Raw genomic sequence first — 57,671 nt, forward strand, 5'->3', positions numbered from 1 at the left:
GACTGAGAAGATCAACGACATAAGAGTTTTGTCGACAAAAGAGTTTAGTGGGGAGTTTTCTAAGCTTATAAACTCTCCAGAAAATAAAGGTGTAGACGCATTTCGGTCGCAACTTCAATCCAATAAGCTTACTTCTAATTCTGAGGCGTGGTTTAAAGCGGCTACGGCAAGAATAAATAAAATAGACAGCGCCAAAAAAGTGCTTTTTAGTCAATTGATATTGCATGCCGATGAAGACTATGAAACTGCGTTTTACATGGTGATATTTGATGTGATATTGCTCATCGTAGTGAGTTTACTAGCAGTAGCGACCTTTTCGGTTTTAAGTCTTAGAAAACAACAATCGTCAGAGCTTAAGCAGAAATTAGAAGTGATGCAAACTCAACAAGACTTGAGCCTAAGAATAGAGAAAATATCAAGCGACGATTTAGGACAAGTTGCACAACTTCTAAACAGTTTAATCGAACAATTTTGTCAAGATTTAGGTACCTTCCAAGACAACGCGCTAGAGATTGCTTCAGCAAGCGAACAGAGTGCAGCCTCTAGCTCTGCAACCAGTGAAAATTCCGCGAAACAGCAACGCGAAGTTTCTTCCAGCTTGATGCTAGCAAAAAGTGTCGAATTAGGCATCAAGGAAGATGTGAAATCACTTGCTGAACTTAGCAAATACACAAAACTTTCAGCTGATAAAGTGAAAGAAGGGGAAGCTATTGTTCAGTCTGCAGTGGTAGGGATACGCAGCACTGCAGATGAAGTGAAAAAGGTCGGTAATACAATTGAAGAATTAAATGCAAAAGTAGGTGATATTTTGAAAATGGTTGATGTTATTCGCTCGGTTGCCGAGCAAACCAACTTACTAGCGCTTAATGCGGCAATTGAGGCTGCAAGAGCTGGCGAACAAGGGAGAGGTTTTGCGGTTGTTGCTGATGAAGTGCGTGCGTTGGCTAAACGCACTCAAGATTCGACGGAAGAAATTGCGAACGTCGTCGATAATTTGAACGCGAGTTCGACTAAAGCTTTTGATTCAATTGCCAGTGGCGTGCAAACGGCGGATAACGCAGTCACAAGTTCTGACGAAATCAGTAGAGCTCTAGGTGAAGTTGCCGAAAACATGAAACAACTCGAGCGTTTAGCGCTCAATGCCGACCAATCTGCGCAACAACAAGGTTCGTCAATTACTTATCTCACGCAAAACATTGAGTCTGTGGATAAAATGTCTGAAGAAAATGCTCATGGCTCCGGGCAAGTAGCTAGCGCTGCATACCAGCTCTCCAGAGTTGCTTCGCGAATGCTTGAGAATATCCGAAAATACAAAGTGAATTAGACCTAACAATCTGCCTCATTTTATTTTGTCGCGCTCGGAACGTTTGAGTCTATTTTCTTGTTACTCTTTTATTCGGGCAAAAAAACGGCACTAAGTGCCTTTTTTTGAAGATATCGAAAGTTTAAGGAACAACTTAATTAAAACGCAGAGGAACAACTTAATTATTACTCACAACTACTCCGCAAAATCCCGATAAGAATCCAAATCCGGACACGAACAAATCAAATTCCTGTCTCCAAACACATCATCAATACGGTTTACCGTAGGCCAAAACTTATCTTTAGCTACTGCAGCTACTGGGTATGCTGCTAGTTCTCGACTGTAGCTGCGGGTCCAGTTTGCATCAATAATATCCGCTAGGGTATGCGGCGCATTGTGCAGTGGATTGTCGGTAGCATCCCACTCGCCCGACTGTACTTTGTCTATTTCTTGGCGAATGCAAATCATCGCTTCAATAAAGCGATCTAGCTCTGCTTTTGCTTCCGATTCAGTTGGCTCAATCATCAGCGTGCCGGCTACCGGAAAGCTCATCGTAGGCGCATGAAAGCCGTAGTCATTTAAGCGCTTGGCAACGTCCATTTCAGTCACGCCGCTGGCTTCTTTAAGCGGGCGCAAGTCAATAATACATTCGTGTGCAATGCGTCCGTTCATGCCTTTATATAAAATTGGATAGTGACCTTCTAGCTTTTTCGCAACGTAGTTTGCGTTTAATATCGCAACCTCGGTAGCTTTGCGTAGGCCATCGCTTCCCATCATTTTGATGTACATATAGCTAATGGGCAAAATAGACGCACTGCCCCATGGCGCAGCCGATACCGCACTATTGCTACCTAAATCTTCACCCGTGCCGCCCGCTTTTAAGTTCACTAGCGTGTGGCTAGGTAAAAATGGTGCCAAATGCGCTTTTACACCAATTGGGCCCATACCGGGGCCGCCGCCGCCGTGAGGAATACAAAAGGTTTTGTGTAAGTTAAGGTGCGATACGTCCGACCCAATTAAACCCGGAGACGTTACGCCCACTTGTGCATTCATATTGGCGCCGTCCATATACACTTGGCCGCCGTTTTCATGCACTATGTCGCAAATCTCTCTAACCGTTTGCTCATATACGCCGTGGGTCGACGGATAGGTAATCATCGCGCAGCTCAAATTGTCTTTTACTTCTTCCGCTTTTGCGCGCAGGTCTTCTAAATCAACGTTACCTTTGGCATCGCAATCTACTACCACAACTTTTAAGCTCACCATTTGCGCCGACGCTGGGTTGGTACCATGAGCAGACTGCGGAATTAAGCACACATTTCTGTGGCCTTCGCCGCGGCTCTGATGATAGCGCTGAATCGCTAGCAAACCAGTATATTCACCTTGAGCACCTGAGTTAGGCTGCATTGAAAGCGAGTCGTAACCGGTAATATTGATTAGCCAATCGCTGAGCTCGTCAATCATATGCCTATAGCCTTGCGCTTGGTTAAGCGGCGCAAACGGGTGCAGCTGACCAAACTCTGGCCACGTCACGGGGATCATCTCGGCAACCGCGTTGAGCTTCATGGTGCATGAGCCCAAAGAAATCATCGAATGATTAAGCGCCAAGTCTTTGTTTTCAAGAGACTTGATATAGCGCAGCATTTCGGTTTCGCTATGATATTTGTTAAATACTTCGTGGGTTAAATACTCTGTGGTACGCGCTAAGTCGGCAGGAATCGACTCACTGCCACTTTCAATAATCTCAGCGTCTAAGGCAGCTACATCTAAACCGTGGCCTTCACCTAAGAGCACATCAAACAAGTCGGCAATATCGGTACGTGTGGTACTCTCGTCAAGCGAAATGCCCACTGCATCGTCAATATTGCTGCGCAGGTTCATGCCTTTGCCTAGCGCCGCTAGTAACACAGCCTCTTTATTGCTCACGTTCACCGTAATAGTGTCAAACCAAGTGTCATGCTTGAGGCTTAAGCCTTTGCTGATGAGGCCTTTTGCTAAAATATCGGTAAAGCGATGTACTCTGTGGGCAATCGCGGCAAGCCCTTGCGGACCATGATATACCGCATAAAAACTTGCCATGTTGGCGAGCAATACCTGCGCGGTACAAATGTTTGAATTGGCTTTTTCGCGGCGAATATGTTGCTCACGTGTTTGCAATGCCATGCGCAATGCAGGGCGTCCGCGGGTGTCTTTACTCACGCCAATAATGCGCCCTGGTAATGAACGCTTGTATGAATCGCGCGTGGCAAAGAATGCGGCATGCGGGCCGCCATATCCCATGGGTACGCCAAAGCGCTGTGCACTGCCAAGGGCAACATCTGCACCAAGCTCACCCGGCGGCGTCATCATAGTGAGCGCCAGCATGTCGGTCGCCACTGCTACAATGCCTTTGTTTTCTTGTATGGAGCTTATAAGCTCACGAATATCAATGAGTTCGCCCGTGGTACCCGGGTATTGCAGGAGCGCACCAAACACGTCATGGTTTGCAGCATCTGCTACATCACCAACAATGAGTTCAAAACCAAACATATCAGCGCGTGTTTTTAGAACATCTATGGTTTGTGGGTGCACGTTATTTGCGATGAAAAACGCATTTGATTTTTTGTTTTTAGACACGCGTTTGGCAAGTGCCATGGCCTCGGCTGCTGCGGTTGCTTCATCGAGTAACGACGCCGACGCTAACGGCAAGCCGGTTAAATCAATCGTTGCCTGCTGAAAATTTAAAATGGCTTGTAAGCGGCCTTGCGCGATTTCAGGCTGATACGGCGTATATGCCGTGTACCAACCCGGGTTTTCTAGCACATTACGCAATATCACGTTCGGCGTTAAGGTATTGCTATAGCCCATGCCAATAAAAGAGCGATTGATCACGTTTTTTGCAGCAACGACTTTAAGCTCTTTAAGCGCGTCTACTTCACGCTGGGCTTCACCTACGTTCAAGCCCTCAGGCAAACGGATGCCAGCAGGCACAGTTTGCTGCATCAGGTCGTCTAATGACGTTGCGCCTACCTCGGCCAACATGTCGGCAATTTCTTGTTTGCCAGGGCCAATATGCCTGCGAATAAATTCGTTCTGATTTTCAAGCTCGCTTAGGCTCGCCGACGACAAAGAAACATTAGGGTTAGTTGCAACATTCATTTCACGTGACCTTTACAGTAAAAGTGACATTTTAAAATTCAAACGCTCTTCATTTGAATTACTTCAAAATAAGAAACGGCAGGCCAAGCCCGCCGCAACTGTCTTTGTAATACGCTAAATAGTACCTAACAGCTTGCTTTTAGGTACTTACTCGTCTTCTATTGAATTGCTGTAGCTTTCAGCGTCGAGTAAAGACTCTACTTCAGCCTCATCTTCTGCTTTAATTTTAAATAACCAACCGTCGCCGTAAGGGTCTGAGTTTACAAGCTCAGGCGAGTCTTCTAACTGTTCATTTACTTCGGTAATTTCGCCTGTTAACGGGGCATAAATATCAGAAGCCGCTTTAACCGACTCTGCTACTGCGCAGTCGTCTGCTTGAGCAACGGCGTCGCCCACATCAGGTAAATCAACAAACACCATGTCGCCTAAGAGGTCTTGTGCATGCTCAGTAATGCCTACTGTATACACGCCATCGCCTTCGGCACGGATCCACTCGTGAGTAGTGGCATAACGTAATTCATTTGGGATATTGCTCATAAAGTATCCTAGTAATTTGTAAATTGATTTATTTTTATGGTTGGCTCAACGCGCCACTTAATTTTCTTAAAAGGCCGGTACAGCGCCTATAAAACACTCTTTCCATTGCGCACAAAGCTTGGTTTTACCACTTCTACATCTACCAACTTCTTACGCATTTCAACCTGAACATACTCCCCTACTTTGGTGGAGTCGCCGTTTGGAACGCGTGCCATGGCGATGCTGTGGCCCAGTGTAGGCGAAAATGTGCCAGATGTAATCTTGCCGTCGCCATCTGATGTTTTAACCACTAAGCCTGCTCTAAGTACACCTTTGTCTTTAAATACCAGACCAATGAGTTTATCGGTGCCTGCCGCCTTTTGTTGCTCGAGTGCGGTGCGACCTACAAAGTCTCTGTCGCTAGGCTCCCACGTTATTGTCCAGCCCATGTTAGCTGCCAGCGGAGATACGGTCTCATCCATATCTTGTCCGTATAAATTCATACCCGCCTCTAAGCGAAGGGTGTCGCGCGCGCCTAAACCGCAAGGCTTTACGCCTGCTTTTAAAAGATCGTTCCAAAAATCGTGTGCGCGGGCAATTGGCACCATAATTTCGTAGCCAGCCTCACCGGTATAACCAGTGGTGGCAATGAATAAGTCTTCAGCCTGCACCCCAAAAAACGGTTTCATGCCGGCTACTGCTTCTTGCTGGGCTGCGCTAAAAAGACTACCTGCTTTTTCTTTCGCGTTTGGTCCCTGCACTGCAATCATGGCAAATTCAGTACGTTCTGTTACCGCAACATCAAAAGGTGCGGCAATTTTGTTCAACCAATTAAGGTCTTTTTCTTTGGTTGCGGAATTAACAACTAAGCGATAATTGGTCGCATCAAAATGATACACAATGAGGTCGTCTACCACGCCACCCGCTTCGTTTATCATACCGCTATATAGCGCCTTACCCTTTTGCTCTAGCTTTGCAACATCATTAGCGAGCAAATAGCGAAGATAGGCTTTTGCGTCTGTGCCGGTTACGTCCACAATTGTCATGTGCGACACATCGAACATGCCTGCATCTTGTCTTACGCTGTGGTGTTCTTCAATTTGAGAGCCATAATTGATTGGCATGTCCCAACCAAAAAAATCGACCATTTTTGCACCAGATTCTAAATGCGCAGCGTGCAGCGGAGTTTTGTTCATATGGCTCTCTTTGTGTATGTGTAAATGCGTGTGTGCGTATGTGCGTATGTGCGGTTTTTTAAAACCAACTCATTCAAAACAGTCCAAAGAGTATAGAAAGCTCACAGCATGCAAACAAATTAAAACTTTTAATCTATACATAAGTTATTTAAATGTTTTACCTCATATAAATAAACATTTATTATGCAAGTAATTGAAAGCGCATGCGTTTACCGATGCTTTTAATCGCTTGTAAATCCCTTAATCTTGAAGAGTGCACAAAGAACAATGAAACAGCTATCCCTAGATAATTTGCGTACCTTTGTAAGCATTGTTGAGCTTGGGAGTTTTTTAAAAGCCGCTGAAGCCGTGGGCCGTTCGCAGCCGGCCATAAGCTTACAAATCAAAAAATTAGAAAGTCAGCTTGAGCGTAAGCTATTTACAAAAGTAGGCCAGAGCTATCAAGCCAACAAAGATGGCGAGTATTTGTATACTCAGGCAAAGCAAATGCTGGCCATTAATGACGATATTATAAGAAGTTTAAGCACCCAACAGACTCTGCGCGGTCGGCTGCGCTTTGGTATTCCCAGTGAATTTGCCTCAACTTTGCTGCCTAGCATCATTGGTGAATTTTCGCAGCGCTATCCAGATGTATCATTAGACGTCACCTCATCGCTGTCGCGTCATTTACTCAGCAAAGCCCAGCGTAAAGATTTTGACTTAATACTCGCACTATCAGACAGCGAGCCTGACGAGCGTGGTGAGGTATTAATTGAAGATGACTTAGTATGGGTAGGCGATGCTGCGCGCAAACTCAGCAAGAACGTGCTGCCCTTAGTGCTCGCGCCCGAGGGCTGTGTGTACCGAAGCCGCGTAATTGAGCAGCTAAAGCAGCAAACTCATGCATGGAAAATTACTTATACCAATGCCGATTTATACGGGCTTATGGCAGCCATTAAGCAGGGCTTGGGTATTACCGCATTAGCAAAAAGTAGTTTACCCAGCGAACTCGATATCATTAAAGACCCACGTTTGCCGAGCTTAGGTAAAATTAAAATTTGCCTATTTAATCAAGACACTCAGCACCCACAGGTAAGCAAGACGCTCTCAACGTTTATACGGGCACGCATCAATTAACCTCCATAATGCTTACCTTAACGAAGCTTAAAAAGAGCGCGTATTAACAAAGCTGGCTGATAAGAGTACTATGAACAAAAGCGTTAACACCGCACGCAGGCCATCATGCTAAGTGCAAAAGACATCAAGCACCGCTTAGCCATAATAAGAAGACGACTCTATGCACAAAAAAATGCCTAAAAAAACTATGCCCAAATATACGAACCGCACCACCTCTAACATTTGCTTTCGCCTAGCCATTGCCGCATTCAGTTTAATTTGCATCAGCTTTACAGCGCTTGCAGCGCCCGGCGCTTCGGCACCCAGTAAAGCGAGTGATGAGGGCAGCGGTCCTTATGAGCGTTTAATTTTGCGCGGCGTCAACCTCATTAATGGCGAGGGTGCGCCTATGCGTGGGCCGCTCGATATCATTATTGAAAACAACCGCATTACAAATATTGTGAGTGTGGGGCATCCGGGTGTGCCAATTAAACCAGAAGGCCGACCTGTCGCCGGGCCCAACGATAAAGAAATGGAGCTAAGCGGACATTATGTGTTGCCCGGCTTTATAGATATGCACGGCCATATTGGCGGCTCAGCCGACAACATTCCGGCTGAATATGTGTTTAAACTTTGGCTTGCCCACGGTATTACCACCGTGCGTGAGCCGGGCAGCTTCAACGGCTTAGACTGGGTGCTCGACCACGTTGAACGCAGCCAAACCAATGAGATTGTTGCGCCTCGTATAGTGCCCTACCTCGGCTTTGGTATGGGTGCAAAATCGCCGATATTTACCCCTGAACAGGCGCGTAAATGGGTAAAACAAGCCGCAAAAGACGGCGCTAAGGGCATTAAGTTTTTTGGCGCCACACCAAAGGTCATGGAAGCGGCGCTAGATGAAGCCAAAGAGCAAGGTCTGGGCACTATGATGCATCACGCTCAGCTCAACGTAATGAGCATGAATGTATTAGACTCCGCCCGCCTAGGCCTTACCACAATGGAACACTGGTATGGTTTGCCAGAGGCTATGTTTACCGCCAAAACTATACAAGATTATCCGGCTACCTATAATTACAACAACGAACAAGACCGATTTAGTGAAGCCGGTAAGCTATGGGCACAAGCTGCCCCTATAGGCAGTGATAAATGGAATGCCGTACGCGACGAGCTCATTTCTCTTAACTTCACGATTAACCCCACCATGACGATTTATCAAGCAAGCCGGGACCTAATGCGAGAGCGAAACGCCGACTGGCATGACGACTATACCCTGCCTACTTTATGGGAGTTTTTTAAACCCAGTCGCTACGCCCACGGTTCTTATTGGTTTGATTGGACCACTAGCGAAGAAATCGCGTGGAAAGAGAACTTTAATCTATGGATGACCTTCTTAAATGACTATAAAAATCATGGTGGGCGAGTCACCACTGGCTCAGATTCTGGGTATATTTATAAAATTTATGGCTTTGGATATATTAGCGAGTTAGAGCTACTGCAAGAAGCCGGCTTTAACCCTTATGAGGTTGTGCAGTCGGCAACTCTAAATGGTGCTGAGGCCCTAGGGATGGACGACCAGATTGGTTCAATCAGCATCGGCAAGCTGGCCGACATGGTGATTGTTGATCAAAACCCCTTACAAAACTTTAAAGTGCTCTACGGCACCGGCCATTATCGTCTCGACGACAACAACCAGCCAACGCGCGTGGGCGGCGTAAAATATACAATAAAAGACGGCATTGTTTACGACGCAAAAGCGCTACTGGCCGACGTAAAAGAGATGGTTGAACAGGCTAAGCAATAAACACCTAAGTTTCTGCCTGCTGAATAAAAAACTGCTTTACCGGGTTTAGCTTGTTAGCGGTATATAATCCTGTGCTTCTAAGCAGTTTTTTCAGTGGGTCGGAGCCGCTAAACAAGCGCTTAAAGCCTTCCATAGCTGCAATCGCTTTTTGCGCTTGCGCTTTACGTGCTCGTTCATATTTACGCAGTTGTTGTTTGCTGTAAAAAGGTTTATTCGCCTGTATACTTTGGGCAATGTTATGGGCTAATGCCTGTGCATCTCCAATCCCTAAGTTCGCACCCTGCCCCGCCAATGGATGAATGGTATGCGCTGCATCACCTATTAAAGCAACCGACTCGTCTACCCACTGGCGCGCATAGCGCATTCTAAGAGGGTAGCTAAAGCGCTCAGTGCTAAGCGAGCACAATCCGAGCTTCATATCAATCGCACGGCCCAAGGATTTGCAAAACTCGGTATCATCTAAGGCCATTAGGTCTTCAGCAGCTTGGGTGTCTTGCGACCACACAATTGAACACTGAAAGCTATCTGCTAAAGGCAAAAAAGCCAACGGGCCGGTGGGAGTAAAAGCCTGCCGAGCACATAACGTGTGCGGCTCACTTGTGTTTACATTGGCCACTATGGCAGTTTGGTCATAATCCCAAAACGTATGCACAAAGCCTGCATTCTGGCGCACAAAGGAGTTGGCACCGTCGGCACCCACTACAAGTTTAGCCACAATGAGCTGTCCATTGCCAAGCTGTAGTTGATATTCACCATTGCTGAGCTGCATCTGCTCAATCGGTGATCCCATTAGGTATTGAATACTGCTGACAGCGCTCGCTGTACGATACAAACCTAAGGTGATTTGCTCATTTTCAATAATGTTTCCAAGCGCGTCTAGGCCAATCTCGTCACTGTGAAAGTCGATTCCCGCAAAACTATCTTGCTCCCAAACATGCATGCTTGTGTATGGTTGTTTGCGAGCAATGTGCTGCCACGCGCCAAGTGATTCAAAAATCTGTTGGCTTGCATGGCTTATTGCGCTTACCCGAGGCGAAAACACCTCGGGCTGACCAGACGCACTGTCCTGCTCACTGGTTTTTACTGCGCTAAGGTCTTGTGTGTCGATAACAACAACGCTGAGCGCTTGCGTCTCGGGAATATTCGCGAGCAACAAAGCTAAAGTTTGACCCACAATGCCAGCCCCCGCAATAACAACGTCGGCTTGAATAATCAGCCCATGCTTTTTGCTTGCGCTCATAGCTTATCTTTCTCCCATTGCATAATGACTAAATGCCCGCTTAGCACTGGGCAAGGCATTCATTGCTATAAGTGCTTTGTTTCTGGCAAGCACAAAGGGCAGGTCATGATTAGAAAAGCCTCTTACTAAAAGGTCTGTTGCGCCTATTACCGCCTGCTTGTCTTTACTTCGTGCATGTTTATACGCTTGAGTGACAGCAAAGCTGCCAATATCTATAGCGCCCGAATTTGCAGTCTGAGCAGCGTTTGATAAGTCTTGGGCGTTTTTTAATGCTGGCTGCAACTCATTAGTCTCTGCCAAGGTCTTTTGTAAAATGAGCAGTAAGTCTTGAATATCGCGCACGCCTAAATTAAATCCCTGCCCCGCAATAGGGTGCAGACTTTGCGCGGCATTGCCAATACAAATCACTCTGTGTGATGAAAATTCGGGGCTTTGTTTTAACAATAAAGGATAGCTTGCACGCGGGCTTGCAGACTCAATGCGCCCTAACCTACTGCCAAACAAACCGCCAAGCTTGTACAAAAATGCCTTTTCAGGTAAATCCAAAATAGCCTGCGCGTGGTGACTACTCGTTGTCCACACCACCGACATTAAGGTTTTAGATGTATCTTGCTCATCAGATGCCATCGGCAAAAACGCGAGCGGGCCATACTTTGTAAATCGTTCAAAGGCGCAGTTGTTATGAGGCAGTTGCGTAGTGACGTTAGTAATGACGGCGTGTTGCTCATAGTCATCTTGTAATGAACGAATGCCGAGCATGTTCCGCGTTTTAGAATCGGCGCCCTCGGCAATGATCAGCAGCTTTGCTTTTAGCGTGCGGCCGCCTTTGTCTTGAGTGCGTTTTGTTTTGGTTAATTGCGCTTGGGCAGCTTTATCCACTTGAGCATCAGCTTGCGTATTAACTTGCGCATTCGCGAGAGTAGCATTGCTGTCTTCAGTGCTGTCCTCAGCCTCTTTCGCTTTTTGCGTCACTACCGTAAGTTCACTCGCACTGCGGGTAACAGACGCTATATACTCCGGCGTAAAGTAATCTACCTTGGCTTTTTGCTCTAAACCGTCAGACGCACTCGTTATCGTTTTATATAACGCAAGTCCGAGGTCCTCAAGGCGAACCACTTTGCCTAGTTGCGCCACGTTTGCGCTTTGCGCATCTAACACAACCTGCCCAATATGCTTGCGGTCTGATACATGAATGCGCTCAATGGGCGCACCATTTACCGCGTCAATGTCAAAGTCCCAACTGCGTAAATGTGACAACGAAGCATTGGCCAGCGCAATCACGCGCGAATCAAAACTAGGATGCACATTGGTTTTTGTTGGCGGACACAGCTCAACAACCGCAATATTGAGTGAAGCAATGTTCGACAGCGCGGCCGCGGCTGCACAACCCGCAACACCACCCCCGGCGATTATCACGTCGTACACTTTAGGCACTGCTTTGCCTCCCAGACATCAACGCCTCAATTGCAGACACTTCTTTGGGTAGGGCAGATGTGAGTATTTCATGACCGCTTTCGGTGATCACAATGTCATCTTCTATACGAATGCCAATGCCATGATACTGCTTTGGCGCGGGGCTATTAGGAGCAATGTACAAACCAGGCTCAACCGTTATAACCACACCTGGCGATAGCGGAATATCTTTACCTTGCTGCTTATACTTACCCACATCATGAACATCTAAGCCTAAGTAATGCCCCAAGCCATGCATGAAGTAAGGCCGCCACGCTTCTTGCTCAAGCAAGTCGCTAAATGTGCCTTTCAATATACCTAAGCGCAGCAAACCGTGTGTTATAACGTGCACACACTCCTGCATAGCATCAGCAATGGTGCTCCCAGGCACCAGTTTTGTTAAGGCGGCAAGTTGAGCGTCTAATACAAGCTCATAAAGGGCTTTTTGTGCTTCGGTGAACGTGCCGTTAGCAGGAAATGTGCGAGTAATATCTGCTGCATAACCTTGTAGTTCGCAACCGGCGTCTATCAGCACTAAATCTCCATCTTCAATTGCTTTACTATTTTCAGTGTAATGCAATATGCAGGCGTTTTCTCCACTGCCCACAATACTCGAATAAGCCGGCGCACAAGCACCGCGCATGGCAAATTCATGATGTATTTCAGCGGCGAGTTGGTATTCCCATACGCCGGGTTGGCAAAAACGCATGGCGCGTAAATGTGCATCGACCGATATCGACGCCGCTTTTCGCATTATCTGAAGCTCAGCATCAGATTTTATCCGGCGCATTGCATGAATCAGTGGGTCCACATCAACAATAGAGGATGGCGCAAGCATAGATTGCTTTGGCGCAGCTTTACACTGTGCGAGCGCTGCCTGCACCACCGCATCGGCTTGCGGATATTTATCTAGACTAAAATAGAGGTGTTCGTGGCCATTTATTAACTCAGCTAAAAGCTCGTCAATCTCATCAATACTGAACGCTTCATCAATGCCCAGTGCATCCGGCGCGGCCTGCACGCCAAGTCGCCTGCCATGCCATATTTCAGCATGCTGGTCTTTGGGCAATACAAACATCATGCTGGCAAATGGGGTGTTTTCAGTCGCGTTGGCTTTTGATTCTGATGGCTTTTGTGAACTCGCTGAGGGCTCTTGTGAACTAGCTGAGGGCTCTTGAGAACCCGCTAACTGGTTAGACAGCAGCAAAAATGCGTCGGGCTCGGCAAACCCGGTTAAGTAAAAAAAGTCGCTGTCTTGCCTAAAGGGATATTCGGTGTCGTTGCTTCGAGTCACCGCGCTAGCGGCGGGCACAATGACCAAACTAGAGGGCGCGCATTTCTCGATGAGTGAGGCCCTGCGTGCGCGAAATTCATCAATGCTTATCAATGGACCACCGGCGGTTGCTGACGGCTATCGAGCAAAGATTTACCAAGTTCATTAAAACAAAGCATTGCGCTTATTCGTACATACTCTACCACCTCAAACAAGGCTTGTTCTGATTCTTCATCTTCGCTCATTTGCTCATCCATGCGCGCAATTTGCGAGAAGTCTTCTAAAGCCTCTTTTACGTCTTCTGAGCATTTGCTTAAGTCTGCTTGATGCAGGCCAAAACCGAGCATAAAGCCTTGCACCCACTGCATTAAGGCTTGTCCGCGCTCATTAATGGGTGAGGCGTCGTCGGGCAGGCACATTGCAAGGGCAAAATCAGGTTCTATAAATTGCTGACACACTTGGTTGTAAACGCTTGTGATCATGGTCTTAAGCTCGGGCGCAAAATCGTCTCCCTGATTTACCACATCGGCTAATGCTTCAAGCCAGCTTTGGTCGTCAACAGTCATGCCACCTGCCAACATGCCGCAAATAATGCCGTGAACTTCAGCGCCGTCAACTACAACGTTGTGTTGGCTCAAGGTAGTCGAAAATTGCTCATACTTTATAAGATGTTCAGACACAGAAAATACTCTTTGCTTAGTTGCCCTAATCCTAGCAAATAGCCTGAATAATTGAAACTGAGTTAGGGCCGGCGAGGTCTTTTAATCACTATGAAACAAGCCATAGATTAAATATCTGTCAGACTCAGCAATGTCACTTTCAAGTCATGACGCTTTGCGTTAACATGCTCTGCTCGGTAATACAAAACCGAGATGCAACACAATGCTTCCTGAAATGTTAGCCAGTATACTGCATGTTCCTGGCCGATGCTTTAAACCCAGGGGGTTGCCTCCGTTTCTATTGTGCAAGCTCGGCTCGTATCGAGAAGCCTACGGCAACGATAATACCTCCACCGTGTCCTATCGGCACACGGACGATTAGTATACAGCGGCATTTTGGGAGGCGCCTTACTTGCGCGCAATCGGTGTTCAGGTAATACGCCTTGATGATGCACTATACACAACATCGCTCGCTCAGGTCGTCTTTAACTAATGTACTCGCGCTAAACAGCATCTTCGCTGAGGGCGACTGTGTTTGTCACAGCAGATATAAACGGAAACTATATGGCTGTTTTTAATTTTGGCTCGATAAATATCGACCACGTATATCAAGTTCCTCATTTTGTTAACCCGGGTGAAACGCTAGCATCAAGCGGGTATACCGCAATTTTGGGCGGCAAAGGTGCAAACCAATCTATTGCTTGTGCAAAAGCCGGTATCACAACCTATCATGTTGGTAGCATCCACAGTAACGACGCCAATATGCTAAGCCCCATGCTAGACGCTGGCGTTAATATGCAGTTTGTTGCGCAGCAAGGCGACACCGCATCTGGGCATGCGATTATTCAGGTAAATACAGACGGCGAGAACGCGATTATTTTGTATCCCGGCGCCAATCACCTGTTAGATGCCAACAAAATTGAAAAAGCACTGAGCGGCGCTACTGCCAACGATTGGATGCTGCTACAAAACGAAACAAATGAAATTAAGCGCATTATTGAGCACGCTCACAACAAAGGCATACCTGTGGCCTTTAATCCAGCGCCTATGACCGACGAGATTAAAAGTCTTCCGCTTAACAAACTCAGCCTACTCATCGTTAATGAAATTGAAGCCATGCAGCTAACCGAGTGCGATGATATTGAGCAAGCAACAAACGCGCTAATGACGCTGGCAAACGACTTACAAATAGTGCTGACCTTGGGGAAACAGGGTGTGCGTTATATGCACAAATCGCAAAACGTATATGTAAGTGCTTACTGCGTGGACGCAACAGACACAACAGCCGCTGGCGATACATTTATTGGATTTTTCCTAGCGCATTTTTCAGCACAAAAGAACATCAAAGAAGCGCTTAAACTTGCTTGTGCAGCATCGGCTATAAGCGTCACTCGGCCGGGCGCTTCAAGTTCGATTCCTTCTTTAGATGAAGCAAGAACCTTTTTAAAAGCGCAAGAAAATACATAAACCAAGCTTTAAACACACACTTATTTACGGAAAAACAGACAAGCACTATGACACATAAAATTATTTTGGACACCGATCCGGGTATCGACGATACCATGGCAATTTTCTTTGCCCTTCAGGCGCCTGAACTGGAGGTACTAGGCTTAACCACGGTCTTTGGTAACGTACCTGCACAAATGTCGGCTAAAAACGCACTCAGCCTAATTGAGCTTGCAGAGGTAGACATTCCAGTGTGTTTAGGTGCGGCGATGCCGCACGTGGGTCCAGAATCGAGCTACGCTTATTTTGTGCACGGTGACGATGGCTTAGGCAATATCAATCATCCCGAACCTAAAGGTCAGCTTGACCCTCGCAGTTCTGCGCAATTTATAGTTGAGATGGCGCGTAAATATCCAGGTGAAGTCACGCTTGTTGCGGTAGGTCCGCTGAGCAATCTTGCACTGGCGCTTAAACTTGAGCCACAGCTTCCTAAATTGATTAAAGCCGTGAATATCATGGGCGGCGCTGCCTTTGTGCCAGGCAATGTTACGCCGGTGGCCGAGGCAAACATATGGAATGACGCGCACGCTGCTGAAATTGTATTTGGCGCTTCGTGGCCAATTAATATGTTTGGTCTTGACGTAACCTACGACCTACCCTTCTCCCCTGATTTCACCTCACAGCTAGCTGAACAGAATCCTAAGCTTGGCGGATTTGTGCAGCAAACATCAAAGTTTTACACTGAATTTTATTCGCAAGGTAAAGACGAAACCGTGTGCTACTTTCACGACGCCTTTCCGCTCGCCTACATGTTAGATGAGACCTTATTCACAATGACCGAAGGGCATTTGCGCGTGGGCACCGACCCTCTGCACAAAGGGCAAACGAGCTTTGCGCCAAACGGTAGCACCACCAGTGAGCTATGGCTTAACATGCCAAAATTAAAGGTGGCAACAGCGGTGGATCACCCTCGCCTCACGCAGCTCTTTATCGACGTATATGGACGTTAAGCAACAGCATCAAACCACTGCCTTGCGCAGTACATTAAGGCAAACCTTCAGAGAGCGCCGCAAAGCGCTCTCTAATAGCGAGCAAGCAAGCGCAGCACAAGGCTTAATTGAACAAGTAAACAAGCATGCCTTGCTCAAAGGGGCTAGTCGCGTTGCGCTTTATATGACTAACGACGGCGAACTTGATACAAAACCGCTTATTGAGCATTTGTGGAAAAGCAATATAGAAGTGTATTTGCCGGTACTACACCCCTTTAGCGATGGGCACTTACTGTTTTTGCGCTACAAAAAAAACACGCATATGCGCGCCAATCATTTTGGTATTTTAGAACCGCGGCTAGACTGCCGTGACGTATGTCCGCTTAGACAACTCGACCTACTGTTCACACCGCTTGTTGCCTTTGATGAGCAGGGCAACCGTTTGGGCATGGGCGGAGGTTTTTTTGATCGTACACTGGCTAATTTAGTGTTCGACCCTAGCAGCACAGTGCGCGTGGTTGGCCTGGCCCACGATATTCAAAAAGCCTTAAGTTTGCCTACCCAAGCGTGGGACATTCCACTACCTTACATATTAACGCCTTCACAACTCTATCGCGGTAAATCCGCCCTTAAAAGTGAGTAAGCTCCAATGACGACCCAAGATGATAAAAAACGCGCTGCGGCACAAGCAGCCATGCAGTTTGTAAAAGCCGACACCATAGTGGGCGTAGGCACAGGCTCAACCGTGAACTACTTTATTGACGCACTTGCTGAAAAACAAGACCTAATAAAAGGCGCGGTATCGAGCTCTGAGGCATCCACGCAGCGACTGAAAAATCACGGTATCGAAGTGTTTGACTTAAATGAAGTCGGCAGCTTTGATATTTATGTAGATGGTGCAGACGAAATCACAGAACACAAACACATGATCAAAGGCGGAGGCGCTGCGCTGACTCGGGAAAAGATAGTCGCTGCGGTAGCTAAAACTTTTATTTGCATCATAGACGACACCAAACAAGTTCCCATACTGGGCAAATTCCCCTTACCGATTGAAGTCATTCCCTTAGCGCGCTCGTACGTGGCAAGAGAAATCGTTAAACTCGGCGGCGACCCTATGTACCGACAGGGCGTGGTAACTGATAACGGCAATGTAATTATTGATGTATTTAATTTAGATATTTTGAATCCGCCTGAGCTTGAGACCACCATCAATCAGATTGTGGGCGTGGTGTGTAACGGCATTTTTGCACACCGTGGTGCAGACATTGTGATTACCGGCACCGACAACGGCGCACAGATATCGCAGTGAGCATTTACTGCGAGCATTTAATATGAGCATTTATTATAGGTAGGTTAACAATTTGTGCTTTGCCCGCAGAGCAAAATTTGCTATCGTCCTACTACCCAGTTAGACGTCTAGATGTCTTTTAGAAGAGCAGCCATATGAGTAAAAAGTCGTTAGCCAAGGATAAAATTAAAATATTGTTATTAGAAGGTTTGCACAACAGTGCCTTAGAAACCTTTGAGAGTGCTGGCTACACTAACATTGAGTCGTTAAAAACGTCCCTCCCAGAGGCGGAACTCATTGAAAAAATAAAAGACGCACACTTTGTGGGCATTCGCTCGCGAACACAGTTAAGCGACACCGTGGTAGAGCACGCAAAAAAACTCGTTGCAGTGGGTTGTTTTTGCATAGGCACCAATCAGGTCGATTTAGATGCGCATTTAAAACGCGGCATTCCGGTATTTAACGCGCCCTTTTCGAATACCCGTTCGGTCGCTGAACTCGTTCTGGGCCAGATTATTCTTTTGCTTCGCGGCATTCCTAGTAAAAATGCCAAAGCTCATCGCGGAGAATGGGAAAAAAGCGCAGTAGATTCCTACGAGGCACGCGGCAAAACCCTTGGCATTATCGGCTATGGCCATATTGGCACCCAACTTAGTATTTTGGCTGAGCATTTAGGCATGCGCGTTCAGTTTTACGATATTGAAGATAAGTTAGTACTGGGTAACTCTATGCAGGTTAAGTCGCTTAAAAAGCTGCTGAACACCTCTGACGTTGTTAGCCTACATGTGCCAGAAACTACCCACACGCAAAACATGATTGGCAAAAAAGAGCTCGATGAAATGAAGCCCGGCGCAATTTTAATTAACGCGGCTCGGGGCACCATTATTGATATTGACGCTCTTTGCAGTGCGCTAGATAACGGCAGACTCAATGGCGCGGCGATTGATGTATTTCCGATAGAGCCAAAGTCTAACAGCGAGGAATTTGAATCTCCCTTGCGCAAGTACGACAACGTTATTTTAACGCCACATGTAGGCGGTAGCACACAAGAGGCTCAACAAAATATTGGGATTGAGGTAGCCGGTAAGCTTATTAAGTATTCAGACAACGGCTCCACGCTTTCAGCGGTTAATTTCCCTGAGGTGTCTTTACCTGCGCATGTGGACCGCTCGCGGTTGTTGCACATTCACAAAAACCGACCCGGCGTGCTGACGCAAATTAACCAAGCTTTTGCCAACAAAGGCATCAACATCGCTGCGCAATATTTACAAACCAATGAAGAGATTGGCTACGTAGTGGTAGATGTAGATGCAGAAAATGCCGAAGAAGCCTTTGAGCACCTTACGCAAATTGAAGGTACTATCAAAACGCGGATGCTGCACTGGTAACAAGCAACTAATAGCAACACGCAATATCAATATAAAAAACGGCGCTACCAAAAGGATGCGCCGTTTTTGTATCTATGTGTCTAAGCCGTTTTATCTTGCTTACTTTGCTTAATTTGCATGCGCGACGAATGCATTTACCTGATTAGCAAATTGCGGTCTCAGTAACATTTAGAAAAAGTTATAAACCAAAGTCGCTGCGGTTTCAGTGTCTAACTTTTCACGTCCCTCAGCCACATCTGTATTATGGTCAAACTTAACAGACACTTTTAAAGAAAGGTCGCCAGCAATTTGAGCTGTTAGTGCAGTTTCAGCACGAGACTTGACGTTATCAGAGCCATATTCTGTAGAAAAGGTCTGTGTAAATTTTGCGGTATCAGAAATATTCCAAACGTAATTAGCAGCGCCCCTAATTATCGCACCATTGACGCTCTCACCTTCTTGTGTTTCTGCAAAAGAATAACCTGGACCAACACTGTAATCAAAGGACGAACTTTTGTCTTCCCATACCAACTGGTTCCAACCAGCCGCTATTGTGCCTTGGTATGCAAAGGCACCTAGTCTATTGTCTTCATAAGATGCAAAACCAAAGAGACGGTGATCCGGATTGGTAAGCTTATAATTTGCCTGTGCTGATGCAAAAAACTTTTGCTCAGTCACCCTACTAAATTCCTCACCATCAGCGTTTACATCGCTGTCTTCTTTGTAAAGACCTTCCAACAAATAAACATTGCTCCATTGCTCTAACTCTTGACTGGCATTTATTCCCAAAGCAATCGACGTCGTTTCAGTATTACCGGTCGTCAGTATAAAACCGAACTCACCGTCCATAGTAAAAGATTTTTTTTCCTCTTCTTGGGCAACGACTGCACAAGAGGCAAAGCCAAGCAAAGCGGCAACAGAAAGAGATTTAATATTCATAGCGCATCCAATTATTTTTAGTGTGATTTAAGAAACTATAACCGAGCAGGCAGAACGCCTATATAGCTTGATGAGCATGGTAAACAAAATGCGCACACAAACCAATTAAAAAAACTGATAGACCATAGAAATACTGGTCTGCGTGGTAAAGTTGTCTACATTTCGCGACACATTTTCGTCCAAAGACATTTCAAAACTGAACTTCATCGCTAAACGCTCAAATATTTTAGCGCTAATTGACGTAAGCGATTTCGCCTTTGAGTTTACTTCGCCCATTTCAGCGGTAATCGATTGACGAAATCGGGCGTTATTTTCAAACCGATAGGCATAGTTTGCTGTTGCCCTAACAATCATCTCTTGCAGTACAAATCCGGTATCCTCTTGTTCAGAACGGGTCCATCCGGGTCCAAAACTATATCGAAACTCTGTGTGCTCTCTTTTCCACGCTAAATGGCTCCATCCGGCTACGGCGGTGAGTTGATGACGTAATTGTAAAAACTGATTATCGTCGTACTCGGCAAATCCAAACAGACGATATTTAGGGTTTAGTAGTTTATAGTCAAACTGCGTTGATATTTGCGAGCGACTCGTGTCTAGGTCTGCAATGTTGTCGTCATCAACTTCGGTATTACGCTGTAAAAACTGGACGAAATACTGATTGCTCCAGCTTTCCAGTTCTTGATCTGCGTCGAGCGCCAGTTTAAACATGCTGGTATTAGTGTTGCCGGTTGTGACCAGCACACCAAACTCACCCTCTAAATCAAAAGACGGATAATCGGGGGTCTCATCATCCGACTCACTGTAAGTTGGATGCGTATTTAGGAGTTTAATAAGATTGCGCTTGGCACTGGGGTTTTTGAAAAAGTCAGAGGCTTTTTGCTGCAGGCGCGCGTTCATATCAGCATTAACTGATGTGGCAAGAAGGCACAGCATTAAAGTAAGTAGTATTTTCATTTTAGCGCGAACGTTGATTGACACCACGAACAGGTCGCAGCTGTGTTTTCAATTAAGTGTTTCAATTAAGTATTTTCAATCAAGTGCTTATATTTGCACTCTATGTTCGCGCGTTACGAAGCCGTTTAACTGACTACGAATTGATCATTATTTTAGCGTTGCCGCAATCTTTAGAGACTCAGCCAGCGCGAACTCCAAGATAATATCATAATCGTCTTCTTTTAATCCAATCTCATCAAGCGGGCGAATGTCTACCGCTGGATGCTTTCGAATGTCTCGCCCTTGCTCTAAGTGCGACATTGCCTGAGCAATATACAATAAGCTTGCGTCAAAGCCCTGAGAGGGCACATGCTCAAGCGTGAGCTCTTTTAATGGACCGCTTAAGGTATCAGGCAAATGCCATGATTCCAAAATAAGACCACTGCATTCTGGGAACGTAAAGCCAAACACATCTTTTTGCGCCTGCAGCGGCAGTTTTTCGTGCTGTATCTCTTTGTAAATCGCATACTTTTCAGGCAGACGAGTAGCGCATACAAGCTCACTCAGGTTTTGCAATATGCCCAGTACAAAGTAGCGTTCAGACCCCCGAATTTGCTTTTGCTGCGCTAAGGCTTTTGCTATTAAGCCATTTAGCACGGCCTTATGCCAAAAACGGTCAAAGTTGATTTGCGCTGACTCAAACGATTTAAACGCTAGATTGGCCGTTTCAGCCATGGATATGTTGTACGCCGCTTCACCGCCTATGATGCTGAGCGCTTTTGGCACGCTTGATACCTGTGCCGGGAACCGAAATAGCGCACTGTTTGCAAGTTTAAGTACCTTAGCACTTAATGAGGGGTCTAAGGACATGACCTTCGCCATATCTTCAATGTCAGACGACGGGTCGTCCAAAATTCCTCTGAGCCTCACGCAAGTATTTGGAAGGGTAAACGATTTGGAGGCAAACTTTACAATCGGGGCTGTCGACATATGATCTCTCGGCATTTTTCAATGGTGCAGAGTTTAATCTATAAGTGCTGGCTTTGGGGTGGCTAAATTAATACCTACCGTAACGAGAAAATACCTAAAAAAGACTTCCCTGATTAAAATGCGTGTCGGTATCGCTTGATTTGTTTTTACGAGCCAGATAAGCGCGCTTTCGACGGGTGCAAGCTTGCACTATGATTCGCTTGGTCGAGTCGTCCACTGAGTGCCAGTGTACTCTTTCCTCTCGGCTTCTGAAGCATCCCACACAATACCCGCGAGGTCCTGACTCGCATACGCCAATGCAGGGGCTTGGGATATCAAAAAACTCTAACTGCCGCATACATGCTCACAAAGCAAAAAGGAACATGATTATAGTCATAGACTGCTCAAATACTATCCTGCGTTTTTGTACAGCGGTTAACCATAAGGGCGATGTAGCAAATTTCTTAAAGTGAATTTTCACAAAATATGCTTTAGATCAGGCCAAAGCTTTTACAGTCGTGTTATTATCTTGTTAATCGATAAAACACACTTTCAATCGGTCAGGACGACAGATGGAACTCACGAGCTATTTTGAAAACAAACTAAAAGAGCCAGACTACCAGCATCTTAAGAGAGAATGGATTGAACAGACCTTTAGCGCGCCTGAATTTGAGATAAAAGAAATTGATGGTCGCTACGCTCGCTATCGCAAGATACCAGAGGCAGACAATCAGTATTTAAAGGTTATTGTGCTAAAAAACCGCCGCACGATTAAAGACGCATTCATAGACTTATATTTTAATCCACGTAAAGCTAGACGACGCGCTCAAAAAAGCACCCATAATGCACGCAGGCCTTTTTACTAAAGCTTGTGCTTAGTCATCAGTATGCTGCCCATTCTCAAAAGCACCTGATCAAGAGTACCGACCAAAAGTACCTGAACAGGAGTATTTGACCAAGAGTACCTGTTCAAAAGCACCGACAAAAACGACCTAATAAAAAGCACCCAATAAAAAACCCAGCAGCGAGGTCTCGATGCTGGGTTTATTCTTATCCTAAATTCAGCTTAATTATCGCTAAATTAAACTATTTCTTTTTAGCTTTTGGATTTGGCATGTCGGTAATGCTGCCCTCGAATATCTCTGCAGCCAAACCGATGGACTCATTCAAGGTGGGGTGAGCATGAATAGTCAGAGCAACATCCTCTGCGTCAGCGCCCATCTCGATTGCCAAGCCAATTTCACCTAACATTTCACCGGCATTTGTACCGATGATGGCGCCACCAATAACGCGACCTGAGTCTTTTTCAAAAATCAGCTTGGTCAAGCCGTCGGTAGCAGCAGACGCTATAGCTCTGCCTGACGCCGCCCAAGGGAAAGACGCTGTTTCAAAACTAACGCCCTGCTCTTTGGCTTCTTTTTCTGTTAAACCTACCCAAGCGACCTCTGGCTCGGTATAAGCAACTGAAGGAATACACTTAGGATCAAAGTAATGCTTTTTACCGGCAATCACCTCAGCAGCAACGTGTCCTTCATGAACCGCTTTGTGAGCAAGCATCGGCTGGCCTACTAAATCGCCTATTGCAAAGATGTTTTGCACGTTAGTGCGCATTTGCTTGTCTACTTTGATAAATCCACGCTCATCTACCTTAACACCGGCTTTCTCTGCGGCAACCAGTGAACCGTTTGGCTTACGGCCTACAGCAACGAGCACGCGGTCATAGCGTACAGGTTTGTCTGGCGCGTTTTTACCCTCAAAGGTAACGTACAAACCATCTTTTTTCGCCTCTACTGCGGTGACTTTAGTCTCAAGCATGGTGTTGAACTTATCTTTGATGGTTTTCATGTAGACTTTAACGATGTCTTTATCGGCCGCTGGCATAAGCTGGTCTAAAAATTCAACTACGTCTATTTTAGAGCCTAACGCGTGATATACAGTACCCATCTCAAGACCAATTATGCCGCCACCGAGTACCAGCATTTTCTCTGGAATATCTTTCATTTCCAATGCGCCGGTCGAATCAATCACGCGCTCATCGTCATGTGGGATAAACGGCAGGTTTACCGGTTCTGAACCCGCTGCAATAATCGCGTTGTCAAAGGTGATAGTAGACTTTTTACCATCTGAGCCCTCAACTTCTAGGGTGTTAGCGCCGGTAAATTTACCGTAGCCCTGCACATGCTTTACTTTACGCATTTTAGACATACCGGCTAGGCCTTTGGTCAACTGACCAACCACTGAGTCTTTCCACGCGCGAATTTTGTCAAGGTCAAATGTAGGTTCACCAAAAGTAACGCCATGGCTAGACAGGTGTTTAGCTTCTTGAATCACTTTAGCGACGTGCAAAAGTGCTTTAGAAGGAATACAACCCACGTTCAAGCACACACCACCTAGGGTTTCTCGTGCATCCACAATTACGGTGTCGATGCCCATGTCGGCAGCTCTAAATGCGGCTGAATACCCGCCAGGACCTGCACCAAGTACCACTAATTGCGTTTTAATATCGCTCATTATGACCTCAATTTTTTGTTAAAAATGCCACAAGCACTCAGTGCCATGGCTTTACTCCGCATATTGTACGGCATTTCTATACTAAGTTTGAACCCGTGTGGGGCTTTTTTTAACTTCTTGCTTGCAAACTCAAGTGTTTTCTTCAACGTCGAGTCATCTCACAATGCTGTTCATTTAATAAGTGAATCTGGTGGGGGGGAGGTGTTCATTTAAAAGTCGCTGTTCGCCATCCTGGCCGCTCAGACGTGCACATCCATGTGCACGTATGCTTTTAAATGAACACCTCCCCCCCACTTTGACGATTCACTCATCAAACGAACAGCATCACGCCCTCTCAGGAACGACGTTGAGCAGCAATCTTTACAGCAATATTCGGCGGATATCCGCTAAGCATTCACCCAAGTGAACCGCGAACCTTGCTGCTAGTGCGCCATCAATCACTCGATGATCGTATGACAACGACAGCGGCAACATTAAGCGAGGCTGGAATTCTTTTCCATCCCACTTTGGTTTTATCTCTGATTTACTCACGCCTAAAATAGCAACATCAGGTGCATTCACAATTGGCGTAAATGCCGTGCCGCCGATACCGCCGAGGCTCGATATGGTAAAGCAACTGCCCTGCATGTCGGCCGATTTCAACTTGCCATCACGGGCTTTAACAGAAATGTCCATTAGCTCTTTAGAAATCTCTAAAATGCCTTTTTTGTCTACATCGCGCACTACCGGTACGACTAAACCTCCCGGCGTGTCTACCGCAATACCAATGTGATAGTATTTTTTCTGTATCAACGACTCACCGTCTGCCGACAATGAGGTATTGAACGTTGGGTATTGCTTAAGCGCATCTGCGACTGCTTTCATCATAAACACAAGCGGCGTGATTTTTACTCCTAACTTGCGTTTTTCGGCAATGGCGTTTTGTTCTTTTCTAAACGCTTCAAGGTCGGTAATGTCGGCCTCTTCAAACTGCGTCACATGCGGAATGGTTACCCAGTTGCGATGCAGGTTTGGCCCTGACAGCTTTTGGATGCGCGTGAGCGGCTTTTCTTCAATCTCGCCAAACTTACTGAAATCAACTTTAGGCTGTGCAATTACCTGCAAACCGCCACCACCTTGGCTGGCCGTTGCGCCCGCTGTCACTTTAGGACGCGACAGCTCGTACTTCACATAAGACTGAACATCTTCTTTTAAGATGCGGTTTTTACGACCGCTGCCTTGTACCTGCGTTAAATCTACACCAAATTCACGCGCTAAGCGGCGGACCGATGGAGACGCATGTACCTTACCAGTTTTTTGCTTTTCGCCTGCTGAAGGATGATGAGGCACGGGAGGGGCTTTTTGCGCTGCCTGTGGTTCAGCCTGACTGCTTTGAGCAGGAGCTTCGCTTTGTTTTGTTTCAGGTGCAGGAGCAGACTGAGACTCAGAGGCCTGTGCACTTCCCTCAACTTCAAGCGTTAGCACTAAAGAGCCTTTTGATACTTTGTCACCGACTTTAATTTTAAGCTCTTTGATTGTGCCGGCCTCTGGGGCAGGAACATCCATAGTCGCTTTGTCGGTTTCAAGCGTGATTAAACCGTCTTCTGCCGCTACTTTATCGCCAGCGGAAACCAGCACTTCAATAACGTCTACATCTTCGGCATCGCCAATATCTGGCACCGTCACTTCAATTGTTTTGCTTGCGCCTGAGGCAGCAGGCTTCGCTACTTGCTCGCTCGGTGCATTTTGCGCGCTGTCGTTACTCGGCGCATTAGCGTCATCAGAGTTTGTGGCTGTATCCGGCGCCGCACCACCTTCAGTCTCTAAGGTTAAAATAAGGCTGCCCTCAGACACCTTGTCACCCGTTTTGACTTTTAACGAGAGGATTTTACCGGCTTGAGGTGCAGGCACATCCATCGTGGCCTTATCGGTCTCAAGGGTAATTAGCCCGTCTTCTTCGGCAACGGTATCGCCTTCACTAACCAATACCTCGATGATCTCAACGTCGGCAGCATCGCCTATATCAGGCACCGTCACTTCAATAGTTTGCGACGACGAACCACCTGCAGGTTCGGGCTTTGACACCTCACTCGCAGAACTTTGCTGCGCACTGCTGGCTTGTTCTGCTTTTTGCTCTGGCTCTGACGCGGCGGTATCTTCGCTCTCAGCGCCAGCTTCTTCGGCCTTGCCGAGCACATCGCCCTGCTTAATTTTGTCACCCACCTTCACCGAAATCTCTTTTACTGTGCCGGCAAAAGGAATAGGAATGTCCATACTCGCCTTGTCGCTTTCCACCGTTACAAACGAGTCTTCTGCTTCTAGAGACTGACCTACTTCAACGCATACCTCAATCACTTCAACCTCATCTTCGCCCACATCGGGTACTACAACATCAACTAAATTCGCCATTGTCAGTCTCCTTATGCGTAAAGTGGGTTAATTTTGCTAGCGTCAATGGCAAGGTCTTTATGTGCAGCCATTAGGTCTTTTTCAGAAAAATCACCTTGTTTGTATAGCTCATAAAGTGCAGCGTAAGCCACATGATTTGCATCAACCTCAAAGTGGTGTCGCAAGTTCTCACGGCTATCAGAGCGTCCAAATCCATCAGTACCAAGCACTCTGTACGCGCCAGGCACAAACGGACGCACCTGCTCTGCATATGCTTTGATGTAGTCGGTAGCGGCGATGGTTGGGCCGTCAAAGCCATCAGACAATACTTGCGTAATGTAAGGTACTTTGGCTTTTTCTTTCGGATTGCGCATGTTAAAGCGGTCGCAATCAATGCCGTCTCTGCCGAGCTCGTTCATAGAGGTAGCGCTATACACCTCACACGCCACACCATAGTTGTCGTGAAGCAGGGTAGCAGCTTTGCGCACTTGCTCTAAAATTGTGCCGCTTCCTAGCAGTTTGACCTGCTTTTTAGACTTGGCAGTGCCTGCTTTGTCGAGCAAATAAATACCTTTTAAAATACCTTCTTCACAGCCTTTTGGCATTTCAGGCTGAATATAATTTTCATTCATCACCGTTAAATAGAAGAACACATTCTCTTGGTCTTCTAACATCCGGCGAATACCGTCTTGCACAATCACCGCTACTTCGTAGCCATAGGTAGGGTCGTAGCTAACGCAGTTGGGAATTAACCCAGCTTGAATATGACTGTGACCGTCTTGATGCTGTAATCCCTCGCCGTTTAGTGTGGTGCGTCCTGCGGTGCCGCCGACTAAAAATCCGCGGCACTGTGAGTCACCGGCGGCCCACGCCATATCGCCCACACGCTGGAAACCAAACATTGAGTAATAAATATACACCGGCAACATAGGTAAATCGTTCAGTGAATACGAGGTACCCGCGGCCACAAACGACGACATAGCGCCCAGTTCATTAATACCCTCTTGCAATACCTGACCTTTTTTATCTTCACGATAATAGGCTACTTGGTCTTTGTCTTGAGGAATATATTTTTGACCGGAGTTTGAATAAATACCCACCTGACGGAATAAGCCTTCCATACCAAAAGTACGGGCTTCATCTGGAATAATGGGAACTACGCGGCTGCCCATTTGCTTATCTTTAAGCATCACGGTAAGCACGCGAACAAAGGCCATGGTGGTTGAAATTTCACGATCGCCCGAGCCCTTAGTAATCGCTTCAAAGGCTTTTAAAGGTGGAGCGGGTAATTCTTCAGATGACTTAGCGCGTCGTACCGGCATATAACCGTTAAGCGCTTCGCGCTTTTGACGCAGATACTGCATTTCGGGGCTGTCGTCGGCAAACTTAAAGTAACTTAACTCTTTGCACTCTTCGTCTGACAGCGGAATATTAAATCTGTCGCGGTATTGCAAAATCGACTCAGGGTCCATTTTCTTAACGTTGTGCGCAATATTTTTACCTTCACCAGCGTTACCTAAGCCATAACCTTTAACGGTTTTTGCCAGAATAACCTGTGGACGGCCTTTCGTTTCTGTGGCTTTTTTGTATGCCGCGTATACTTTAACCGGATCGTGTCCGCCTCTATTAAGGCGCCAGATATCCTCGTCAGACATATTCGCTACCATGTCTTTGAGTTCTGGATACTTACCAAAGAAATTTTCGCGGGTATAATTTCCGCCCTTCGACTTATAGTTTTGGTATTCGCCGTCTACCGTTTCGTTCATCACGTCGAGCAATTTGCCTGAAGTATCACGAGCAAGCAGAGGGTCCCAATAACGACCCCAAATCACTTTAAATACTTCCCAGCCTGCGCCGCGGAAAGCGCCTTCTAACTCTTGAATAATTTTACCGTTTCCGCGCACAGGGCCGTCAAGACGCTGCAGGTTGCAGTTAATAACAAAGGTCAGGTTGTCGAGGTTCTCACGTGAGGCTAAACCAATTGCGCCCAAGCTTTCTGGCTCATCTACCTCACCATCACCCATAAAGCACCAAACACGCTGGTTTGAGCAGTCTTTAAGGCCGCGGTTGGTTAAATATTTTAAAAAGCGAGCAAGATAAATCGCCTGCATTGGTCCTAAGCCCATCGACACCGTTGGGAACTGCCAGTAGTCAGGCATCAGTTTGGGATGCGGATAAGAAGATAGCCCCTGCCCACCTACTTCTTGGCGGAACATATCTAGCTGACCTTCACTTAAACGTCCTTCAATAAACGAACGAGCATAGATACCGGGAGAGGCGTGTCCTTGAACAAAGAGATAGTCGCCACCATCGCTTTCGCTCGGTGCGCGGAAAAAGTGGTTGAAGCCCACATCGTAAAGCATCGCAGAAGAAGCAAAGCTCGATATATGACCACCAAGTTCTAGGTCTTTTTTCGAGCCACGCAATACCATCATTATCGCATTCCAGCGAATCGCATTACGAATTTTGGTTTCAATGGTTTGGTCACCAGGCATGGTAGGCTCTTGACCAGCAGGTATGGTGTTAATGTAGGCAGTGGTCGCATCGTAGGGCAAGTGGGCACCGTTGCGTCGGGCCTTTTCAATCAACGACTCTAATAGATAGTGAGCGCGGTCTACACCCTCTTCTTCTAATACTGCTTCTAGTGCGTCTAACCACTCTTGTGTTTCTTGCGGATCCACGTCAGATGCTTTATTTGCAACGTCAGTCGCAGCCATATTATCAGCCATAACATTTCCTATTCTCTTGTTCAAAAAAGCAAGATAAGAAACCTCATCTTGCTCGTATGTATTTTTCATAGCGAGCGTTAACAATACCGCGCTATGCTAAAAGCCTTACCTGCTGGTAAAAAATGCAGGCTTTTGTGATGTCGTAACTATCTTTTTACTCATCACTTATTATTCTTCTTAAACTTCTTTGTACCTGTGTATCTCGTTGGTTGATATCGAGCAAAGTTTGCTCAATAAAGCCTAGATGTTTGTGACTTGCAGAGCGTGCCATTACAGGGTCGCCTTTTACAATGGCATCTACAATATCTCTGCGCTGTTGCTGTATGTTCTGCTCCACATCAGCGCCGCTTCGGAGCATGGCAAAATTGCGTTGAATATTGTCTATCAACATTGGCTGCATTGAGCGCATAACATGCAATAGCACCATGTTGTGTGAGGCTTTTGCCATGGTCAAATAAAAGTTAGATAAGGCAGTGGCCTCTTCAACCGCACTCGCATTTTTACTCAGTGCTTGTAAGGCCATTAGCGAATCGCTTAAGGCCTCATAATCGCTCGCTTGCCCACGAAGCGCCGCGTAATAAGCCGCCATGCCTTCTAATGCATGTCTGAACTCAAGCAGGTCAAATTGGGTTTCTGGTCGTGTGGCAACCAAATCCATGAGCGGATCGGTCATCGCCTTGTTCAGGCTTTTTGTAACAAATGTACCACCGCCTTGCTTACGTTCAATGAGGCCTTTGGCACTTAAATTTTGAATGGCTTCTCGTAAAGAGGGGCGTGACACTTGAAATTTTTCTGCGAGCAAACGTTCAGGCAATAGTTTTTCACCCGCGGTTAAAGTGCCATCAATGATCATGGACTCTAAACGCTCGGTTATCACATCAGAAATTTTTGCCTGTCTTATCATTCGCATCCTAAAAGATTGCTGGTAAGTGTTTTATTGGGAATACACCATGCAAACAGCATTGTCTGGGCTTGTTTGCATCAAAGCGTAAGCGGCGTCGTGTCAGTTTATTTACCTGATTTCAACGCCTCAACACTCAATGGTCATACCAATTAACCAAAGTATTGTAAGCAAGAAACTTGCGAAGGTAAAGCCCTAGGCAACTACTCCGACCATTGTTGCTAAAGACAGCAACATCAAGATGAATACAATATTGCGTTTTACCAACTTAACTAACTGCAGAGGCTCATTTAAATGAGAGTCACGATCCCCAACATCTTCTGCCGCCTTTGATACGCTAGCCAAGGCATCGTAGGTGGAGGTTTGCGGATTGACGATAATATCGAACCATGCCGACAGTGCATTTGAAAAATGGCCGACGATTAAAAATCCAAACGTGGTTATTCGCACAGGTAACCAGTCGAGTACAAACAATAAACTCTCGCCCTTGCCCGAAGTATTTTCAGTGGGCAATACCTCAGGGGATACTTCAGGAGATACCTCCGAGAATACCTCGGGGCTTTGTTCGTTTATAATAGCGTTTTGGTCAATATCACCTTGCTCAGTGTTTAACCGGCTATTTACCGTGCTATTTATACTGCTGTTTGTTGATGTAGCTTGCTCTTTTAATGCAGCTTGCTGGCGCTTTTGATGCAGCACCCATTCTTTTATTAAGCTATAAAAAATGACGCCAGGAGCACCTAGCACGATAAAAAAGATAATCACCGAGGCATATTGTCGATAGTTGACTAACACTAATTGCTTACCAACATTGCTAAGCGCACCACCTTCATTGCCAAAAGACATGCTGTGTAGCGCACACGCTTGAAAATCTTCCCGATGTGCCGCCTGCAAATATCGCTTGTAGGTGCTCCGGGTCACAGGGCAACCCAAACACACCCAAAGTACGAGTAAGTTAATCATAAACACAAACAAAGACGGCAACGCGTTAAGCAATAAAAATGCTATGAGGGTTGGAACTAATGCCATAACAAGGATGGAAACCAAACCTAAGCTCGACGAATCGTCAGCGTTGTAATAATGATTAGCAGCCTGCTCCTTTTTTGAGTGTGTATCAGACGAATGCCCACCAAGCAACCAGCCTTTGCGACTCAAAAACCCAAAGTAAGCCTCTGCTAAGGTAGCAATATGGAATTGTTTTGATTTAGTGGTAACTCGCTCTAGGGCCATTACCAACAGTAGTGAGAAAAGGGTCAATGAAGCCTCTCATGCAAAAACGCTGTGTACGTTCAGTATATGTGCTTGCGCGCTAGGTTCAATGCTTATTTAGTGGCAATACAGTATAAGCAAGCGCTAGAGCAGGCGTTAAGTGAGCGCTTGGAATCTGTGCTTTTAAGCAAATTAGCTAGCAACAAGCGAGGCGACTGATTAGAATACGCGCAGCCTTTAATAACAGTCATCAACAGCGGTTAATCATACAAATTATGCAAACTGTGCAAAAAAGCCATTCCCACACTATATCAAACGATGCCATTCAAGCAGATGCGCACGCCGCTCTTTGCGAAGACTTAGGCGGGACGATGGACCCAAGCAAAGACATCACTGCCAATCTCATTGATGAAAATACGCACGTGAATGCAAAAATTATCACCAGAGAAGCCGGTGTACTATGCGGCCAAGAGTGGGCAACGCAAGCCTTCATGTTAGTTGATAAACATCTACAGCTTAAATGGCACAAACATGATGCTGAGCACATTGCCCCGAACGATGTTTTGCTTGAGATATCGGGTAATGCGCGAGCAATATTAACCGCTGAACGAACCGCGCTTAATTTTTTGCAATTTTTAAGTGCAACCGCAACAGTAAGCTATTGTTATGCAAAGCTATTAAACAAAAGTACTACAAAGCTATTAGATACGAGAAAAACCATACCAAGATATAGACAAGCTCAAAAATATGCTGTAGTTTGCGGTTGCGGATTAAATCACCGCATAGGGCTTTATGATGCGTTCCTGATAAAAGAGAACCACATAAAGGCCTGTGGCTCAATAAAAAAGGCCGTTGTAAAAGCACGTAGGATGGAACCGGGCAAAACTATAGAGCTAGAAGTAGAAAACCTCGACGAACTCCATCAAGCTATTGAAGCAGGCGCCGATATAGTAATGCTAGATAACTTCACCAACGAACAAGTCCAAGAGGCAGTTTATATTGCCGCTGGTCGTTGTAAACTTGAAGTATCAGGCAATATTACTGACGAAAGGCTGCTTGAATTAGCAAAAACCGGTGTAGATTATGTATCATCTGGTGCCCTAACAAAACATGTAAAGGCACTGGATTTATCCTTGTTAATTGATTAAATTCATAGGTTTACGTCAATTGGCAAAGAACCACACATAACCATGCTGTGTGCAAACTAACACTTAGGTATGCTACTGCATACTTCCTAATCTCGATGATGGTTTTATAATCAGTCTCGAGGTTGAGAGACAGTGTTAATTACATCGAGTCTTTTGCAGCCAATATTACTTGTTTAATTTGTTTTACTTTTACTGAACGCGTTATTGCGCACTAGAGGACTTAACACCATGTCAAACTTTACTAAATCTGCTCAAAAGGGTTTTACCTTAATCGAACTTATGATTGTTGTTGCAATCATCGGTATTCTTGCCGCAATTGCATTGCCTGCGTATCAGTCATATACAGACCGTGCTAAGTTCTCAGAGTTAATCAACGGCGCGTCTGGCGCACAATCGGCCATCGAAGTTTGTGCACAAATTAATGGCGGCTTAGTAGGTTGTAATCAGGGAACTAACGGTATTCCAGCCAATACTACTGCAAATGCAGACCGTCCAGGCGTTGCTGTAACAAATGACACCGGCGTGATTACAGTATCTGGCCGTACGGGTCAAAACATCGGCACAGCACTAAATGGCGCGTCACGTTACGTGGTTACTCCAGCCTTCGATACCGCAACTGGTGTATCTTGGTCTGTAACTAGCTGTGTTCCAGCAGACGTATGTGACAACGTAGCACCAACTACTACGCCTTAATCTAGCAGAAACTTACCTGCAAAACCTTTTAAAAAGCCCGGATACTCGGGCTTTTTGTATACATCCACGTTGAAGAGGTCAGATTATGGCGAAGGTAGCAGAAACGTTCGTTTGGCAAGGCGCTGATCGTAACGGAAAAAAGACCAAAGGTGAGATTAATGCCACCTCGGTTGTCGAAGCAAAGAACATGCTGCGCAGGCAAGGCGTGTCGGCAAAATCTGTTAAAAAACAGCCAAAACCTCTGTTCTCGTTTGGTGAAAAAAAGGTCACCGCACAGGATGTATCTTTATTGTCTCGCCAAATCGCAACCATGTTAAACGCCGGTGTAACGCTCATACAGTCACTTGAAATGATTGGCCAAGGTAGCGGCAGTCCTGCCGTACGCAAGATGATGGCAGAGATCACAAACGAAGTACGATCAGGGAATACCTTCAATTCAGCATTAAGAAAATACCCCAGACAATTTGATGAGCTTTATTGCGACCTCGTTGAAACGGGCGAGCAATCTGGTTCTTTAGAGGGGATTTTTGACCGAATCGCTCTGTACAAAGAAAAAGCCGAAGCGCTCAAATCAAAGATAAAGAAGGCGATGTTTTACCCTATTGCCGTTTTAGTGGTTGCATTCGTTGTAACCGTTATTCTATTAGTTTACGTAGTGCCGCAGTTTGAAGAAATTTTTTCAAGTTTTGGGGCTGAATTACCTGCATTCACGCAGTTCGTGCTGGGTATTTCTAATTTTGTGCAAGACTATGGCCCATACATCGCGCTTGGTATGATTGGCGCAGCAGTACTCTTTGTGCGGGCTCATCGCGCGTCTCCAAAATTGCGTGATTCAATAGACGCTAAAGTGCTCAAAATTCCCGTTATTGGTGAAATTCTCAAAAAAGCCTCAATCGCGCGGTTTAGCCGAACGCTATCCACCACCTTTGCCGCCGGTGTGCCGCTAATAGGTGCCTTAGATTCAGCGTCTGGAGCCGCTGGCAACGCAATTTATCGAGATGCTATTTTGTACATGCGCAAAGAAGTCTCTGGCGGTATTCCGATGAACTCGGCAATGCGATCAACCAACGTTTTTCCTTCAATGGTTGTGCAAATGGTTGCCATTGGGGAGGAGTCGGGCTCTGTTGACGAGATGCTTGGTAAAATAGCTACCATTTATGAAGCCGAAGTAGACGACATGGTAGACGGCTTAACCAGCTTGCTCGAGCCTATGATCATGGCTGTGCTCGGTGTCGTCATTGGCGGTTTGATTATCGCGATGTATCTACCTATATTCGAAATGGGCTCGGTAGTATAAACATCTTCCGAGTGAATGATGCCAACATTTATAGTCTTCAAAAACAACTGGACTTTTTATGGAAAAATTTTGGTTGAACAAAATGATCCCGTTTCAAAATCCTAAATAAGGTGCATTTAACGTTTCAAATGGGCCGAACATAAGCCAAAAGATAATTATAAAAATATAGACCAGCGTTTTTATCAGCTTTCGCAATGAGCTGCTCATAATATAAAATTCCCATGGGCGATGCTTGACAAAAATAGCACGTAACTAAGAGAGATGATTCGAACTAAGACTGTGGACGAACAATTTTTGTTTAACCATGGAACGGCATAAGACAAGGCAATACCATGCCCTAGCCCCCACAAAATAAAGCCTAACGTAAAGTCGTGCCATATCCCCATGAACAGAAAAGCGGCTATGATAGCAAGTCGTGCATTTTTATAACTTACTAGCAAAGGAAAATAGATGTATTGCACGACAAACTTTGCCATTGAGCGATGCCAACGTTGCCAAAAATCCGCTAAATCTCGCGATAGGTGAGGTTTATTGAAGTTTTCTGGTACGCTAAACCCCATTAACAGAGCACTTCCCTCAGCCATGCGTGAGTAACCATAAAATGTCGAAAATAGAAATCCAAAAGATAAAATAGCGTTTAATAAAATTGATGAAAGGGTATACGTCATCAATGCAAAATTGTTATCTGAATAGAGAGACAGCCCATTCAGATAATCCATAGCAACATGGACGAAGCCTGAGATAGCAAACAAATACGCAAAGCCTTCGGTTATCCGATAAAGCCCTTCTTTGAACGAAGCTGCTTTACGTTCTTTAAACTGTTCCCATGCATCAAAACCATTGTAAACTGGTCCTGATGGCAAACTCGCAAAAAAGAATGTCGCAAGTAAAAGTGACGCCAAAAAATCAAACACTGTCTTTCGTTTTTTTATACCCTCGGTAACAGTCATCATTTGACGGATAACATAAAAAGCAGCACCTAAAAACAAGATGGGCTGATCTTTAAAATGTGGCAAAAAATCAGGAATAAACAACAAACATAGTATTGAATAAGAGAGCCTAGTTTTGAGTTTTTCGTTACGAAGAGCCCCCCCAAGTAAAAATATGAATACCGAAAAAGTGAAACAAAACAGAGCAAAATATAAAGCGAGTGGCTGAATAATGAACAACAATAGAAAACCTGGAAGCACGCACCATAATAGCCGTTGTATTGGGTGCGTATGCCAACAAAGCATCGACAATCCAACTGGTACTAGAATGAAGATTAAAAACGTAAAACTATCGAGCATCAGACAATACGTCTGCGTTTACAATATGACGCGATAGTAAAATGGTAGCATACTCTCCCGCAGGTCTTGGTTTGACATGCGCTTCGTTGTACCAAAACGGCGCTAACAAGGAATCTGTTTCTGCAAAAATATCATATGGATTACTCTGAAGTATTTCTAAATACAAACGATCCTTGTCGCTAAGCGTTTGATTATAAAGCATCATCGGCAACACTATTACATGGCTATTTTCATCCTGCACAAGCGATATAGCTTTGTGTAAATATTTGACCTCCCCCAAACGATAGTCAGCTTCAAATTCTAAATCACTTGGTTTCATAGCTATTTCACTTGGCGTATTTTGCCAATCGGCTAATGGCATATCTTTGAATACTGTTTCAAAACGTGCTTTGTATTGATAATGCGTCTCTTCTAGATTCCTTGTATGCCTCGAGTGTGCGTAAATAAACGTAAAGTCACTCGACCAATCCATACCTCCAACACGCCACGATTGAGTATTGCAGCTCTCAAGTGACCATTCTCTAAACGGATCGTGTAAAAACTCATAAATTAATAGACCAGTTCTTAGCACAAAACCGCGTAGCTTTAAGTGCAAACGCATTATAAGGTCTTCGCCGCGTGAAAAAGGCATTGCGACACCAGGCATGTTCCATATTTGTGAATACGTCATAAAATTGATGTCGCGCGTAAAAATATATTGCTCAGGGTCACTCTCACCAAGATTATACTTCAGATTGTCAAAAGAGCGTTTTGATAAAAATGATGGCTCAAATACAACAATTTGAGCAGCCCCCCGAACGTTAATATATTGCTCAAGCAACGAGACGTTCGTTCTTAATGGAGCAATCGGCACCGCAATGCATTCCACCCTTATATCATCATATTGAGCAGTCGAATTAATAAGCTCAGCCATTGCGACTGGGTCAATGGCTACACCTACTCTGCTGCTTCCTAAAATAAGTATGTCAGCCGGGGGCTGGTCTACCCTCGACAACAATAAGCTACATTTTTCTAGTTCACTGATGGGTCCTGCTCGGTTTCGGTCTAAATAGGCGGTAAAAGCGACAGCGCTGATCATAACAAGCACAAGGATAAAACGAAAAAACATAGCAATCATTAAATTCGTTCACTCATCGTGCTCGCCAAGGCAGGACGATCGACCTTGCCATTTTGATTTAGAGGAAACTGGTCAATCCGCATGACTTTTTTCGGCATCATGTAATATGGCAAGTTTGGACTGGCGCGTTTTATTTCTGACAAATTTGTGTGCTTTTGAACACATAAAATAAGGTATTCAGGTGATGAGATCGGCATTGCAAGTACGACTAATGCTTCTGTTTCAAGGGCGCTTTTGAGGTGGTGCTCGACTTCCATAAGTTCGATTCGGTGGCCACCAACCTTAACCTGATAATCAATTCGCCCAATATGAAAAATAAGCTTATTTTTATACTTAACGCGATCCCCCGTTTTGTAGTATCGGGTCTCATCCGCATCGAAAATAAATGGGTCCTCTCCGGTGTTCTTCAAGTATCCATCAAATTGCTGTTGCCCACCGAGCAATAGTTCGCCTGTCATATTGTTATCTAGGTCAGCAGCACAAACAATATTTCCATCAACTAATAGTGCTAAAGAGCATTTATCAAATACCCTTCCTATAGCAATGTTATTTTTATCGAACATAAGGTCATCATGCTGCTGGACTTTTTGACTAAGTATCGCGACCGTGCACTCCGTTGGACCATAATAATTCCACACCTCATGTTGAGATTCAGACGCCGCAACCCACGTCAATGCCATACTTCGGGTCAACGGTTCCCCATTAAAAATACTTAGTTTCAATGTCGAAAAACAACTCGGTTTGAACGCTGGATTTTTCATACCAACACGAATGAGCGATGGTACGGCGTGCAACACTGCAATGCTATTTTGTTGAATAAAATTGATAGGGTTGAATAAGTCAATTGAACGAGCAGGAAACAAGGTTCCTCCGTTCAACAAAGCAGCAAATATTTCTTGCATGCTAACATCAAAAGAAATTTCACAGACCTGTGCATAGCGGCCATTATCTAAATAAGGCAGTTGCGAAAATGCATTTTCTAAGAAGGTCTTAAAATTTTTATATGATATTGGGACCCCTTTGGGTACACCTGTGCTTCCGGATGTAAAAAGAATATAAATATTGTTTTGTATAAGCCCAGAAAGAGTAGCTAATTCGAATTGTGGTAACTCATCTACGGTTAGCGTTGAAGGTTCTATATCAAAGCACTGCGCAGCACATGATAGTCCTTTCGCTTGACTAATCTTGTTTGTATGACAAAGGATGTGTTTGATATCCAGTAAATCAATGATTGTTTCTATTCGTTGTTTAGGTAAGGCTGGGTTGAGGGGAACAAATGGCACGCCGTGGAATATGCACGCCCACATACCTGCATAAGAAGTGATCTCGCGACCAGAATACAAGCCAACCGGCTTTTTAGCGTTAGATTCTTTTAGATGTTGATAGAGATGCATTACAAGAGCGAAGAACTCAACATAACTGTATTTGCGCTGGGCATCTTGCACAGCTACCCGATGGGGAACACTATTGACCTTGTTTAAAAAGCTAGTGATTATCCACCGCCGAGAAGCCTCATTCATCGTCACGACCGTGCGTTCAAGTAATCAATTAATGCTTGGACCGAAATGTAATGAATGGCGTCGTCAAAATCTGGTTCAATATTAAACTTCTGATTTATCGCAATAAACACATTCATAAAGTTTAAAGAATCCCAAACGCCAACCGTTTCCATTGAGTCGCTCTGACAAATTACAATCTTTTCACTCTCTTCCTCTATTGTCTCATTTAACGCTTCTTGAATAGTTGTTATCACGCAACTAGTTAAATCGTCTTTCATAAATCTCGTCTTCTAATGGTTTTGCATAAGTGCGATAAAAGTTTTGCTCACCAGCACCCCACATCGCAAACGGGTCAATTCCGTAATATTTTCTTTTGTTTACTTTCTCGTTTGACGCCAAAAGGCACTGCTGTAAACGCCCATCGCTAAAATAGTTAAGTCCTTCAAGGCAAGTTTTCCAGAAATGTTCAGGTCTCTCAATAAGGTCTTCGTAAAACAAAACAATGCTGTTTTTGTTAGTATTAACAAAATTAATCAGTGCTTGGTTAACATTCGCCCAAAGCCAAATATTTCTGCAAATGCCAGACCAGTTTTGCCACAACTCGGCATCCTTCGTTCCCTTCTCTGGTTTTAATCGTCCCATTGCTATAAATTGCTCTCGCGGAGACAGAGGTTTGTTTACTCCTGGCCAACCAGCTGGCGTCAAATCCTCGCCACGAGTTACCGTCGCGGATTGCACAAAACTCTCACATCGCCTGAACATGACGATAAAATATCCATCAGGATGCCGAGATATTAAAGAAGACATCAATGGGGCGTTATAGTACGCGATATCAAGACAAATTCGGGAAGAAATGCCAAGACCGACAAAATGTTCTCTGTCTCGCATTGTAGTGACCAATTCAGTTGCGTAACTAGCATCTCGCCATGCCCGTGCATTATGGATATTGATAAGAGGCAAAAGCGGCTTCTGATGCGTTTTTCCATCGTATCCTTCATGCAAAGCAGTTATACCGGTTAAGCTATCAAGTGTTTTCGCTAAAAAAGTCGTTGCCGTTCGCCCAGTGCTCGCGCAAAAACCTAATTTCATATTGCACATATATCCTGTAATACAGTAAGGCGTCGGAAAAGAAAGCTGCGATATCTTAGTAATGTTTAAACGCTATGCTCTCTAACAAGAGATTTACTAAACCTTAATCGGCCTGCCGTAACTGCATAACCTCTTGATGCTTCTTCTTTCTGACCTTCCAAATAAAACTATCAACGACATAATGATGAAAATTTAGGCTTTGAAATACCAATATATTTACAGCACTTATCATTGCCGCGTTTTCAGAAAACATCGTTTTAATTGTCGTCATTAAAGATTGATAGAACACACTTGTGGCAAGCAAACAGACGAGGAAGTACAGCAAAATCCTTATCGGTGTATTTTGACTTAACCAACCAACGAGGGTTTTAGCGTCTGCATTATTCGAACTCGCAAATCGCTTAGTATTGTATAACCAAACAAACAAAATATACTGAGCGTTGTGCCAAATATTAGCGACTAACCAGCCTATATTTATATCGTCTATATGAATATAACCAACATAAAACGCAGTGAAGTGTGACAAGGTAAAGAGGAACTCTCCCATCGCAAGAGTACCCTGCTGAAATGCTATTAGGCGTGTATATACCCAATAAATGAGCAACACTATTGTAATAGCGCTACTTATTGCAACAATAAAGAATGGGATGTCAGGGGTCCATAGAGTTTGAAAAAGAAATTCGTCCCAACCTTGGTAGCATCGGTACAATAGGCCAGTAATTGGAATTGACCAAAGTGCTGCTTGAGATATCAATGCGTTTTCACTGGACTGGTGTTGAGCTCGCCTGCGATAAAAAGTGGCGACCCCGTAAGCTTGTCGCACATAATGATACCATTGCCAAAAAAAGTAGATGGTTGTGATTAACCACAACCCTATTCCGAGGCCTAAAGCAGCAACACTGGCAACAACAATGCATGGTAAATAGAGAATAAAAAAGCGGTTTTCTGATCTATCTTGAGCTGTTCCTGCAAGTTTTGTGAAGGTAGAAATGACGTGGTGGTAACCTAACAGCCAAAGATCCAACATAAGCACAGGCAAGAAAAGGTCATTATCGTAAGCGACTATTGCGCCAGACAATAAAGCAATAAATAATACCCCGGCTATGAATATCGCATCAAATTTAGGGCCTGACAGCCACGCATGTTCGTAAGACCAAGCTTTAGAGGAGAGCCGCTGCACCTTTTGCTCCTTCACTTATTGATAATAAATACCGTACATAACTAACTAATAAATCTTGCGCAATAGAATTGTCATCGGCTTTATCATCAAAACTATAAGGGTTTTACCAAGCTGTTGAATAGTGAAAAGAGTATATACGTATTTTCATTAATACGAAAATCACTGTTCTTTTATTTTAATGTTATATTCATTAAATGCCGTTAACCTTAATTCTAGATAATAATTAAGATAGCGCCCTTAATTAAAGAATTTGTGGACTACCAATGCTAAGCCTAATCGAAAACTCCCCCACCTTTTTTATTGCTTTTACCTTTGTATTAAGCCTGCTAGTGGGCAGCTTTCTAAATGTGGTTATTTATCGTATTCCGGTCATGATGAAGCGCGGCTGGGAACAAGAGATTTATGCCTATCAAAACCCTGAGGCAGAGCCTACAAGCTACCCTCACGCTAACGATACGTTTAACCTAGTCAAGCCCGATTCGCGCTGCCCTAAATGCCAACACAAAATACGCGCTTGGGAAAACATTCCTGTATTGAGCTGGCTGGCCCTCGGTGGTAAGTGCAGTCAGTGTAAAACCCCCATTTCTAAACGATATCCGGCAATTGAGCTACTTACCGCTGTGTTAAGCGCATTAGTCGCATGGCAGCTTGGTTATGCACCCATTACCTTGGCGTTTATTGTAGGCACTTGGCTCCTTGTTGCCATGACCTTTATTGACATCGACGAAATGCTGCTACCCGATACGCTCACCTTGTCGCTACTGTGGTTAGGATTGCTCACTATTGCAGTGTTTGAACCTTCGCAGTTATTTGACGCCGTGATCGGAGCCGCTGCTGGATACATGTCGCTATTTACCGTCTACTGGGCGTTTAAATTACTCACTGGTAAAGAAGGAATGGGCTTTGGCGATTTCAAATTGCTCGCCGCACTTGGCGTATGGGTGGGTTGGCAGCACTTGCCCATTATTATTTTGCTATCGTCGGTGGTAGGCGCCATTGTGGGTATCGGCCTTATGATTGCGCAAAAAAAGGGCCGAACCTTAGCTATACCCTTTGGCCCGTATTTAGCGGCTGCCGGATATCTTACCGTACTTTATGGCGATGCCATTGCAACATGGTACTTAAATACATTGATCTAGCGCTTTGTGCTCTAATCCCTGATTCTGTATATCTTTTTGTATATCTTGTTTTGCCTCATAGTGAGCGCAAAGCGTAGTCCTTTTGCGTCAGTATATCTTACTGATAAATAAAGGTATGATAATCATATGTTTCGTTAATTAACCTCAGTTCTGGATAAGAAATAGTGCAACACCATGATATTAAACACTATTCTTTAATTTTCACACGCAGTGCTGCTAAAAACGTGAAGCACAAGGCGCAAAAGGGATGTAATAGTCATTCTATTGCTCGCTTTTGCAACGCAGTGATTCGCGTTTTTAGATGTGCTGGGCGCTGTTTCTTATCCAGATCTGAGGTTAACTATTGTTTTCATGAGTGACTTTGTTGTAGGTCTTACAGGCGGCATCGGTTCGGGTAAAACCACCGTCACTAATTTGTTTGCCGAACACGGTATCACCATTGTCGATGCCGACATCATCGCCAGAGAGGTGGTTGCTGTAGGGTCTTCTGGCCTACAGCAAATTGCGCATCACTTTGGCAAAGACGTGCTGCTCAAAAGCGGTGAGCTAAACCGTCCAAAGCTACGTGAAATAGTGTTTGCCAAGCCTGAACACAAAGCATGGCTTGACGCCCTGCTGCATCCGCTTATCCGAGAGCAAATGCAACTACAAACCAAACAGGCTTCATCTGCATATTGCATTTTGTCGGTGCCCTTGCTTGTTGAGAATTCTCTTGTGCATATGGTTAATAGAGTATTGGTCGTCGATGTAGACGAAAACACTCAGCTTAAGCGGGCTGTCTCACGCGACAGTGCACAAGGCTCTGATGAAGCGACCATTAAGGCCATCATGCAAAATCAATGCACTCGTCAAGAGCGACTTGCAGTTGCCGACGATGTGGTCAACAATAACCATAGCGAAGCTGACTTAAGCGCACAAGTCGATACTCTTCACACAAAGTACTTAACACTAGCCAGCCAAACGCCAAGGAGCCCCACATGACCGTCGCACTTTACGAATTTCCACTTTGCGAAAAAGTGAGAAACTATTTGCGACTAGAGCAGTTGTTTCATCAACTCGATGAAGTCAAATTTGCGACAACCGAATTTCAATATCTGTATTTTTTTGAAGTGCTTTTTGATCTTATTGAGCTGATTGAAAGGCTCGATTTACGCACCGACTTTGTTAGAGATATTGATGCACAAGAAAAAAATTTAGTTTACTGGTCTCAACACCCTGATATTGATAACTCTGCGCTCGAAGTTGCCTTGCAGACGCTTCATCGACTCACGCATGAAATTAAGCTGAACAAAAAGCTCGGCTCTGGCATACGCGAAGAAAAATTTCTTAATACTATTCGTCAACGTTTCGCTATTCCTGGTGGCGCAACGAGCTTCGACCTCCCTAGCCTGTTTTGCTGGCTTAAACAGCCAGAAGATGTCAAAAAGCAACAGCTTGCTGCATGGCGAGAACATTTGCAGGTGGTTGATAAAAGCATACAAATGCTAATGTCATTTTTACGCGAACGAGGGCGCTTCACCCCAGCGATGGCAAACAATGGTTTTTATCAGGGCAATGTAGAAGATAAAATAGAACTCATTCGCGTAAAATGCGATAACACAAAAGGCTATTACCCTGTGCTTAGTGGCAACAAGTATCGCTATGGCATTAAGTTTATGACTCTTTTTCCAGAAGCTGGCTCAACCGGTGCGGTTGCTGATAATCTTGATTTTGAAATTGCTTGTTGTTAGCTTGCACAAGCTAAGCCCTTAGGGTATTTCCCCATAACAAGTTAAAAGACCATATTATGACAACTAAAGTAAATTGCCCCACATGTGATACCACCGTAGTGTGGGATAAAAGCTCTGAATTTCGTCCCTTTTGTTCCAAGCGGTGTCAGCTAATCGACTTGGGCCAGTGGGCTAACGAGGAGCACAAAGTATCGGGCAGCTCAGTGCTTAGCAGCGATGAAAATGGCGATGCAGAAATAAAGATTGATGTTGAAGATATTGAAGCTATGCTAAGCGAACAATCTGACGACTTTTTCAAATCATGACCATTCACTCAATCTTAATTTGTGGCGGAACTCATGGCAATGAGCTCTCCGGCGTTTATGCCGTTAGGCAATGGAAGCAAAACAGTCAAAAACTTCAGCAACTCGCGCCATCAGCCAATATTTCGTTCGAACTGGTTAACAAAGCCTCTGTAGACGCGCGTACGCGCTTTATTGACGAGGACTTGAACCGACAGTTTGATTTGCGCAAACTTCAAGCAAAACGAGCTGAAGACGGCTCTAGTCATGAGGCTACTCTTGCACAATCGCTTAATGAGCAGTACGGACCAAAACCACATGGCAATATTGACCTAATCGTAGATATTCACAACACCACAAGCGCCATGGGGCCAACCCTTATTGTGCTTGAGAATGACCATTTTAATCAGCAGTTAGCTCGCTACGTGAAAACACACATGCCAGACGCGGTTATACTGGTAGAAGACCATATTCCCTATGAGCAGCATCCCTATTTTTGCACCCTTGGTAAACGCAGTGTAATGGTTGAAGTTGGGCCTCAGGCGCAAGGAGCTCTCAGAGCCGACATTTATTTGCAAACCTTAAGAATGACTGAGCTCATCGTGGCATTTATTGAGACAGTAAATACAAACACTGACGAACAACTCCCTCCGGTGGAAGCTTATCGCCTGATCGCAGAAATCCCCTATCCTACCGATAGCCTAGGGCAGCGAAGCGCAATGAATCACCCAAACATCGACGGCAATGACTTTACTGAAGTTCGCGCTGGCATGCCGTGTTTCATGGATTTTGAAGGAAAGGATATTTTGTGGGAAGGCGATACGGTTTATCCGCATTTTGTGGGTGAGGCTGCCTACGACAAACAAAATCTAGCGTTCGCTACCGCACAAAAGTGTGAGTTTTAGCGCTCTGTGTTTACTAATGATTAGCTGATTAGCTGATTAGTGAATAGTCAATTAGTGAATAGTCAATTAGTGAGTTATATAAACGTTTAACTGCCGGCTAGGGCGTACTCTACTGCAGCATCAACATGAAGCTCTGTAGTATTGAACACAGTCATGTTCTGTAGGTCTTGCTGGCCAATGAGCAAGAAGATTTCGGTACAGCCTAATATGACCCCTTGGGCACCGTGCTCTTTTGCAAGGGATTCACTCACCTGCACGTAATATTGACGTGATTTTTCGCTAATGGTGCCTTTCACCAGCTCATCAAAAATAATGCGGTCTATTTCGAGTTGCTCAGCCTCACTAGGTACGATAATTTCAATGCCATACTTTGCATATTCGTCTTTAATGTAGTCTGCCTGCATAACAGGTTTTGTGCCCAATAAAGCAATTTTCTTTAGCCCTTTAGACACGATAGCTTGAGCCGTTGGCGTGGTAATGTGAATAAACGGTATGTCTAATAGTTCGGGCATCTTATCGAGCACTTTGTGCATGGTATTAGATACACATACCAATACATCTGCGCCACCTGCCTGTGCAAGTTTGGCCTTTTCTTCAACATAGGCGCGTGCTTCGTCCCATGCGTTATTTCGCACGTAGTACTCTATATTGCCAAAGTTACAGCCCTGAATTAAGGTCTCACCAATTTCCCATCCGCCAAGTCGTGCATTAATTTTTTGATTAATGAAGCGGTAATATTCCATGGTGGCTTTGTCGCTCATGCCGCCGAGAATGCCGATTGTTTTGATGTTTGTTGGACGCGACACTTGTTGCGACGCGGGCTTCTGCGGTGGCTGGATATTATTACTTTTTTTATGAGTCATGTGCATAATCCTTTTTGCGCCAAGGTGTGCAAAATCGCCTGATTAGCATCTGGAAATTCATAATTCGCCAGCTCAGCGCCACTGACCCACTTCGACTCTTGCCCCTCGGCTCCCCGCGCCTGTCCGGTAAATTCAGTTACCAAAAAAACGTGGAGGCATACCTGTTTATCAACATAATCATGGCGAATTTGCATTAAGGCTTCACAGCTTTTCACGTCAATGTTGATTTCTTCGGTGAGCTCTCTGGCAAGTGCCTGCTCCGGTGTTTCTCCGGCATCTACCTTACCGCCAGGGAACTCCCACTTATCGCCTTGATGTTGCTTTGCACTGCGTTTACAAATAAAAAAATGGCGGTCTTGGTTATGCCGTTCATTTTCAGAACTAAGCACAACGCCAACCGCCACATCAATATGTTTCATTCCAGCGCTATCAGCTAAGTTTGCCGTGGCACTGCTTATATTTTTTGCCAGAGCCGCATGGACAAGGCTCGTTTCGGCCAACTTTAGGTCCTTGACGCTGCACGGTCGAAGGTTTATCAGCCTCCTGCGCACCCTCACCTGTTGCTGAAGCTGACTTGTGCTCGAAGGTCTTCTCCGCTTCGGCACGACGTCTTTGTGCTTCAACCGCTTCAACATCTTTTTGTTCTTGCACTTGTACCCTTGCCAATATGCTGATCACCTCTATTTTTAGGTTATCGAGCATATCTGAGAACAGCTCAAACGACTCTCGCTTATACTCTTGCTTAGGATTTTTTTGCGCAAACGACCGAAGGTGAATACCCTGACGTAAGTAGTCCATCGACGCTAAATGCTCTTTCCAGTGAGTATCGAGGGTCTGTAACATAACCGCCTTTTCAAACTGTCGCAGCACCTGCTCACCCACAGCCTGTTCTTTTGCTGCATAAGCCGCATCAGACTTCTCAACAATAAATTCACGCAGTTTTTCTTCATAAAGTTTATCGTCTTCGTCGAGCATTTTGCGCAGCGGTAAATCTAGCGCAAAATCACCGCGGAGCCGCTCTTCTAATCCTTCTACGTCCCACATCTCTTCAAGTGACTGGGGCGGAATATACTGGTCAATCACAGTATCCATTACATCTTTACGCACATTCGCAATGGTTTTGCCAATATCGCCTTCATCAAGCAACTCATTGCGTTGCTCGTAAATCACGCGGCGCTGATCGTTTGCTACATCGTCGTATTCAAGCAACTGCTTACGAATATCAAAGTTACGACCTTCAACCTTGCGCTGTGCGTTCTCAATGGCTCGAGATACCCATGGATGCTCAATTGACTCGCCTTTTTCCATGCCCAAGCGCTTCATCATTGCGCCCATTTTTTCAGAGGCGAATATGCGCATAAGTGCATCGTCTAACGATAAATAGAAGCGTGATGACCCTGGGTCACCTTGTCGGCCCGAACGACCGCGAAGCTGATTATCAATCCGGCGAGACTCGTGACGCTCCGTGCCAATAATATGCAAACCGCCCGCAGCGAGAACAGCATCATGGCGCTCTTGCCACTTTTCTTTGACCTGTTTAATTTGCTCCGGGGTAGGATTATCTAAACCTTCAATCTCAACCTGTAAATTGCCACCGAGCACAATATCGGTTCCGCGCCCAGCCATGTTAGTAGCAATCGTCACCGCACCCGGCATACCTGCATTGGCAACAATTTCAGCTTCCTGTGCATGGAACTTCGCGTTGAGGACTTTGTGTTTTATTTTCTCTTTTTTAAGAATACTCGAGATAAGCTCAGAGTTTTCAATCGACACAGTACCCACTAGTGAGGGCTGTCCTCGCTCCACACAACTTTTTATATCTTCAATAATTGCCTGATATTTTTCAGCAGCCGTAAGGTATATCTTGTCAGCGCGGTCGTCTCTTATCATCGGTTTATTGGTGGGTATTACCACCGTTTCTAAACCGTAGATATGATTGAATTCAAAGGCTTCAGTGTCGGCAGTACCAGTCATGCCAGAGAGTTTGTCGTAGAGACGGAAATAGTTTTGGAAGGTAATTGATGCTAGCGTCTGATTCTCATTTTGAATCTTCACGCCCTCTTTTGCCTCAACTGCCTGATGTAAGCCCTCAGACCATCTGCGCCCTTCCATTGTACGGCCGGTATGCTCGTCAACAATCACGATTTCTTGACCGTCTTTAATAATATAGTCAACGTCTTTGGTGAATAACTTATGTGCACGAAGCGCTGCGTTAACGTGGTGAAGTAGCGGAATATTTGCTGCTGCAAATAAAGACTCACCCTCTGGCAGTAAGCCTGCCTGCTGGAGTAACTCTTCTACAAACAACTGACCGTTTTCGGTCAAATGAACCTGTTTGCCCTTCTCATCTACCGTGAAGTGCCCTTCACCGTGATTATCTTCCTCATCCTCTTTTTCCTGCTGATTAAGCTTCGGAATAATGAGGTTGATTTTCTTGTAGAGCTCAGAACTGTCTTCGGCTGCGCCGGAGATAATAAGTGGGGTTCTTGCTTCGTCTATTAAAATTGAATCCACTTCGTCGATAACGGCGAAGCTTAAGGGTCTTTGCACGCGGTCATTTGGACTAAACGCCATATTGTCGCGCAAGTAATCAAAGCCAAATTCGTTATTGGTACCATAGGTAATATCAGCATTGTAAGCATCGCGTTTTTCTTGCTGACCAATGCCCGGGATGTTACACCCTACCGTTAGGCCTAAAAATGAGAATAATGCACGGCTCCAATCTGCGTCACGTTTTGCCAAATAGTCGTTAACAGTAATCACGTGTACGCCATTGCCAGAAAGCGCATTTAAATAGGTAGGAAGCGTTGAAGTAAGCGTTTTACCCTCACCGGTGCGCATTTCGGCAATTTTTCCTTGATGCAGTACCATCCCGCCCTTCATTTGCACGTCAAATGGGCGCATTCCGTATACACGTTTACTCGCCTCGCGCACAACCGCAAAGGCTTCAATCATCAAGCTATCGAGCGAGGCACCATCTGCAATTCGCTGCTTAAAAGCATCGGTTTTAGCTTGGAGCTCTTCGTCTGACAGTGCCTCTAATTCGGCTTCTAAGGCATTAATTGCGACAACTGATTTGCGCATTTTTTTTAGCAGGCGATCGTTGTGCGTGCCAAAGACTTTCTTGAATATACTTGCAAACATGCTTATGGGATATCCGATTTGGTATAGTTTTAAAAACGCGTCATAGTACCAAAAAACACCAGTATATGACTAGTAATAAGGCGGGCTTTCAATGCACAAAGGCTTGGATTTAGGAGATTTATCGATAGATATATGGCATGGGATCAACCTGCTTGCCATTTTTTAATACTTCGTAATGGACGTGAGCGCCGGTGGAACGCCCCGTACTGCCTAATAGCGCTACGGTTTGCCCTTTTGTTACAACATCACCGACTTCTACTTTCAATACATCGTTGTGTCCGTAACGGGTTCGCAATCCATTTCCGTGATCAATTTCTATGAGATTTCCATAACCTGAGCGTTCACCCGACCATGTGACAATACCTGCGCCGGTAGCGATTACGCCCGAACCAGATTTGCCCGCAAAATCTACGCCTTTATGCATTGTTGGTCTGCCGTTGAAAGGGTCTTTTCTTATCCCGTAGTGCGAAGACAACCAACCTTTGCTCACTGGTCTCCCAGTAAGCTTTGCCTCTTGTTCTATATTGAGTCCGATAAGAATAGATTCAAGGGCTTCGAGCTGCTTTATTTTAAACGAAAGCGCATCTGACACCTGTTCAATACTGTCTGAGAGCTGCCGCTCGCTGGGTTTGTCCTCAGGTGCATCGCCCAATATCTCAGGCGATAGGGTAAAATCTTCTACCGCTAATCCATGCTTGTTAGCGAGATTCGCGCTTATACTGTCAAGATATTCGATTTGGGCGCGCATAGAGCCAAGGTTAGCCACGAGAACATCTAACTTTTGCTGCGTGTCATTTTCAAGCGCGTTTACACGCTGTAACTGCTCTTCTAAGCCGGTTTTAACAACGCTCAGTCTAATCTGATTTTCATACACCGACTCAGTATTTCGGCTCGATACCAACATGATCAATGAGAGCAGCACAAAACCGCTCACCAACCGTCTTAACGACAGACGTTTGCTGTAGCGTGTGCTTTTTCCTTTCACCAGTATAGTGATATTCATGTAAATATATTGCCCATTGCTAACTTGTGTCTTTCCGCTTTTGCTGGATGCATCTACCATCAGGGTATTGTAGTAATATTGTTAATATTATCCTAGTGTTTAAGCTGCGCTTACTTATGAGATTAAATACATAACTAAGGTCACAAAGCCTTTAACGTTTGTTAATTCAGTCACTTAAAATAAACTGCACGCATTTATATACTGACAATAAAAAAGCGTCAATAATTAGACGCTTTTTGTTTGTTCACTTATTGCACAATTAAAACGCGAGTATGTATAACGCGAGTATGCATGCTCGTAAACGCATCTTAGTACTCAACAACTAAGCAAAGCGCGTTCCAAGATGAGTTACCGACTCAATATATTTGATGGGCAGGCTTTCTTCGTTTTCAAACTCAATGTATTCCCAAGCATCTTCTGCGTCTAAAATAGCATTCAGTAACTTATTGTTGAGTCCGTGACCCGTTTTGTAAGCTACCAACTCACCAATGAGGTTGTGGCCGCCTAAAAACAAATCGCCTACTGCGTCTAGAATTTTATGTTTGAGAAACTCATCACTATAACGCAGCCCTTCAGGGTTAAGCACTCTGAACTCATCTAGCGCAACAGCATTGTCCATACTGCCACCAAGCGCCAAATTCATCGAATTCATTAACTCTAAGTCACGCATAAAGCCGAAAGTACGTGCGCGGCTTACCTCATCCACGTAAGAATCTTTAGAAAAGTCTAGCACGCAATGTTGACGTGATTGGGCAATGGCAGGGTGTTCAAAATCGATTGCAAAGTCGACTTTAAATCCATTGTGCGGCCGAAACTCAGCCCATTTATCACCGTCTTCTACGCGAATGGTGCGATTAACCTTAATAAATTTCTTAGGCTTATCGAGCTCTTCTATACCCGCGCTTTGCAGCAAAAAGATAAACGGACTTGCACTGCCGTCTAAGATAGGCAGCTCGTGGCTGTCAACTTCAACAATGATGTTGTCAATGCCAAGGCCTGACAAAGCCGACGCTAAATGTTCAACCGTATGGATTGAGACGCCGCTTTCATTAGTTATGCAGGTGCAAAGTGTCGTATCGGCAACGTCTTTTGCGTTGGCATGAATATCGACCGGCGGCGTTAAGTCGATACGACGGAAAATAATCCCGGTATCAGCAGGCGCTGGCCGCAATGTCATGCGCACTTTTCGTCCCTTGTGCAAACCAATGCCGGTTTCCGTAACCGCGGTTTTTAGAGTTCGCTGTCTGAGCATAGTGTCATCAATCGTTAAAAATTCGCGAGATAGTAGCAGAAAACCCTTGAATGAACAAGGATTTTCATTTTACAAGCATTTTTTTAGCCTAAAAAGACTGTTCAGACCAGTTAGTCTGCCTGACGACGCAAAAAGGCCGGAATATCTAGATACTCTAACTCACCGGCAGGATGCTCTTCTTCTTGCTTCGCAGCATGACCGTGGTCGCCACCCGCACTCAGATTGTCAGTACCCGTGGCTTTTTGTTGTACGCGACCACCGTCATTCACAAGGGTGATATCTGGCTTACGTTCTGCACCAATACCCGTTGCAACTACCGTTACGCGAATCTCATCTGTCATCTCAGGGTCAATAACCGTACCCACGACCACAGTGGCATTTTCTGATGCAAAAGCTTTCACCGCGTTACCAATGGTTTCATATTCATCGATGGCAAAGTCCATGCCCGCGGTGATGTTAACCAAAATACCGCGCGCACCCGACAAATCGATATCTTCTAACAGAGGACACGCAATCGCCGCTTCTGCAGCTTCCTCAGCACGGTCTTCGCCGCGACCAACGCCGCTGCCCATCATCGCAGTGCCCATTTCAGACATAACGGTTTTTACGTCGGCAAAGTCAACGTTAACCAAACCGGTGCGAGTAATTAGTTCAGCGATGCCTTGTACAGACCCTCGCAAAACGTCATTGGCTGCGCTAAAGGCCTGTAGCAAAGGCGTACCGCGACCCATTACCTTCAAAAGTTTTTCGTTAGGAATGGTAATTAATGAGTCAACGTATTTCGATAATTCGGCAATACCTTGATTGGCAAATTCTGCACGTTTCTTGCCTTCAAATGGGAAGGGCTTGGTGACGACTGCAACGGTCAATATGCCCATATCTTTAGCCAGTTTTGCCACTTCTGGAGCGGCACCTGTGCCGGTTCCGCCGCCCATGCCAGCGGTAATAAATACCATGTCGGCACCCTCAAGGGCTTGCCTGATTTTCTCTCGGTCTTCGTGAGCCGCCTCGCGCCCCACATTTGGATCAGCACCAGCACCTAAGCCTTTGGTAAGCTCATTGCCGATTTGCAGCTTCACCGCGGCTGTTGAGTTTTTCAACGCTTGTGCGTCGGTATTCATCGCGATAAAGTCAACGCCTTCAATTACTTGAGACACCATATACTCAACTGCGTTGCCGCCACCGCCACCAACACCTACTACTTTGATGACTGCTTCGTCGCTTGGATTATCCATTAGTTCGAACATTATAATTCTCCGATACCCTTGCCGTCTGTGCGCACAGACTTATTGTTAATTTAGCGCTTAAAGGTCCCCTAAAACTCGCCTTTAAACCAACTTTGTATGCGTTTTAACACGCTCTCTTCGCCACTCTTTGGTAGCGCTTTTTTATTATTAGAATTTTGTTTTCCATATTGTAAAAGACCAACGGCCGTTGCGTAACTTGGATCGTCAACGTACTCAGCTAGACCTTTAACAGAATGCGGTTTCCCTACTCTTACTGGCATTTGAAACACTTCTTCTGCAAACTCGACTGCCCCTTCCATTTTGGCAGTACCACCGGTTAGTACTAAGCCAGCGGCGATTTGATCTTCTAATCCGCTGGCTTTAATTTGTTCATAAGCAATCTCTAAGAGCTCATGATATCGAGGCTCAATGACCTCTGCTAATGTGTGTCGCGACATCGCTCGAGACGGTCGACCGCCTACGCTTGGCACCTCTATGGTTTCTTCCATGCTCACCATGTCTTTTAATGCACAGGCGTAATTGACTTTGATTTGTTCAGCATTATTCATTGGCGTGCGGAATATCTTCGCAATATCGCCTGTGATTTGATTCCCCCCTAAGGGAATAACCGCTGTATGACGAATTGCGCCATCAGTAAATATTACGATATCAATGGTACCGCCGCCGATATCAACCACGCACACACCTAGTTCTTTTTCATCATCGGTGAGCACCGCATAGCTCGATGCCAGTGCGCTGAAGATAGTCTGGTCAACTATAAGATCACAATTCTCAATGCATTTCACCATATTTTTTGCCATGTCGTCAGCACAGGTAATAATGTGCGCTGCAGCCACCATTCTCACGCCCGACATACCAATAGGATTTTTGATCCCCTCTTGCACATCTATCACAAATTCTTGTGGGAGTACGTGCAGTAATTTTCGCTCTGCGGCCATCGGCACTGAGCGAGCAGCATGAATAACATTGTCGACGTCGTCTTGAGTCACTTCCTGATTATTGATAGGCACCATGCCAGTTTCATTTTGGCACTGCACATGTCGACCGCTAATCGACATAAAAACACTTGATACATGACAGTCAGCCATTAGCTCCATTTGCTCTATGGCTGAGCGCACAGACTGCACCACAAGATTGAGGTCGTTTACACCGCCTTTTTCCATGCCGCGAGATTTATGTTCGCCCACACCCACAATGCTTATGTCACCTTCAGGCAGGACTTCACCTACCACTGCTTTTACGGTACTGGTGCCAATATCTAAGCCAACAATGAGTTCTCTTTCTAACGCTTTAGACACGCTGAATAACCACCTTAATTGTTTGTATTGTTATCGGTTTCAGCTTGGGAAATTGGGAAGGCATCTGCCCACCCAACTGCCAAGCCTGTATCATACCGCAAATCAACATAATTTATTGCTTTTTTTTCTTCTTTTAAAAGCGGATAAACGTCGATAAACCGTTGTAATCTCTTGATATATTCTTGCCTACCTAAATTAAGTGTTATCCCGCTTTGTAACTGCACTGTCCAGGCAAACCTCTCACTCAAAACTAACTGCTGAATTTTCTGGCCACTGCTGCGCAGTAGAGCACGCATGTGCTGATATCCGGTGAGTGCAGTTTTCTCACTCCCACCGGGTCCAAACAGTACTGGTAGCGCAGAGTTTGCAAGCTTTCCATCAAAGCTTTCACCGTACTTGTTTAGCAATAAATCATCGTTCCAGCGCGCGGCTGCTTGCTGCTCGACTACGTGAATATAAAGGCTACTTGGCCATCGCTTTCTTATCGAAGCGGAATACACCCAAGGTTGGGCCTCTACCAATTTGTGTACGTCATTTACGTCTATCGCAAAAAAACTGCCTGCGTGCTGCTGTCGAATTAAGCTTTCTAGGCCCTCTACATCAAGCATATTTATCTGACCGCTATACACAATGTTTTGCACCGGCAGGCGCTGCTCATCTTGCAGCCACTGATAGCTCAACACGCCGCCCCATACCAATAAACCAAGCACCACTACAAACACGCTGAGTCCTACCGGTAGCGATACCTTGTCGGCCTCCATCATATCTACTTGTGTGCTTAGCTCAGTGCTCATGCTTACATGCTCTTTGCCAATATTTGCAGCACTAATTGCTGAAAACTTATGTCAGCTTGTTTCGCCGCTTTTGGTACTAAAGACTTTTTCGTCATGCCCGGTACGGTATTAGACTCAAGCAAATAAAACGTCCCGTCTTGATGACGCATCACGTCGACTCTGCCCCACCCTTTCCCAGAGAGCGCTTCAAAAGCGGTCAGGGCAAGGCGTCCTAACTCAGACTCTTGAGCAAGGGGCAGACCTGAAGGGCAGAAGTACTCGGTGGTGTCGGTTTTATATTTCGCATCATAGTCATAAAATACGTGTGGCGACGTCATTCTAATAGAGGGAAGCGCCTTGCCATCAAGTATGGCAACGGTATATTCAGGGCCATCGATATAGGCCTCAACCAACACATTATCATCATAAACAAAGGCATTTTCGATAGCGCTGGCGAGGCTCTTTGCATCACTGGCTTTTGCCATGCCCACGCTAGAGCCCTCATGAGAAGGCTTTACCATGACTACCCCACCTAAGTCTTTTAGGATGTGCTCACACTCATTGGCATTAAAACTTTGCTTGTCGAACACGCGATACTCAGCAGTGGGCAGATTACGCGCAGACCATACGAGTTTACTTAATACCTTATCCATCGCCAGTGCAGAGCCCAAAACGCCGGTACCCGTATAGGGAACACCCAACTGCTCGAGAGCTCCTTGCATTACGCCGTCCTCACCGCCTCGACCATGCAAAATAATAAACGCACGGTCAAACTTTTCACTCACCAACTCATATACTGAACGCTCAGAAGGGTCGAAAGGATGTGCATTAACGCCAGCGTCAAGCAGTGCCTCGAGCACAGCATATCCAGACGCAAGACTCACTTCTCGCTCAGCAGACTCGCCGCCCAACAAAACGGCCACTTTGCCGAAAGCCTCAGGTGAGGGTAAGGACAAATCGTGAGCACTCATATCGCCTCCTCATGACGGCCCGCCATCTTACTTGCGCTGCATTCAATGTTTGCAAGCGTTTGAGCTAAATTTCCAATATTCCCGGCCCCTTGCATAAACACAACATCATCGGCTTGCAAAATGTCGGGCAGCACGTCAAAAAGCTTATCTGGGCTACCGATAAATACCGGGTCTACTTTACCGCGCTGACGAATTGAACGACACAAGGACTTACTATCGATTCCGTCAATCGGCGCTTCGCTCGCAGCATAAATGTCGAGCAATAACAGAGCATCTACCTGCGAGAGCACTTCTACAAATTCTTCATATAGGTCGCGCGTGCGGCTATAGCGATGAGGTTGGTATACCATCACCAAGCGTTTGTCGGGCCAGTTGCTGCGCGCCGCGGCAATCGTCATCGCCACTTCGGTCGGGTGATGACCATAATCGTCCATCAGAGTAATGTTCAGCGGCGCAGAATCTTGTCCGGCGTGCACATCAAAATCTCCCAAATGTTGAAAGCGTCGCCCAATACCACCGAAGCTTTTCAGCGCAGCGAGTACATCAACATCGCTGATACCCTCATCGCTTGCCACTGCAATAGCGGCACTTGCATTTAAGACGTTATGCACACCGGTTAAATTGAGCACAACATCGAGCGGGTTTTGATTCGGACGGGTAAGCGTAAAGGCACTGCGATTAATACCATATTCAATGTTCGAAATAACAAAGTCATTATGCGCTTGCTGTCCATAGGTAACGTACTTTCTCTCTATGCTGGGCAACAGTTCCATAATGACAGGGTCATCCCCGCACAGCACTGCTAAACCGTAAAAAGGCAAATTGTGCAGAAATTCAATATAGGCTTGCTGCATGCGCAAAAAATCACCCTCATAAGCCTCTAAATGATCGGGCTCTATGTTGGTAACCACCGATACGGTAGGCTGCAAATGCAAAAACGATGCGTCTGATTCATCGGCTTCGGCAATTAAGTACTTGCTAGCGCCGAGTTTAGCGTTGGTTCCAGCGCTATTGAGCAAACCACCAATAACAAAGGTAGGGTCAAGTTGAGCTTGCGAATAAATCGTCGCGAGCAAACTTGTGGTCGTTGTTTTACCATGCGTACCTGCAATGGCGATGCCGTATCGAAAGCGCATCAATTCGGCCAGCATTTGCGCGCGTCGTATTATGGGAATCCGGCGCTCAGTCGCCTCCAAAAGCTCAGGATTGCTCGGCTTTATTGCGCTCGATACCACAAGCAAATCCGTTTTTTGTACATGGTGCTTTTCATGGCCAAAAAAGATATGCGCGCCAAGATTCGATAAACGTGTCGTCATGCTGCTTGTATGCATATCTGAGCCGCTTACCTGATAGCCCAAATTAATCATTACCTCGGCTATCCCGCCCATCCCTGCACCACCAATACCCACAAAATGGATGCGATCAACCGAGCGCATCTTGTGGTGGTCAGTAGGTAGAGAAGACTTAGTCTTGCTCATTGGTTGTACTCTCTTTTTTATTAATTTTACTGACTTTATTTAGGTCGTTAGCGCTGTTGTTTAAAGCCATCCCATTGCCTATCAGACTTGCACAATAGTCGGCCACATCGCGCGTCGCATTCATTTGCGCGAGCGATTTGGCTTTTCTCGCTATTTCGTATCTAACGCTAGGTTCTGCGACAAGTCGATGTAAATGCACTGGCAGTTGTTCGGCTAAGTCGTGTTGCTGAATTAAAATCGCTGCGCCCTGCTCTGATAAATTTTGTGCGTTGAACGTTTGATGGTCGTCTACGGCAATCGGCAGGGGCACAAAAACGGCGACTCGTCCTGCGGCAGACACCTCCGCAACGGTTAATGCACCGGCTCGGCAAATCACAATATCGGCCCACGCATAAGCGCTTTCGACCTTGTCGATAAATTCACTTACCCTCACTTGAACACCGGCTTCAGATGCATTGCCGGCTGATGCAAAGTCTTCTGTGTCTTTAAGCAGTGGCTGCGCAAACAGAGCCTGATAAGCCTCTTTTACAGGCTCAGCTTTGCCTTTACCGCTCTGGTGCCATACGTTTAATACCTTAGCCGATGAGATATCCTTAAGCACTTTGGGGACAATTTGATTGAGCGCCAAAGCCCCAAGACTGCCGCCAACAATGAGTATATTGATTGCTTCGCATTTGTCGTTTGCATCCGACTGACGAACTTTTTCTGGAATATCAGCAAACACACGGCGAATTGGATTGCCCACAAACAGCGCAGAGGCAGGTGCTTTGTTGTGATCACGATTGATTTGCATGTTAAAACCGCACAAAACCAACGCTGCCAATTTTGATAAATAGCGATTAGTTAAACCAAATATCGCATTTTGCTCATGCAGGACTAAAGGAATACCCAAGGTGTAAGCGGCAATCGCACCAGGGCCGCTGGCATACCCGCCCATTCCCAGCACCACTTTTG

General features: G+C 45.4%; 50 protein-coding genes and 1 other RNA gene (2 of these 51 running past the window's edge). 18 read left to right on the top strand and 33 right to left on the bottom strand.

The features are described from left to right. Nucleotides 1-1,324: the 3' portion of a methyl-accepting chemotaxis protein gene (locus ACFO4O_RS08735; RefSeq protein ID WP_382407484.1), read on the top strand. 638 nt of this gene lie to the left of the window's left edge; 1,324 of the gene's 1,962 nt are visible here — the last part of the coding sequence; its start codon lies beyond the left edge, outside the window; the stop codon is at nt 1,322-1,324. 174 nt (nt 1,325-1,498) lie between these two features. Here the strand turns inward: ACFO4O_RS08735 and gcvP are convergent, their stop codons facing one another. The 3 genes from gcvP to gcvT all read right to left on the bottom strand — a co-directional run bounded on the left by gcvP (nt 1,499) and on the right by gcvT (nt 6,153). After that, nucleotides 1,499-4,441, bottom strand: coding sequence for an aminomethyl-transferring glycine dehydrogenase (gene gcvP / locus ACFO4O_RS08740; RefSeq protein ID WP_382407486.1), 2,943 nt, complete (start codon nt 4,439-4,441; stop codon nt 1,499-1,501). Between the two features lie 147 nt (nt 4,442-4,588). Then, entirely contained in the window at nt 4,589-4,978 is a 390-nt protein-coding gene (gene gcvH / locus ACFO4O_RS08745; RefSeq protein WP_382407488.1) for a glycine cleavage system protein GcvH, read from the bottom strand. A gap of 86 nt (nt 4,979-5,064) precedes the next feature. Next, nucleotides 5,065-6,153 (bottom strand): glycine cleavage system aminomethyltransferase GcvT, encoded by a 1,089-nt coding sequence (gene gcvT / locus ACFO4O_RS08750; RefSeq protein ID WP_382407490.1) that lies wholly within the window; start codon nt 6,151-6,153, stop codon nt 5,065-5,067. Nucleotides 6,154-6,420: 267 nt separating this feature from the next. On the opposite strand from gcvT, the gene ACFO4O_RS08755 reads away from it, so the two are divergent. Next, nucleotides 6,421-7,269, top strand: coding sequence for a LysR family transcriptional regulator (locus tag ACFO4O_RS08755; RefSeq protein WP_382407491.1), 849 nt, complete (start codon nt 6,421-6,423; stop codon nt 7,267-7,269). Between the two features lie 187 nt (nt 7,270-7,456). Continuing rightward, nucleotides 7,457-9,049 (top strand): amidohydrolase family protein, encoded by a 1,593-nt coding sequence (locus ACFO4O_RS08760; RefSeq protein ID WP_382407493.1) that lies wholly within the window; start codon nt 7,457-7,459, stop codon nt 9,047-9,049. 4 nt (nt 9,050-9,053) lie between these two features. Here the strand turns inward: ACFO4O_RS08760 and ACFO4O_RS08765 are convergent, their stop codons facing one another. Genes ACFO4O_RS08765 through ACFO4O_RS08780 form a run of 4 tightly spaced genes read right to left on the bottom strand, consistent with a single transcriptional unit; the run spans nt 9,054 to nt 13,694 of the window. Continuing rightward, the gene (locus ACFO4O_RS08765) at nt 9,054-10,289 is read right to left on the bottom strand and encodes a UbiH/UbiF/VisC/COQ6 family ubiquinone biosynthesis hydroxylase (RefSeq protein ID WP_382407494.1); all 1,236 of its coding nucleotides are present in this window, start codon (nt 10,287-10,289) and stop codon (nt 9,054-9,056) included. 3 nt (nt 10,290-10,292) lie between these two features. Continuing rightward, the gene (locus tag ACFO4O_RS08770) at nt 10,293-11,723 is read right to left on the bottom strand and encodes an FAD-dependent monooxygenase (RefSeq protein WP_382407496.1); all 1,431 of its coding nucleotides are present in this window, start codon (nt 11,721-11,723) and stop codon (nt 10,293-10,295) included. Then, nucleotides 11,716-13,128 (bottom strand): Xaa-Pro aminopeptidase, encoded by a 1,413-nt coding sequence (pepP, locus tag ACFO4O_RS08775; RefSeq protein ID WP_382407498.1) that lies wholly within the window; start codon nt 13,126-13,128, stop codon nt 11,716-11,718. Before pepP ends, ACFO4O_RS08770 begins: the two co-directional genes overlap by 8 nt. After that, the gene (locus ACFO4O_RS08780; protein ID WP_382407500.1) at nt 13,125-13,694 is read right to left on the bottom strand and encodes a UPF0149 family protein; all 570 of its coding nucleotides are present in this window, start codon (nt 13,692-13,694) and stop codon (nt 13,125-13,127) included. Before ACFO4O_RS08780 ends, pepP begins: the two co-directional genes overlap by 4 nt. Before the next feature lie 203 nt (nt 13,695-13,897). On the opposite strand from ACFO4O_RS08780, the gene ssrS reads away from it, so the two are divergent. The 6 genes from ssrS (at nt 13,898) to serA (ending at nt 18,784) form a co-directional block, all read left to right on the top strand. Further along, nucleotides 13,898-14,080: non-coding RNA, 6S RNA (gene ssrS, locus ACFO4O_RS08785), on the top strand. Between the two features lie 157 nt (nt 14,081-14,237). Next, entirely contained in the window at nt 14,238-15,140 is a 903-nt protein-coding gene (locus tag ACFO4O_RS08790) for a ribokinase (RefSeq protein ID WP_382407502.1), read from the top strand. Between the two features lie 47 nt (nt 15,141-15,187). Continuing rightward, the gene (locus ACFO4O_RS08795; RefSeq protein WP_382407504.1) at nt 15,188-16,129 is read left to right on the top strand and encodes a nucleoside hydrolase; all 942 of its coding nucleotides are present in this window, start codon (nt 15,188-15,190) and stop codon (nt 16,127-16,129) included. Beyond that, nucleotides 16,119-16,751, top strand: a complete 633-nt coding sequence (locus ACFO4O_RS08800) for a 5-formyltetrahydrofolate cyclo-ligase (RefSeq protein WP_382407506.1) — start codon at nt 16,119-16,121, stop codon at nt 16,749-16,751. Before ACFO4O_RS08795 ends, ACFO4O_RS08800 begins: the two co-directional genes overlap by 11 nt. A 6-nt stretch (nt 16,752-16,757) precedes the next feature. Further along, on the top strand, nt 16,758-17,417 hold the full coding sequence (gene rpiA, locus ACFO4O_RS08805; protein WP_382407508.1) for a ribose-5-phosphate isomerase RpiA: 660 nt from the start codon (nt 16,758-16,760) through the stop codon (nt 17,415-17,417). Between the two features lie 134 nt (nt 17,418-17,551). Continuing rightward, nucleotides 17,552-18,784, top strand: a complete 1,233-nt coding sequence (serA, locus tag ACFO4O_RS08810; protein ID WP_382407510.1) for a phosphoglycerate dehydrogenase — start codon at nt 17,552-17,554, stop codon at nt 18,782-18,784. A gap of 168 nt (nt 18,785-18,952) precedes the next feature. Here the strand turns inward: serA and ACFO4O_RS08815 are convergent, their stop codons facing one another. The 4 genes from ACFO4O_RS08815 to ACFO4O_RS08830 form a co-directional block, all read right to left on the bottom strand. Continuing rightward, on the bottom strand, nt 18,953-19,696 hold the full coding sequence (locus ACFO4O_RS08815) for a DUF481 domain-containing protein (protein ID WP_382408289.1): 744 nt from the start codon (nt 19,694-19,696) through the stop codon (nt 18,953-18,955). A 111-nt stretch (nt 19,697-19,807) separates the two neighbouring features. After that, on the bottom strand, nt 19,808-20,656 hold the full coding sequence (locus ACFO4O_RS08820; RefSeq protein WP_382407512.1) for a DUF481 domain-containing protein: 849 nt from the start codon (nt 20,654-20,656) through the stop codon (nt 19,808-19,810). Between the two features lie 147 nt (nt 20,657-20,803). After that, nucleotides 20,804-21,625, bottom strand: coding sequence for an HDOD domain-containing protein (locus ACFO4O_RS08825; protein WP_382407514.1), 822 nt, complete (start codon nt 21,623-21,625; stop codon nt 20,804-20,806). A 94-nt stretch (nt 21,626-21,719) separates the two neighbouring features. After that, entirely contained in the window at nt 21,720-21,962 is a 243-nt protein-coding gene (locus ACFO4O_RS08830; RefSeq protein ID WP_382407516.1) for a DUF1289 domain-containing protein, read from the bottom strand. A gap of 214 nt (nt 21,963-22,176) precedes the next feature. Here ACFO4O_RS08830 and ACFO4O_RS08835 point away from each other — a divergent pair, with 214 nt between their 5' ends. Then, complete coding sequence (locus tag ACFO4O_RS08835; RefSeq protein WP_382407518.1) at nt 22,177-22,470, top strand: hypothetical protein; 294 nt, start codon at nt 22,177-22,179, stop codon at nt 22,468-22,470. 220 nt (nt 22,471-22,690) lie between these two features. Here ACFO4O_RS08835 and lpdA read toward each other — a convergent pair whose 3' ends face one another. The 5 genes from lpdA to ampE form a co-directional block, all read right to left on the bottom strand. Beyond that, on the bottom strand, nt 22,691-24,115 hold the full coding sequence (gene lpdA / locus ACFO4O_RS08840; protein WP_382407520.1) for a dihydrolipoyl dehydrogenase: 1,425 nt from the start codon (nt 24,113-24,115) through the stop codon (nt 22,691-22,693). Between the two features lie 360 nt (nt 24,116-24,475). Further along, nucleotides 24,476-26,503: a pyruvate dehydrogenase complex dihydrolipoyllysine-residue acetyltransferase gene (gene aceF / locus ACFO4O_RS08845; protein WP_382407522.1), complete on the bottom strand. Its 2,028-nt coding sequence runs from the start codon at nt 26,501-26,503 to the stop codon at nt 24,476-24,478. An 11-nt stretch (nt 26,504-26,514) separates the two neighbouring features. Continuing rightward, nucleotides 26,515-29,211 (bottom strand): pyruvate dehydrogenase (acetyl-transferring), homodimeric type, encoded by a 2,697-nt coding sequence (aceE, locus tag ACFO4O_RS08850; protein ID WP_382407524.1) that lies wholly within the window; start codon nt 29,209-29,211, stop codon nt 26,515-26,517. A gap of 154 nt (nt 29,212-29,365) precedes the next feature. Continuing rightward, complete coding sequence (gene pdhR / locus ACFO4O_RS08855) at nt 29,366-30,121, bottom strand: pyruvate dehydrogenase complex transcriptional repressor PdhR (protein WP_382407526.1); 756 nt, start codon at nt 30,119-30,121, stop codon at nt 29,366-29,368. 186 nt (nt 30,122-30,307) lie between these two features. Then, nucleotides 30,308-31,369, bottom strand: coding sequence for a regulatory signaling modulator protein AmpE (gene ampE / locus ACFO4O_RS08860; protein ID WP_382407528.1), 1,062 nt, complete (start codon nt 31,367-31,369; stop codon nt 30,308-30,310). Nucleotides 31,370-31,596: 227 nt separating this feature from the next. Between ampE and nadC the strand changes: the two genes are divergently transcribed. The 3 genes from nadC (at nt 31,597) to ACFO4O_RS08875 (ending at nt 34,459) form a co-directional block, all read left to right on the top strand. Further along, the gene (gene nadC / locus ACFO4O_RS08865; protein ID WP_382407530.1) at nt 31,597-32,469 is read left to right on the top strand and encodes a carboxylating nicotinate-nucleotide diphosphorylase; all 873 of its coding nucleotides are present in this window, start codon (nt 31,597-31,599) and stop codon (nt 32,467-32,469) included. 228 nt (nt 32,470-32,697) lie between these two features. Next, complete coding sequence (locus ACFO4O_RS08870; RefSeq protein WP_382407532.1) at nt 32,698-33,162, top strand: pilin; 465 nt, start codon at nt 32,698-32,700, stop codon at nt 33,160-33,162. Nucleotides 33,163-33,247: 85 nt separating this feature from the next. Then, nucleotides 33,248-34,459 (top strand): type II secretion system F family protein, encoded by a 1,212-nt coding sequence (locus ACFO4O_RS08875; protein ID WP_382407534.1) that lies wholly within the window; start codon nt 33,248-33,250, stop codon nt 34,457-34,459. A 203-nt stretch (nt 34,460-34,662) separates the two neighbouring features. On the opposite strand, the gene ACFO4O_RS08880 is transcribed toward ACFO4O_RS08875, so the two are convergent. The 6 genes from ACFO4O_RS08880 to ACFO4O_RS08905 form a co-directional block, all read right to left on the bottom strand. After that, entirely contained in the window at nt 34,663-35,631 is a 969-nt protein-coding gene (locus ACFO4O_RS08880; protein WP_382407536.1) for an MBOAT family O-acyltransferase, read from the bottom strand. Between the two features lie 106 nt (nt 35,632-35,737). Then, nucleotides 35,738-36,865, bottom strand: a complete 1,128-nt coding sequence (locus ACFO4O_RS08885; protein WP_382407538.1) for a hypothetical protein — start codon at nt 36,863-36,865, stop codon at nt 35,738-35,740. After that, entirely contained in the window at nt 36,865-38,385 is a 1,521-nt protein-coding gene (locus ACFO4O_RS08890; RefSeq protein WP_382407540.1) for an AMP-binding protein, read from the bottom strand. Before ACFO4O_RS08890 ends, ACFO4O_RS08885 begins: the two co-directional genes overlap by 1 nt. Nucleotides 38,386-38,387: 2 nt before the next feature. Next, nucleotides 38,388-38,642, bottom strand: a complete 255-nt coding sequence (locus ACFO4O_RS08895) for an acyl carrier protein (RefSeq protein WP_382407542.1) — start codon at nt 38,640-38,642, stop codon at nt 38,388-38,390. After that, nucleotides 38,623-39,453, bottom strand: a complete 831-nt coding sequence (locus ACFO4O_RS08900) for a hypothetical protein (RefSeq protein ID WP_382407544.1) — start codon at nt 39,451-39,453, stop codon at nt 38,623-38,625. Before ACFO4O_RS08900 ends, ACFO4O_RS08895 begins: the two co-directional genes overlap by 20 nt. Before the next feature lie 103 nt (nt 39,454-39,556). Continuing rightward, nucleotides 39,557-40,648, bottom strand: a complete 1,092-nt coding sequence (locus ACFO4O_RS08905) for a hypothetical protein (protein ID WP_382407546.1) — start codon at nt 40,646-40,648, stop codon at nt 39,557-39,559. A 248-nt stretch (nt 40,649-40,896) separates the two neighbouring features. Between ACFO4O_RS08905 and ACFO4O_RS08910 the strand changes: the two genes are divergently transcribed. The 5 genes from ACFO4O_RS08910 to ACFO4O_RS08930 all read left to right on the top strand — a co-directional run bounded on the left by ACFO4O_RS08910 (nt 40,897) and on the right by ACFO4O_RS08930 (nt 44,688). Then, nucleotides 40,897-41,772 (top strand): prepilin peptidase, encoded by an 876-nt coding sequence (locus ACFO4O_RS08910; protein WP_382407548.1) that lies wholly within the window; start codon nt 40,897-40,899, stop codon nt 41,770-41,772. A 351-nt stretch (nt 41,773-42,123) separates the two neighbouring features. Further along, nucleotides 42,124-42,753, top strand: coding sequence for a dephospho-CoA kinase (coaE, locus tag ACFO4O_RS08915; RefSeq protein WP_382407550.1), 630 nt, complete (start codon nt 42,124-42,126; stop codon nt 42,751-42,753). Continuing rightward, the gene (gene zapD, locus ACFO4O_RS08920; RefSeq protein ID WP_382407552.1) at nt 42,750-43,502 is read left to right on the top strand and encodes a cell division protein ZapD; all 753 of its coding nucleotides are present in this window, start codon (nt 42,750-42,752) and stop codon (nt 43,500-43,502) included. The genes coaE and zapD overlap by 4 nt, the downstream gene beginning before the upstream one ends. Before the next feature lie 56 nt (nt 43,503-43,558). Continuing rightward, on the top strand, nt 43,559-43,807 hold the full coding sequence (yacG, locus tag ACFO4O_RS08925; RefSeq protein ID WP_382407554.1) for a DNA gyrase inhibitor YacG: 249 nt from the start codon (nt 43,559-43,561) through the stop codon (nt 43,805-43,807). Continuing rightward, nucleotides 43,804-44,688 (top strand): aspartoacylase, encoded by an 885-nt coding sequence (locus ACFO4O_RS08930; RefSeq protein WP_382407556.1) that lies wholly within the window; start codon nt 43,804-43,806, stop codon nt 44,686-44,688. The genes yacG and ACFO4O_RS08930 overlap by 4 nt, the downstream gene beginning before the upstream one ends. 86 nt (nt 44,689-44,774) lie before the next feature. Here ACFO4O_RS08930 and ACFO4O_RS08935 read toward each other — a convergent pair whose 3' ends face one another. The 11 genes from ACFO4O_RS08935 to murG all read right to left on the bottom strand — a co-directional run. Continuing rightward, nucleotides 44,775-45,551 carry an aspartate/glutamate racemase family protein gene (locus ACFO4O_RS08935; RefSeq protein WP_382407558.1) on the bottom strand — a complete coding sequence of 259 codons (777 nt, stop codon included), beginning with the start codon at nt 45,549-45,551 and terminating at the stop codon, nt 44,775-44,777. Beyond that, nucleotides 45,548-45,970, bottom strand: a complete 423-nt coding sequence (mutT, locus tag ACFO4O_RS08940) for an 8-oxo-dGTP diphosphatase MutT (protein ID WP_382407560.1) — start codon at nt 45,968-45,970, stop codon at nt 45,548-45,550. The genes ACFO4O_RS08935 and mutT overlap by 4 nt, the downstream gene beginning before the upstream one ends. Before the next feature lie 10 nt (nt 45,971-45,980). Then, nucleotides 45,981-48,695, bottom strand: coding sequence for a preprotein translocase subunit SecA (gene secA / locus ACFO4O_RS08945; RefSeq protein ID WP_382407562.1), 2,715 nt, complete (start codon nt 48,693-48,695; stop codon nt 45,981-45,983). A 118-nt stretch (nt 48,696-48,813) separates the two neighbouring features. Continuing rightward, nucleotides 48,814-49,698: a M23 family metallopeptidase gene (locus ACFO4O_RS08950; RefSeq protein ID WP_382407564.1), complete on the bottom strand. Its 885-nt coding sequence runs from the start codon at nt 49,696-49,698 to the stop codon at nt 48,814-48,816. Nucleotides 49,699-50,020: 322 nt separating this feature from the next. Beyond that, nucleotides 50,021-50,950, bottom strand: coding sequence for a UDP-3-O-acyl-N-acetylglucosamine deacetylase (lpxC, locus tag ACFO4O_RS08955; protein WP_382407566.1), 930 nt, complete (start codon nt 50,948-50,950; stop codon nt 50,021-50,023). A gap of 110 nt (nt 50,951-51,060) precedes the next feature. Further along, a complete protein-coding gene (ftsZ, locus tag ACFO4O_RS08960) occupies nt 51,061-52,197 on the bottom strand; it encodes a cell division protein FtsZ (protein ID WP_382407568.1) in 1,137 nt (378 codons plus the stop codon). Between the two features lie 68 nt (nt 52,198-52,265). Then, complete coding sequence (ftsA, locus tag ACFO4O_RS08965) at nt 52,266-53,495, bottom strand: cell division protein FtsA (RefSeq protein ID WP_382407570.1); 1,230 nt, start codon at nt 53,493-53,495, stop codon at nt 52,266-52,268. A gap of 14 nt (nt 53,496-53,509) precedes the next feature. Continuing rightward, nucleotides 53,510-54,289 carry a cell division protein FtsQ/DivIB gene (locus ACFO4O_RS08970; protein WP_382407572.1) on the bottom strand — a complete coding sequence of 260 codons (780 nt, stop codon included), beginning with the start codon at nt 54,287-54,289 and terminating at the stop codon, nt 53,510-53,512. A gap of 2 nt (nt 54,290-54,291) precedes the next feature. Further along, entirely contained in the window at nt 54,292-55,239 is a 948-nt protein-coding gene (locus ACFO4O_RS08975) for a D-alanine--D-alanine ligase (protein WP_382407574.1), read from the bottom strand. After that, nucleotides 55,236-56,717 carry a UDP-N-acetylmuramate--L-alanine ligase gene (gene murC, locus ACFO4O_RS08980; RefSeq protein WP_382407575.1) on the bottom strand — a complete coding sequence of 494 codons (1,482 nt, stop codon included), beginning with the start codon at nt 56,715-56,717 and terminating at the stop codon, nt 55,236-55,238. Before murC ends, ACFO4O_RS08975 begins: the two co-directional genes overlap by 4 nt. After that, nucleotides 56,704-57,671 carry the 3' portion of an undecaprenyldiphospho-muramoylpentapeptide beta-N-acetylglucosaminyltransferase gene (murG, locus tag ACFO4O_RS08985; RefSeq protein WP_382407576.1) on the bottom strand. 274 nt of this gene lie beyond the right edge of the window, so the window shows 968 of its 1,242 coding nt (coding positions 275-1,242); its start codon lies off the right edge, out of view — the gene reads right to left on this strand; it ends in the stop codon at nt 56,704-56,706. The genes murC and murG overlap by 14 nt, the downstream gene beginning before the upstream one ends.

The sequence above is a fragment of the Glaciecola siphonariae genome (assembly GCF_042652645.1).
Taxonomy (GTDB): Bacteria; Pseudomonadota; Gammaproteobacteria; order Enterobacterales; family Alteromonadaceae; genus Glaciecola; species Glaciecola siphonariae.

Bases quoted from the DNA above. Each gene is read 5' to 3' on its own strand.
- gcvP (WP_382407486.1), bottom strand. From the start codon at position 4,441: ATGAATGTTGCAACTAACCCTAATGTTTCTTTGTCGTCGGCGAGCCTA.
- gcvH (WP_382407488.1), bottom strand. From the start codon at position 4,978: ATGAGCAATATCCCAAATGAATTACGTTATGCCACTACTCACGAGTGG.
- gcvT (WP_382407490.1), bottom strand. From the start codon at position 6,153: ATGAACAAAACTCCGCTGCACGCTGCGCATTTAGAATCTGGTGCAAAA.
- ACFO4O_RS08755 (WP_382407491.1), top strand. From the start codon at position 6,421: ATGAAACAGCTATCCCTAGATAATTTGCGTACCTTTGTAAGCATTGTT.
- ACFO4O_RS08760 (WP_382407493.1), top strand. From the start codon at position 7,457: ATGCCCAAATATACGAACCGCACCACCTCTAACATTTGCTTTCGCCTA.
- ACFO4O_RS08765 (WP_382407494.1), bottom strand. From the start codon at position 10,289: ATGAGCGCAAGCAAAAAGCATGGGCTGATTATTCAAGCCGACGTTGTT.
- ACFO4O_RS08790 (WP_382407502.1), top strand. From the start codon at position 14,238: ATGGCTGTTTTTAATTTTGGCTCGATAAATATCGACCACGTATATCAA.
- ACFO4O_RS08795 (WP_382407504.1), top strand. From the start codon at position 15,188: ATGACACATAAAATTATTTTGGACACCGATCCGGGTATCGACGATACC.
- ACFO4O_RS08800 (WP_382407506.1), top strand. From the start codon at position 16,119: ATGGACGTTAAGCAACAGCATCAAACCACTGCCTTGCGCAGTACATTA.
- rpiA (WP_382407508.1), top strand. From the start codon at position 16,758: ATGACGACCCAAGATGATAAAAAACGCGCTGCGGCACAAGCAGCCATG.
- serA (WP_382407510.1), top strand. From the start codon at position 17,552: ATGAGTAAAAAGTCGTTAGCCAAGGATAAAATTAAAATATTGTTATTA.
- ACFO4O_RS08820 (WP_382407512.1), bottom strand. From the start codon at position 20,656: ATGAAAATACTACTTACTTTAATGCTGTGCCTTCTTGCCACATCAGTT.
- ACFO4O_RS08825 (WP_382407514.1), bottom strand. From the start codon at position 21,625: ATGTCGACAGCCCCGATTGTAAAGTTTGCCTCCAAATCGTTTACCCTT.
- ACFO4O_RS08830 (WP_382407516.1), bottom strand. From the start codon at position 21,962: ATGCGGCAGTTAGAGTTTTTTGATATCCCAAGCCCCTGCATTGGCGTA.
- ACFO4O_RS08835 (WP_382407518.1), top strand. From the start codon at position 22,177: ATGGAACTCACGAGCTATTTTGAAAACAAACTAAAAGAGCCAGACTAC.
- lpdA (WP_382407520.1), bottom strand. From the start codon at position 24,115: ATGAGCGATATTAAAACGCAATTAGTGGTACTTGGTGCAGGTCCTGGC.
- aceF (WP_382407522.1), bottom strand. From the start codon at position 26,503: ATGGCGAATTTAGTTGATGTTGTAGTACCCGATGTGGGCGAAGATGAG.
- aceE (WP_382407524.1), bottom strand. From the start codon at position 29,211: ATGGCTGATAATATGGCTGCGACTGACGTTGCAAATAAAGCATCTGAC.
- pdhR (WP_382407526.1), bottom strand. From the start codon at position 30,121: ATGCGAATGATAAGACAGGCAAAAATTTCTGATGTGATAACCGAGCGT.
- nadC (WP_382407530.1), top strand. From the start codon at position 31,597: ATGCAAACTGTGCAAAAAAGCCATTCCCACACTATATCAAACGATGCC.
- ACFO4O_RS08870 (WP_382407532.1), top strand. From the start codon at position 32,698: ATGTCAAACTTTACTAAATCTGCTCAAAAGGGTTTTACCTTAATCGAA.
- ACFO4O_RS08875 (WP_382407534.1), top strand. From the start codon at position 33,248: ATGGCGAAGGTAGCAGAAACGTTCGTTTGGCAAGGCGCTGATCGTAAC.
- ACFO4O_RS08885 (WP_382407538.1), bottom strand. From the start codon at position 36,865: ATGATTGCTATGTTTTTTCGTTTTATCCTTGTGCTTGTTATGATCAGC.
- ACFO4O_RS08890 (WP_382407540.1), bottom strand. From the start codon at position 38,385: ATGAATGAGGCTTCTCGGCGGTGGATAATCACTAGCTTTTTAAACAAG.
- ACFO4O_RS08895 (WP_382407542.1), bottom strand. From the start codon at position 38,642: ATGAAAGACGATTTAACTAGTTGCGTGATAACAACTATTCAAGAAGCG.
- ACFO4O_RS08900 (WP_382407544.1), bottom strand. From the start codon at position 39,453: ATGAAATTAGGTTTTTGCGCGAGCACTGGGCGAACGGCAACGACTTTT.
- ACFO4O_RS08910 (WP_382407548.1), top strand. From the start codon at position 40,897: ATGCTAAGCCTAATCGAAAACTCCCCCACCTTTTTTATTGCTTTTACC.
- coaE (WP_382407550.1), top strand. From the start codon at position 42,124: ATGAGTGACTTTGTTGTAGGTCTTACAGGCGGCATCGGTTCGGGTAAA.
- zapD (WP_382407552.1), top strand. From the start codon at position 42,750: ATGACCGTCGCACTTTACGAATTTCCACTTTGCGAAAAAGTGAGAAAC.
- yacG (WP_382407554.1), top strand. From the start codon at position 43,559: ATGACAACTAAAGTAAATTGCCCCACATGTGATACCACCGTAGTGTGG.
- ACFO4O_RS08930 (WP_382407556.1), top strand. From the start codon at position 43,804: ATGACCATTCACTCAATCTTAATTTGTGGCGGAACTCATGGCAATGAG.
- ACFO4O_RS08935 (WP_382407558.1), bottom strand. From the start codon at position 45,551: ATGACTCATAAAAAAAGTAATAATATCCAGCCACCGCAGAAGCCCGCG.
- mutT (WP_382407560.1), bottom strand. From the start codon at position 45,970: ATGAAACATATTGATGTGGCGGTTGGCGTTGTGCTTAGTTCTGAAAAT.
- secA (WP_382407562.1), bottom strand. From the start codon at position 48,695: ATGTTTGCAAGTATATTCAAGAAAGTCTTTGGCACGCACAACGATCGC.
- ACFO4O_RS08950 (WP_382407564.1), bottom strand. From the start codon at position 49,698: ATGAATATCACTATACTGGTGAAAGGAAAAAGCACACGCTACAGCAAA.
- lpxC (WP_382407566.1), bottom strand. From the start codon at position 50,950: ATGCTCAGACAGCGAACTCTAAAAACCGCGGTTACGGAAACCGGCATT.
- ftsZ (WP_382407568.1), bottom strand. From the start codon at position 52,197: ATGTTCGAACTAATGGATAATCCAAGCGACGAAGCAGTCATCAAAGTA.
- ACFO4O_RS08970 (WP_382407572.1), bottom strand. From the start codon at position 54,289: ATGAGCACTGAGCTAAGCACACAAGTAGATATGATGGAGGCCGACAAG.
- ACFO4O_RS08975 (WP_382407574.1), bottom strand. From the start codon at position 55,239: ATGAGTGCTCACGATTTGTCCTTACCCTCACCTGAGGCTTTCGGCAAA.
- murC (WP_382407575.1), bottom strand. From the start codon at position 56,717: ATGAGCAAGACTAAGTCTTCTCTACCTACTGACCACCACAAGATGCGC.